Origin of the sequence: Nitrospirillum karajorum (assembly GCF_036348415.1) — a bacterium.
GTDB lineage: Bacteria > Pseudomonadota > Alphaproteobacteria > Azospirillales > Azospirillaceae > Nitrospirillum > Nitrospirillum amazonense_B.
In genome coordinates this window covers 1484908-1542578 of the sequence record NZ_JAZBQB010000001.1, presented here as the reverse complement: position 1 = coordinate 1542578, position 57671 = coordinate 1484908, and the positions used below count along the sequence as shown (strand labels likewise).

The following is a 57671-nucleotide window of genomic DNA, read 5'->3' as shown; positions in this document are numbered from 1 at the left end:
GCGCCGCCGGCGAGACGCTCAAAAATTAGAATCATGAGTTGACGATCCCATCACGGCTTTACGTGGACAGAATGACTGCGACCCTTAGAATTTTGCGGAACCTTCGCGGCCGCACAAAATCCCTGGCGGCACTCCTGGCCGCAGCCCCCCTGCTCAGCGGCTGCGACATGGCCCTGCTGGACCCGGCGGGCCCCATTGGTGCCGAGGAAAAGTCGATCATCATCCTGGCCACGTGCCTGATGCTCATCGTCGTGATCCCCGTCATCGCCATGGTCTTCCTGTTCGCCTGGCGCTACCGCGCCTCGAACAAGAACGCGACCTTCAAGCCGGAGTGGGATCACTCGTCCAAGATCGAGGTGGCGGTGTGGGGCATCCCCTGCGTCATCATCGCCATCCTGGCCTATGTCACCTGGGTGTCCTCGCACACGCTGGAGCCCAGCCGGGAACTGGTGTCGGACAAGAAGGCCGTCGAGGTCGAGGTGGTCTCGATGGACTGGAAGTGGCTGTTCATCTACCCCGACCTGAACGTCGCCTCGGTGAATGAGCTGGCCTTTCCCGCCGGCACCCCGGTGCATTTCAAGCTGACCTCGGCCACGGTGATGAACTCCTTCTTCATCCCGCGCCTGGGCAGCCAGATCTACACCATGCCCGGCATGGAGACGAAGCTGAGCCTGGTGGCCGACGCCGCCGGCGACTTCGACGGCCTGTCCGCCAACTACAGCGGCGGCGGCTTCTCCGACATGCATTTCGTGGCGCACGCCATGACCGACGAGGCCTTCGCCCAGTGGGTGGAGAAGGCGCGCGCCGGCGACGGCAAGCTGACGATGGCCAAGTACCGGGAGCTCGCCAAGCCCAGCGAGAAGGACCCGGTGACCTATTACAGCGAGGTCGAGCCCACGCTCTACCACGACATTCTCAACAAGTGCTCGGACGGTTCCACCTGCATGGACGCCGCGGTCAGCCTGGCGATGGCCAAGGAAGTGGCCGGCGGCGACGTGCAGCTGTGCAATCCCGCCAAGCCGAGGGGTTAATCCATGTTCGGTAAACTGACTCTCGAGGCCATTCCTTACCACGAGCCCATCATCATGGGCGCCGTGGCGATGATGGTCCTGGGCGGTGCCGCCCTGGTGGCGGGCATCACCTTCTTCCGCCTGTGGGGCCCGCTGTGGTCCAAGTGGCTGACCTCGGTCGACCACAAGAACATCGGCATCATGTACATCATCCTGGCGCTGGTCATGCTGCTGCGTGGCTTCGCCGACGCCGTGATGATGCGCACCCAGCAGGCGATGGCCTCCACGGGCGCCGCCGGCCCCCTGCCGCCCGAGCACTTCGACCAGATCTTCACCGCCCACGGCGTCATCATGATCTTCTTCATGGCGATGCCCTTCATGGTCGGCCTGATGAACATCGTCGTGCCGCTGCAGATCGGCGCGCGCGACGTGGCGTTCCCCTACCTGAACAACCTCAGCTTCTGGCTGACGGCCGCGGGCGCCCTGCTGATCAACATTTCGCTGGCGGTGGGTGAGTTCGCCCGCACCGGCTGGCTGGCCTACCCGCCGCTGTCGGAGCTGCAGTACAGCCCCGGCGTCGGCGTCGACTATTACCTGTGGGCCCTGCAGATCTCAGGCGTCGGCACCCTGCTGGCCGGCGTGAACATGATCACGACCATCCTGAAGATGCGGGCGCCCGGCATGACGCTGATGCGCATGCCGATCTTCACCTGGACCACGCTCTGCTCCAACATGCTGATCGTGGCGGCCTTCCCCATCCTGACGGCCACGCTGGCGATGCTGTCGCTGGACCGTTACCTGGGCATGCACTTCTTCACCAACGACGGTGGCGGCAACGCCATGATGTACGTGAACCTCATCTGGGCCTGGGGCCATCCTGAGGTGTACATCCTGGTCCTGCCGGCCTTCGGCATCTTCTCCGAAGTCATCTCCACCTTCTCGTCCAAGAAGCTGTTCGGCTACACCTCGATGGTCTACGCCACGGTCTGCATCACCGTGCTGTCGTTCATCGTGTGGCTGCACCACTTCTTCACCATGGGCGCCGGCGCCAACGTGAATGCCTTCTTCGGCATTTCCACGATGATCATCTCCATCCCCACCGGCGCCAAGATCTTCAACTGGCTGTTCACCATGTACCGCGGCCGGGTGCAGTTCACCGTTCCGGTGCTGTGGACCCTGGGCTTCATGGTCACCTTCGTCATCGGCGGCATGACCGGCGTTCTGATGGCGGTGCCCGCGGCCGACTTCGTCCTGCACAACAGCCTGTTCCTGATCGCCCACTTCCACAACGTCATCATCGGCGGCGTGCTGTTCGGCTACCTGGCCGGCTTCACCTACTGGTTCCCCAAGGCCTTCGGCTTCAAGCTGAACGAGACCCTGGGCAAGGTGTCGTTCTGGTGCTGGCTGGTCGGCTTCTACCTGGCCTTCATGCCCCTGTACGCCCTGGGCCTGATGGGCATGACCCGCCGCATGAACCACGTCGACAACATCGTCTGGCACAACTACCTGCTGGTGGCGGCCCTGGGTGCGGCGATCATCGCCTGCGGCATCGGCGCCTTCGTCCTGCAGATCCTGGTCAGCGTGTTGAACCGCAAGGCGCTGCGCGACCTGACCGGCGACCCGTGGAACGGCCGCACGCTGGAGTGGGCCACCTCTTCCCCGCCGGCCTTCTACAACTTCCCGCAGACGCCCGTGGTCACCGCCCGCGACGCCTTCTGGGAGCAGAAGCAGGCCACCGGCGCCGGCCTGCAGCCGCTGCCCGCCTACAGCAAGATCCACATGCCCCACAACACGGGCACGGGCGTCATCCTCGGCGGCTTCATCGCCGTCCTGGGCTTCGCGCTGATCTGGCACATCTGGTGGCTGGTGGTCGCCGCGTTCGCCGCCGCCGTCGCGGTCGGCATCGGCCACACCTTCAACGAGAACCGGGACTACTACGTCCCCTCCGAGACGGTGGCCGAGACTGAGCGCAAGTACTTCAAGCAACTGACGTCGCAGGTCTAAGACGATGAGCAACGCACATTCCGTCGCGGCCGCCGACGCGGCCCTGCTTCACGGCGTGGAGGCTCATGACGAGCACCACGACGACGGATCCAAGACCACGCTGGGGTTCTGGATCTACCTGATGAGCGACTGCATCCTGTTCGCCGCCGTGTTCGCGGCGTTCGCGGTGCTGCGCGGACAGACGGCCGGCGGGCCGGATGCCAAGGAGCTGTTCAGCCTGCCCTACGTGGCCGGTGAAACCGCCTTCCTGCTGGTGTCCAGCTTCACCTACGGCATGGCCATGATCGCCGCCGAGAAGCAGAAGCAGTCGGCCACCCTGCGGTGGCTGGGTGTCACCCTGCTGCTGGGCCTGGGCTTCATGTTCATGGAACTGCATGAGTTCGCCGAGCTGATCGGCGAGGGTGCGGGCCCCGACCGGTCGGCCTTCCTGTCGTCGTTCTTCACCCTGGTCGGCACCCACGGCCTGCACGTCCTGTCCGGCATGGTCTGGATGGTGACGCTGATCGCCCACGTGCTGCGCCGTGGCCTGACCCACGCCAACATCGTCCGCCTGACCTGCCTCAGCCTGTTCTGGCACTTCCTGGACATCGTCTGGATCGGCGTGTTCACCATCGTCTACCTGTCGGGAGTGGCCGCGTGATGGCTACCGCACACACCACTGCTCACGGCCATGATCATGGCCACCATGGCGCCCATCACGGCGAAGGCGCTCACGGCAGCGTGAAGTCCTACGTCGTCGGCTTCGTCCTGTCGGTCATCCTGACCGCGATCCCCTTCGGCCTGGTCATGTCCGGCGCCCTGCCGGCCGGGACCGCCATCCCGGTGTGCTTCGGGCTGGGCATCGTCCAGATCCTTGTGCACCTGGTTTACTTCCTGCACATGAACAGCTCGTCGGCCCGGTCCTGGAACATGGCCGCCTTCCTGTTCACGCTGCTGATCGTCGCCATCCTGGTGGTCGGTTCCTGGTGGGTCATGCTGCACCTGAACGCCAACATGATGCCGGGCGCCATGCCCATGGAGTAAGGCGTCTTCCCCGGGGGTGGGGTGGATCACCATCCCTCCCCTCCCCCGGGACGCTTCCTGAGCTTCCCCGCCGTCGACCACCGTCAGGGCGACCACGAGACCACCCCGGCCCCTGCGGCGGGATGGCCCCGTGGTCGCCTTCGTCATTGCCGGCCCCCCGTTGAACCGCTAGTCCTACCGGAAAAGACATCCGTCACCCGGGGAGGACTAGGGACAGGATGGAAGAGATTTCGATCCAGGACACGACCAACAAGAAGAACCTGCTGCTTCTTGTCACCCTGCGATGGCTGGCGGTCGGCGGTCAGGTGGCGACCATCACCATGGCCCAGGCCTGGTTCGACATCGACCTGCCGCTGATTCCCATGGTCGGGGTCATCCTGTTCCTGGTGCTGCTGAACCTGGTCAGCCTCTACCGCAGCCGCACCTGCACCACCGTCACCAATGCCGAGCTGTTCCTGGCCATGCTGCTGGACGTGGCCGCCCTGACGGTGCAGCTATATTTGAGCGGGGGCGCCACCAACCCCTTCGTCTCGCTATTCCTGCTGCAGGTCATCCTGGGCGCCGTGCTGCTGCAGCCGCCCCTGACCTGGACCCTGGTGGGGCTGACCAGCGCCTGCTTCGTCGGCCTGACGGCCTATCACCGCGACATCGCCCTGTTCTCCCAGGGACTGGCCTCGGCCGGGGGTGCTTGGCCCCGGGTGTTCGACCTTTACCTGGCGGGCACCTTCATCTGTTTCCTGCTGGCCTCGGTGCTGGCGGTCAGCTTCGTCACCCGTATCAACGGCAACCTGCGCCAGCGCGACGCCCGCCTGTCCGACCTGCGGCAAAAGTCGGTGGAGGAAGACCACATCGTGCGCATGGGTCTGCTGGCGTCGGGTGCCGCGCATGAATTGGGCACGCCGCTGGCCACCCTGTCGGTCATCCTGAACGACTGGCAGCACATGCCCGCCAACACGCGGGACGCCGAACTGCTGGATGACGTGGCCGAGATGCAGGCGGCGCTGGCCCGCTGCAAGGAGATCGTGTCGCGCATCCTGCTGACCGCCGGCGAAGCGCGGGGCGAAGGGGCGGCGCGCACCACGCTGGTGCGGTTTCTGGACACCGTGGTGGCGGACTGGCGCCAGGCGCACGCCGACCGGGCCATCGACTACACCAACCACATCACCGACGATGTGGCCATCGTGTCCGATACCGCCATCAAGCAAAGCCTGTTCAACATCTTCGACAACGCGCTGGAGGCCAGCCCCACCTGGGTCGCCATCGACGTCGCCTGCCATGACGGCGTGCTGACCGTGACGGTGCAGGACCGGGGCCCCGGTTTCGCGCCCGACATCCTGGCGCGCTTTGGCAAGCCTTACCAGTCCACCAAGAACAAACCTGGCCGTGGCCTTGGCCTCTTCCTTACGGTCAATGTGGCGCGCAAACTGGGTGGGCGGGTAACCGCCGACAACAACCCAGCCGGTGGCGCCACCGTGGAACTGCGCCTGCCCATCGACTCGCTGATAATCGCGGATGGGGTGATCGAGGATGCCGATGACGGACGATAACCTTATTGCCGACGATGACGCCCCCGTCCTGCTGATCGTGGAGGACGACCCCTCCTTCGGCCGCGCCTTGAAACGGTCGTTCGAGCGGCGGGGCTATCATGTGGTCAGCTGCGACCGGGCGGAGGCCCTGGCCGACCTGCTGACCAACGAGGCCCCGGATTTCGCCGTGGTGGACCTGAAGCTGGCCGGCGCGTCGGGGCTGGAGTGCGTGAAGATCCTGCACGCCCACGATCCGGAGATGAAGATCGTGGTGCTGACCGGCTTCGCCAGTATCGCCACGGCGGTCGAGGCCATCAAGCTCGGCGCCTGCCATTACTTGGCCAAGCCCTCCAACACCGACGATATCGAGGCCGCCTTCGGCCGCACCGAAGGTGACACCGGCGTCAGCCTCAGCAGCCGCACCACCTCCATCAAGACGCTGGAATGGGAACGCATCCACGAGACGCTGGCCGACACCGGCTTCAACGTCTCCGAAGCCGCCCGCCGCCTGGGCATGCACCGCCGCACCCTGGCCCGCAAGCTGGCCAAGCAACGGGTGAATTGACCCGACCGATTTTTGGTTGACGCCACAACCTTCCGGGCAGGAAATGACCCGACCAAAAAATGGGAGGGGTCATGGATCTGTTCAGCCTGGCGGGCAAGCGCGCGCTCATCACCGGTTCGACCCGTGGGCTGGGGCACGCCATCGCCCTGGAAATGGCCCACGCGGGCGCGCAGGTGGCGATCTCCAGCGAGGTGGCCGACGATTGCGCGCGGGTGGCGGGGGTATTCCGGGATGATGGTCTGGCAGCCCTTCCCCTACCCTGCGATGTCGGCGACGACGCGGCCCTGGACCGCCTGGCGGACGGTGTCGAGACCCAAATGGGCGGTGTCGATATCCTGGTGTGCAACGCCGGCCTGAACCTGCACAACGGCCCCAGCGCCACCACGCCGGACGATGCCTATGACCGCATCATGGCCATCAACCTGCGCAGCGTCTTCCGCCTGTGCAACCGCCTGGTGCCGCCCATGGCCGCGCGGGGCGGCGGTGCCGTGATCCTGATGTCCAGCCTGTCCGGCCTGCGGGGCAACCGCAGCCTGGGCGCCTATTCCCTGACCAAGGCGGCCCTGGCGCAGATGGCGCGCAACATGGCGGTGGAATATGGCCCCGGCAACGTGCGGGTCAACGCCATCTCCCCTGGGCTGATCGACACCGATCTGGCGGCGGTTTTCAAGGCAGACCCGGCCCGACTGGAAAAGCGCCTGGCGCAAACGCCCTTGCGTCGCATGGGCACCCCGCGGGAGGTCGCGGGCACCGCGGTCTATCTGGCCTCGGCCGCCGGCGCCTTCGTAACCGGCCACAACCTGGTCGTGGACGGCGGCACCCTGATCACGGATTGAGGCGCGCCAGGAGGGCGCGGGCCTGCCGCAGATCGGCGGTGCCAAAGCCCTCGGTGAAATGGCCGTAGGTGGTGGCCAGGATGGCGGGCGCATCCGGCGCCAGGCTTGTGTCCAGATGCAAACGGGCCAAGTCGATGGCCAGCCGCAGCCGCCACGACCATGCCCCCTGCTCCGCCGCCAAATCCAGGGCTTCGCGATAGAGCGCGTCCGCCCCCGCCGGATCGCCATACCGAACCAGCATCAGGCCGCGCAGGCGCATCTGTTCCGGCAACGCCCAGCCCTCTTCGTTGGCGCGGGCGCGGGCTATAGCCGTGTCAATCATGGCCAGTCCTCCCGAAACATCGCCCGCCATGGCCATGGCCATGGCCGTTTCCCGCACCAGGATGCCATAGCGGGCATGTAAGGGATCGCCCAAGGCAGCGACGGCGCGGCACAGTTCGTCCAACAACTCCGGCCCACCCCCCTCCTTCAGGCGGAGAATCAGGTCGAAGCAACGGGCCCAGGATTGCCACACGGACAGGCCGTGCCGATCCGCCAGCATGAGCAGCAGGTCGGTGTGCCGCCGGGCGGCGGGATGATCGCTCATCAGCATGGCCTGGGGACAAGCCGCCTGACCCAGCACGGAGCAGGTGGTGTAGACGTGGTCCATCGCCGCCGCCTGCCGTAGGGAGAGGCGCAACTGATCCATTCCTTGATCCACCTCGCCCTGCAGCCAGAGCACGCCGGCCAGCATGCTGCGCGCCATGATCTCCTGGTCAAGCTGGAAGCGGACGCTGGGCCCGCTGTCCGTCTGCGCCAGCGCAGCCTCGATATGGCGGCGGGCGCCTGCCGGGTCGCCCAGAATGTAGTATGCGGCCCCCACCATGCGCTCCGTCATGGCCGTGGCAGAGCGGTCGGGGCCGCCCGTCGACTCCTCCCGCATGCGGTGGGCCAAATCCAATGCCCGGCGAATGTGGCCCTGGTTGAAGTGTACGGAATAGAGGCCCAACTGCGCCTGCAGCCGGCTGTCCCCGTCGCCCAGCCGTATCGAAGCGGTGAGGACATTGGCCCACAGGCGCTCAAGGTCCGGTGGCGCCAGATCGCCCATCACCGTGGCGGCCATGGCCCGCAGCACATGAAGGTCCAGATCTTGCCTATCGTCGGCGAACGGCACCCGGCTGGCCAGGGCAGGAATCAGCCAGCGCTGGCACTCCGGCCACAGCGAAAGGCACTTCCACAAAGGCGCCACGGCCAGGATCAGCGCCCGCCCCATGCGCACCCCCTCGTCCCCGGCGGGGCCCTCGCTCGAGCCGAAGCACCAGTCAAGCGCCTGGCGCACGTTGTCGATCTCCATCCCGTGACGGCGCATCATGTCACTGGGGGACGTGGTGCCCCAGTCCGACAGGGCGGCCTGGAAGAGGCGCAGGTAATGGGTGGCATGGGCCACCCGGGTTTCGGCGGCCAGGCCGCTGGCGTCCAGCCACTCCCGCGCATAAACCCGGATCGTGTCCAACAGGCGGTAGCGCGGCTCCGCCCCCCTATGGTCAGCCACCACCAGGGACTTGGCTACCAGTTCGTCCAGGACTTGGGCGCTGGTCCCTTCGCCATCAAGATCCCGCGGGGAGACCACCGCCGCCACCGCCGCCTGGTCGAACCCGCCGACGAAAACAGACAGGCGGTTCAACACAGCGCGCTGCGCGCCCGACAACAGGGTGTAGCTCCAATCGAAGGCGGCGCGCAGGGTCTGATGCCGGGCGGCGGCCGTACGGCGCCCCCGGACCAACAAACCCAGATCGTCCAGGCGCTGGGCGACGCCGGCGACGCCATAGGCGGCCACCTGGCCGGCCGCCAGTTCCAGGCCCAGGGGGATGCCGTCCAGGCGCCGGCAAATCTCCGCCACGGTCCGCGCGTCGGCGCCATCCAGCGGGCCGCCCCCGGTGACCGCCGCCGCCCGCTCCGTGAACAGCCGCACGGCGGCATGCGCCCAAATCTGGGCGACATCACCATCCCGGGTCCGGGGCGGCACCGCCAGCGGCGCCAGCGCGTGCAAATGCTCCGCCGTCAAGCCCAGGGGCTCCCGGCTGGTGGTGAGGATATCCACGCCGGACGCGGCGGGCAGCAGGGCACCAACCAAGGCGGCCGCGGCCACGGTCACCGTCTCGCAGCTATCCAGGATCAGCAACATCCGCCGGGGCTTGAGGAAGGCCAACAGCGCCGGCAACGGGGCGGCGGCCTGTATCTGGGGCGCCAGACGACCGGCGACGATGCCTGCCACCAGCGCGCCGTCGTTCACAACCGACAGGTCGATCAAGGCGACACCATCGGGATAGCGGTCGGCCACGGTGGTGCCGACGGCCAGGGCCACGGTCGTCTTGCCCATGCCCCCGGGGCCGACGATGGTAACCAGGCGCTGGCGCCCCAAGCGCGCCGCCAACGCGGCGATGACCTCGCCCCGTCCCAGCGGCGGGGTCAACTGGCGCGTCAGGGCGAAGGCGGCGACGGCTGGGGACGGCGGCGGCGGGGCGCCCTCCCCCTCGCGCAGCACTTGGGCGATGAAGCGATACCCCTGGCCGGGGACGGTGCTGACATAGGGCCCGTCGTCCCCCTGCTGACCCAACGCCCGGCGCAGCTGCGCCATTTGGACCCGCAGGTTGTTTTCCCCGACATGAAGGCCGGGCCAGACCTGCGCCTCCAGCTCCTCGCGATTCAGCACCTCGCCAGCGCGTTCGACCAAGGCCAGCAAGAGATCGAGCGCTCGGCCGCGCAAGGCGATAGGCTGGCCCGCCGTCAGTAATCGGCGGGCGGGATAGAGGCTGAAGGAACCGAAGCGGAAGACGGTTTCAGCGAGGGCGACGGCAGGCATGGGAAATGGCCTCGATTGCGGCGCCTATCGGAGCAAAATTGGTTAACAAACGCAATCGCATCCCGGTGAACCTGTACGCCTGCACCCCTCCGGCTAAACCAGCGCCCGGGTCCAGGGGGCGGAACCGGCGGTGAAACGGTGCGCCAGGAAATCCAGCAGCACGGCGACACGGGCGGCGCGCGGGCCGCCGGCCGGCGTCACCAGGTTGATGGCCAGCGGCGGCGGCGCCCAATCCCGACAGGCGATCACCAGCCGCCCGTCGCGCACCGCCTCCCACGCCAGGAAGTCGGGCTGCATGGCCACGCCCAGGCCCGCCAGCAGCGCGTCCTGCAAGGCATCGGCGTTGGTGGCGCTCAAGGGGCCCTTGACCCTCACCGACTCCTCCGTGCCGTCCGGGTGGGTGAAGTGCCAAATCTCCCCCGTCGCCAGGTAACTGTAGACCAGGCAGGCGTGATCCTTCAGGTCGCGCGGCCGGGCAGGCATGCCACGCTGGGCGAAATAGCTGGGCGCGCCCACGACCCAGCGGCGTACCGGGCAAAGGCGGCGGGTGATCAGGCTGGAGTCCGCCAGCGCGGCGATGCGCAGCGCCACGTCGACGCCGCCCGCGACCAGATCCACCAGCCGGTCGTCCAGTTGCAGGTCCACCGTCACATCTGGATAGGTGGCCAGGAAATCCGGCAGCGCTGGGGCCACATGCCGCACGCCGAAGGACATGGGGGCGGCCAGGCGCACCCTGCCGTGCGGCTGGCTGGACTTGGCCTGCGCCTCCGCCTCCACCGCCTCCCCTTCCGCCAGGATTTGGGCGGCCCGCACGGCCAGTACGCGCCCCGTTTCGGTCAGGGAAAAGCGGCGGGAGGTGCGATGGATGAGACGCTCACCCAGCCGCTCCTCCAACCGCTTCACCGCCTTGGAAATGGTGGCGTTGGATACGCCGAAATCGCTGGCGGCGGCGGCGAAGGACCCGGTTTCCGCCACTTTGGCGAAAATAGCCCAGGCCTCAAGATCGGGAATGGGCATGGCGAGGCTCCTGGTCGATATCGTCAAAATTGGAAACGATGAAGTTCCATAGTTTCTATTTTCGTCAGCGTCAACCAGGACCATCTTAAGTCCTGTCAGCGGCGCCCACCGACGCCGCGCCAGAGATGAAAGCAAGGAGCTTTGTCATGATCGAACGTCGTCCGTTCGCCAAGCTGGGTGGCGCCAACCACGGTTGGCTTAAGGCCAAGCATCATTTCTCGTTCGCCAGCTACTACGATCCGTCCAACATGGGCTGGGGTGCCCTGCGGGTCTGGAACGACGACGAGATCGCGCCCAAGTCCGGCTTCCCTCCGCACCCGCATGCCGACATGGAGATCATCACCTACGTCCGCGACGGCGCCATTACCCACCAGGACAGCGTGGGCAACGAGGGCCGCACCGAGGCCGGCGACGTGCAGGTGATGTCGGCCGGTTCCGGCATCCGCCATGCCGAGTACAACCTGGAGAATGAGACCACCCGCATCTTCCAGATCTGGATCCAGCCGGAAACGCGGGGCGGCACGCCCTCCTGGGGCGCCAAGCCCTTCCCCAAGGCCGACCGGTCCGGCCGGTTCGTGACCCTGGCCAGCGGCTATGCCGAGGATGAGGGCGCGCTGCCCATTCGCGCCAAGGCCCGCGTCATGGGTGCCACGGTCAAGGCGGGCGAACGTGTCAGCCTGACCGTGGACCCTACCCGCCATGTCTACCTGGTGCCGGCCAAGGGCGTGGTGGAGGTCGACGGCGTCCGCATCGAGGCCCGGGATGGCGCCGCCATCACCGACCAGGCCACGATCGAGGTGGTGGGCATCGAGGACGCCGAGGTGGTGGTGGTCGACGCCATCTGATGGCGATGGACGGTGGGCGCGGTGGTGGAAGCCATGTCGCGCCCACCACCATCCTGGCTGGATTGACCGGTGGCGGGCTTGGAACGGCGGCGGCGCGCCCTAAATCCTTTATGCCTGGTGCCGGCCGTCCACGAGACGGCCCCACGAAAAGGAAGCGCGGCGTTCAATAGGGCGACAACCCTTCAAGACGAAACCGACGGGGGCTGGTACGCCCCGCTGCGCATCCCCACGAAACCTCCACCGGAGAACCGATGATGAGCAACAAGCCGAACTTCCAGGGTGTGCCCGGCGCGCTGACGCCCCTGCTGGCCGACATGTTCGCCCTGTACCTGAAGACCAAGAACTTCCACTGGCACATCTCGGGCCCGCATTTCCGCGAATACCATCTGCTGCTGGACGCCCAGGCCGCGCAGATCTTCGCCACCACCGATGCCATCGCCGAGCGGGTGCGCAAGGTGGGCGGCACCACCCTGAAATCCATCGGGCAGATCGCCAAGCTGCAGCGCATCAAGGACAATGATGCCGAGGGCGTGGGTGCCCTGGACATGCTGCGCGAACTGCATGACGACAACGTCACCTTGGCCGGCATCCTGCGCGAGGCGCACGAGGTCTGTGACGAGGCGGGCGACGTCGCCTCCGCCAGCCTGCTGGAAAACTGGATCGACGAGGCCGAGGAACGCGCCTGGTTCCTGGCCCAGACGATCAGCGCCGACTGACCCGGCACGCCCGTCGCCGGGCGACCATTTCTGCGCACAAACCATCAAATCGCGCGTGTCCCCTGCAAGTCACCGGTCCCCCGCCGCCCTACCTTGGGCGTCGCGGGGGCCGCACCCCGGTTCCGCACACCTCAAGGAACAGCAGGGTCATGACACCGAACAGCGACCTTTCCCAACCCGATCCCAGCGCCTTTCCATCGCCCCAGGCTGGGGCGGAAACCTCCCGCCGCACCGTTCTGATGGGTGGCGCGGCCGTGGCGGCGCTGGCCGCCCTGCCCGCCGGCGCCGCCCTCGCGGCCAGCGACACCCCCTCTTCCCATGGCCCGCACGCGGCCCACAAAGGAACCCATGCCATGAGCTTCATCACCACCAAGGACGGCGTCCAGATTTTCTACAAGGACTGGGGCCCTAAGACGGCGCAGCCCATCGTCTTCCATCACGGCTGGCCGCTGTCGTCGGACGACTGGGACAACCAGATGATGTTCTTCCTGGCCCATGGGTATCGCGTCATCGCCCATGACCGTCGCGGCCACGGCCGGTCCACCCAGACCGATACCGGGAACGAGATGGACACCTATGCGGCCGACGTCATCGCGCTGGCCGCCGCCCTGGATCTGAAGAACGCCATCCATGTCGGCCATTCCACCGGCGGCGGCGAAGTGGCGCGCTATGTCGCCCGCGCCGAGAAGGGTCGCGTGGCCAAGGCGGTGCTGATCGGCGCCGTGCCGCCCATCATGCTGAAGACCGACAAGAACCCGGGCGGCCTGCCCATGGAGGTGTTCGACGGCTTCCGCACTCAGTTGGTCGCCAACCGCGCCCAGTTCTACCGCGACATTCCGGCGGGTCCCTTCTATGGCTTCAACCGCCCCGGCGCCAAGGTATCGGAGGGGGTGATCAACAACTGGTGGCGCCAGGGCATGATCGGCGGCATCAAGGCCCACTACGATTGCATCAAGGCGTTTTCGGAAACCGACTTCACCGAAGATCTGAAGAAGATCGACGTGCCCGTGCTGATCATGCACGGCGATGACGACCAGATCGTGCCCATCGCGGACTCCGCGCATCTCGCGATCAAGTTGGTGAAGAATGGCACCCTGAAGGTCTATCCGGGCCTGCCTCACGGCATGGCCACGACCCACGCCGACACCATCAACCCCGACCTGCTGGCCTTCGCCAAGGGCTGAGTTTGGCGTATTGAGGAACGGGCAGGCCAGGGCACACCTGGCCTGCCCTTTTTTTAACCGGAACTGATCGTCGTCTTGAGGTTCAGGGTCCCGCTGGGGGAAGTGCCGGTACAATTCTCTGCCATCCAGGTGCAGCCCGTACCGCTGACCACGTCGAAACCACCACCCGACTGACGCATCAGTACATGGCCGGCGGCGTTGCCGTTTACCTGGGCCAAGCGGGACTTGCCCGTGGTCGCCATGGCCCCGCCGGAGGACTGGTCGCAATTGTCCAGCACCGTCAGGTTGCTGAACCAGCCCCGCACCATGTAGGTAGCCCCGCCACCCTCATTATAACCGGTGCAGTTGCGCAGCCGCATCTGCACCAGGCCATAGACATGGGCGCCGTTGGGATCACCGGGCGACAGCGACCGGCAGTTGTTCTCGAAGCCCACCTGCTCGATGGCGGCGCCACTGGAGGTGCCGTTGTTGTAGTAGAAGCCATAGCTGCCGTTGTCGCGGCAGTAGCCGCCGAAGATACGAACGTCGGTGGTGCCGCCGTAGGTTGAATCGAAGTTGGTTGCCATCATGCCGCACTTCGTGTTCTGGGCGAAGAAGCAGCCCACCACGGTGATGGCAGAACAAACACCGCCCTTGGATTGGGCGAAGACGGCGCCGTTCTGCTTGCAGTCCTGGAAGAAGCAGCCCACCAGCAAGGACTCAAAGACGTTGCCCTCAAACAACAGGCCATTCAGGCCCGCGCCCTCGATGCAGAGCCCGTCGAGCGTGACATTGTAGAAGAAGTAAGAGCTGCCATAGGCGATGATGCGCAGGCCGTTGCCGTCCTTGCCGCTGCCCAGGATTTTCATGGCGCCCAGGATACGGAAGTACCGCACGGTGTTGACCGCCTGCAGGCTCATGATGTCGGTGCCGTTGGTGATGGTCGACACCAACGTGGCGCCCTGCGCCTGTAGGCCCCAAGGCTTGCCCGCGTCCTGGGTGGACACGAAGGAGATGGTCTTAGCGATGGCATAGGTGCCGGCCGGCACGATGACCATCAAGCCCTTGGTGGCGGCGGCCGCCAAAGCCTTGGAGAAGGCGGCGCTGTCATCGGTGACGCCATCGCCCACGGCTCCGTAGTCATAAATGCTGGGGGTGGCCTTAGCCGTGGCGGTCTGGGCCACCTGGGTAGCCAGGTCCGCCGAGGGCTCCCCCCCGCGCGCGTGGCGGCGGACAAGCCGAAGGGCAGCGCGGCACCGGCCGCGATCAAATGTCGGCGATCCATGATTTACCTCGCTGAAGATCCGTGCTGCCCCGCCACCGCCCTTATTGGCGCTTGAATTTCCTGCGGGATGACGAAGTTCCGACCCAAGAGGCGCTAGGCCTATGGAGGAGGGGGTCCCCATTCTTTCGGCGGCGCCGCGTTGAGCATTCACTTAGTCGAAGAGCCCCGCAAGACCAAAACAGTGTGTCGGCAAGCGGCAAAAGACATACCCCCGAAAGAAGAAAACAGGTCCTTTCCTTTGCCACGCACCCACTACGGACGGTTGTATCCGGTCTTAGTCATATACCGCACCGCAATAGACATATATCACCCGCGCCATGTGACGAAACTGTGTTCGCCGAATGCCCAATGGCGGCCACACGCCGGGGCAGGGCATTGTTGCCGTGCTTGCAAACGGCACCAATACGTTCGATAGATTGCCTTTATGTTAAATTGTATGTAATTAGAGGTTGCTCAACTGGTCCCGCCTTAATCAATAAATCAAAACCATCGTTAAGCCTTTCGGTAGGAATACGCGGCCGCTCAGGCGCCACGGTGATGCCACGATCCCGTGCGACGTAGGGGCAGACGGCTTCTGAACCATAATAAAGGCGGCGACCCCAGCCCACCGGGGATCACTCGCCTTCGAAGGCAGGCTCCCCGGGAGGGACCACCCCAATGATGTGCGTGACCGGCCGTCGGCTGACACCCGATGGCAGGCAAACGGAGGTCGTCCCTTATGGAGGTTCTTAGTGGTGTGCGCAAAACTTTGGCATCGGGCAGGCCTATCGGGGCTGATGCTGCTGTCGGGCTGCACCGCCTGGTTGCCGCCGTGGGAGCAGGCCAAGCCCGCACCGCAAAAGATAGCGGTAACACGCCCCCAGCCCACGCGCACCAAGGCTCCCGCGACAGCCTCCGCTAACGGGGGGCCGTCCACCAGCGACGCCCGCGTGGCATCCGCCCGACGCGCCCCCTCCCCCACCACCCCATCGGTACCGGCGGCCGGAACGGCGCAGCCCATGAACGACATCGACCTGGTGGGAATGGACGAATCCCAATTGCAGGCCCTGATGGGGCCCCCTTCCTCGCAGCATGACCTGTCTCCGGGGAAGGAATGGCTCTACCGGCACGGGGCCTGCACCGTCGACCTGACACTGTACCCAGACATCAAGACGCAGGCTTACCGCGTCCTAAGCTATGAGGTGACAAGTGACAATGACACCGGCGACCGCAAACGCTACTGCCTGGCAGACCTCCGGGCCGTGGCTCAAGCCAAATGACGTCCTGCCGGCCGTGCCGGCCCGCGTGGTCCTTGTCGACGATGACGAGGCCTTTCGCGAAGCGGCGACGGGAGAGCTGGAGGATCTGGGCTTCACCGTTACCGGCTTCCCCGACGCGAAGTCACTGATCCAGTACCTGACCAGCGCCGACGGCGCCGGACTGGACGACAGCGCCGCGGATATCCTGGTCGTCGATTGGTGCCTGGAACGCACGCTGGGCATCGACCTTCTGCCCGATCTGCGCCGCCGCGGCTGCCGCATCCCGGTCATTTTCCTGACTGGCATGTCCGTGCCCGCGAACGAAACCCTGGCCCTGGACCGGGGCGCGGTCGACTTCATTGACAAGACACGCGGCATGTCGGTCCTGGCCCGACGCATCCGCCTGATCCTGCAGCCGCCGACCGCCGCCACCCCTACCCCAACGACAAAGGGGGGGGATGAAATCATCTGCGGGAATCTTACCCTTAAGCCCAAGGTCAACCGGGCCTTCTGGCGAGGCCGCGACGTTATGCTTACGGTGACCGAGTTCAGTATCGTCGAGTTCATGGTGGCCAATCTGGGTGAGCACGTCACCTACCGGGCCATCTATGACCGGGTGCACTGGAGCGGTTTCATCGCCGGCAGCGGTGAGGATGGCTACCGGACCAACGTGCGCTCGTCGATCAAGCGGATCCGGAGCAAATTCAATGCTATCGATCGTGGCTTTGCGGAAATTGAGAATTTCGCGGCCTTCGGCTACCGATGGCGTGACCCGGCCAGCATCGACGCCCTATCGTCTGACATGGATGGCCCGGAGGATATCCGGATCACTCACGGTTAGGCTGGGCTTCCTGCTACTGATTTTCGCCGCCCTGCCTTTCATCCTGTACGGCCAGTTCGAGACGGCGGACCGCAAGGAAAGGGAAATTGTCACCAAGAACCTGCGGTACAGCAGCTGGCTCATCGCCCAGGCTTTGAAGCCGCTGCTGAACCGCGAGAGCGGTCCACCCACCGCCTCGTTGAACGACGAACTGGCCAAGTACGACGGTGACGGCACCAACCTGAAATTGATGTTCCAACCCAAGGGGGGAGCCGCCGGCCAGGACGGCGGCTTCTACTTCCTGGCGTCGGCGCCCAAGGTCGACGCGGCCGACCTGGGCGCCACGCTGGACAACCTGCAACGCCACGGCATCGTCGCCCAGGTGTCGGAAAGCTGCACCTGGGACAAGCCGGTCGACATCCGCTACACCCAGCCCACGGGGCATGAGGAGATACTGACCTCCGTCATTCCCATTCAAAGCCGCTGGGGCTGCTGGGTCCTGGTCTCCTCCCACGTCACGTCGGAATTGCTGGCGACCGCCATCGGGCGCCCCTATTGGCAAACGCCGCAGGTGCGGCTCTCGCTGATGCTTTACCTGGCCGTGGCCGTCATCGCCCTGCTCACCGCCCTGTCGGTGCGCCGTCACATCCGTCATTTCCGGCACGTCGCCCGTGAAATCCGCCAAGGCCGCGTGGCCGGCAACACCTTCGCCAGCCGCAACGCCATTCCCGAGTTGGACAGCGTGGCCCAGGATTTCGACGGGCTGGTGCATGACCTGCACCACGTCGCCGGCGTCATCCGCCAGACGGCGGAAGACAACGCCCATTCCTTCAAGGGGCCGGTCGCCACCATCCAGGCCTGCCTGGAACCGCTGAAGCGCCTGGTACCGGCGGAGCATGCGCGCGGCAAGCGCGCGGCGGAACTGATCGAACTGTCGCTGGACCGGCTGAAGGCCCTGATCTCCGCCTCGCAATGCCTGGATAACACCATGGCGGACATGATCGAATCGCCCCGCGAAAGCGTGGACCTGACGCAGATCGTAGCCGATATCCTGAAAAGCTATCGTGAGGTGTTGGTGGCCCGCCAGATCCGCCTCAGCCGGCAATTGCAGCCGGAGGTCCTGGTCCGCGCGGGCAAGGTCGCCCTGGCCGTGGTGGTGGAGAACATCCTCGACAACGCCGTCAGCTTCACCCCCGACGCCGGCGCCATCGCCGTGCGCCTGCAGGAGGAGGAGGGCGTGATCAACCTGACAATAGAGGACAGCGGGCCCGGCATCGACCCCGACAAGATCCACAACATCTTCGACCGCTATTTCTCCCTGCGGCCCCCCGACCATGCCCGCCGCGACGCCAAGGGCGGGTCACCGGGCCATGCCGGCCTGGGCCTATGGATCGTGAAGCGCAATGTGGAGGCGCTGGGCGGCACGGTCACCGCTACCAACCGCATCGGCGGTGGCCTTAAGGTCCACATCGTCCTGCCGGCCGCGGCCTGAAGGGCCCCCGCCCATCGCCTCACAACTTATAAGAGAATATTCTTGGCGGAACCATTCCCCGCCCCTATAGTGCCGGTCACAACATAAGCCCGCGAAGGTTGCATCACGCCAGCCGCCCGGGTGAACGGTCGCCACGATGGGAGGGACGCATTCGCCATGACCACGAGCCCCAACATCCTGCTGGTCACCACCGACCAGTATCGCTTTCCCCGCTTCTCCTACGGCCCTGAGGGCGGCTTCGCCGAGGCGCTGAAGCGCATCCTGGGTTTCCAGGGGACGGTGGAACCGGGCGACCCTTATGCCGAATTTTTTCCCGGCTTGCTGCGCCTGCGCAAAAACGCGGTGGTGCTGCGCAATCACACCATCGCCGCCAGCGCCTGCACGCCCAGCCGCGCCACCATTTACACCGGCCAGTATGGCACGCGCACCGGCGTGACGCAGACCGACGGCCTGTTCAAGAGTGGTGATGCCGCCAACTTCCCCTGGCTGGCGGCCGATGGCATCCCCACCCTGGGCAGTTGGATGCGCGCCGCCGGCTACAGCACCCATTACTTCGGCAAATGGCATGTGAGCAACCCGCCGGACCACAGCCTGGATGCCTATGGCTTCGACGATTGGGAGGAGTCCTATCCGGAGCCGCATGGCGCCTCGCCCAACAATCTGGGCACCTATCGCGACATCGGTTTCGCCGACTCCGTATGCAATTTCCTGCGCCGCAAGGCGCTGGGCCTCGATTATGACCGCGCCGCCGCGATCAAAAGCGAGAAGGCCCCCAACTTAAAGGCACCGGACGCGTCGAACGCCCGCCCCTGGTTCGCCGTCGCCTCCTTCGCCAACCCGCACGACATCGCAACATATCCGGCGGTGATCTCCCAGGCCCTGCCGTCCGACAACGGCACGCCCGTCACCCTGCCCAACGGCATGACACTGGGCGCCACCCAGTCACTGTTCGGCCCCCTGACGGTGCCCCTGCAAGGCGACCGCACTCCCCCGCCGACCGGCGGCACCTTCCAGGTTGCCCTGAACCCCCTGGGCTTTCCGCAGGACTGCGCCCTCAACCCGCCCACGCTGGTTGAGGATCTGTCAACGAAGCCGTCCTGCCAACACGACTACGCTTACAAGATGGGTTTGGCCCTGTCGGCCAAGATTGGCTACAACTTCGCTGGCGTTGTGCCGGCGGACAAGCTGGACGCGGCTGTGGCCACCACGCTGAAAAGCTGCATCCCCTTTCAACTGACCTCCGATCCCGCCACGTCGGCCCAGGATTTCATCCAGCTCTATGCCTATCTGCATTCCCTGGTCGACACGCAAATCGACCGCGTGCTGCGCACGCTGGAGGAGTCCGGCCTGGCGGAAAACACCATCGTCGTCTTCCTCGCCGACCATGGCGAGTATGCCGGTGCCCACGGCATGATGATCGAGAAATGGCACACCGCCTACCAGGAGGCGCTGCACGTCCCCGTGGTGGTGCAGTTTCCACCCTCCACCCATGTTCATGGCGGCCTGCGCCAGCTGGACCAGGTGACCAGCCACATCGACATCCTGCCGACCATCCTGGGCCTGGCCAAGGTGGATCAGGCGGAGGTGGCCAGCCGGCTGGCCGCCACGCGTGGGCCCTTCCCACCCCTGCCGGGCGCCAACCTGGCCCCCCTGATCCATGGCAGGACGGACGTGGTGATGGAGCCGGACGGGACACCCCGCCAGGGGGTGCTGTTCATCACGGATGACGAGATCACGGAGCCGCTGCCCCCCATCGGCGATCCGCATGAGACGGCGTCCTACGGCCAATTCGCCATCTACGATGCCACGGTCGCCGCCGTGCGCCATGGCTGGCACGGCAAAGGCCCCGTTCCCGACCTGGCGCCGGGCCCGGTCCGTCAGCCCAACCATGTCCGCTGTGTGCGCACCGCCGATTTCAAGCTGGCGCGCTATTGCGATCCACATGAGCGGGTGCCGCAGGAATGGGAAATGTACGATCTGCGCAATGACCCCAACGAGACCACCAACCTGGTCCACGTGCGTGTCTCGCCGCCAACGGCCCGTCCTGATCTGCCGGCGTGGGCCCCTCACGGCGCGGTGCAGGCGGAGGCGGACCGCCTGGCCCACCTGCTGGCGCGGCTGGAGGCACGGGATCTCACCCCCTTGGCTGCGGACGCGACCTGACGCCACAGCACATCGCCGATACCGTGCAGCGCCGCCCCTCACCGGGCGGCGCTTTCGTTTGCGCACTCCGCCGCCGCACCCGTCCAGGCGTGGTGGGGTCGACGGCCCACCCTTTTTGGGTGTGTACCGGGGCGCCCGGTCCGTCCCTTCCTGATCGGCCCGGAACACCCGGCCACGGCTTGGTCACTGGCCCCCATCGGGCCCGACCCGTAGCGTCACCGGCAAATGTTCCCACCCTGAAGCGGAGCGGTCATAAAATGCATGACGTGACGGAGCGCGTGTCCACCCGAGCCCTGCGGACCACGCAAATCCATCCGGTTCTCTTGTCCGGCGGCGCCGGCACCCGGCTGTGGCCCCTCTCCAGGGCGATCCACCCCAAACAATTCCTGGCGCTGACCTCTGACCGCACCCTGTTACAGGAAACGGCGGCGCGCAGCCTGGGCGACGCCGGCTTCGCCGACCCGGTGGTCATCTGCAATGAAGAGCATCGGTTCATGATCCATGAACAGTTGCACGGCATGGGGATTCAGCCCCAGACCATCATCCTGGAAAGTGCCGCCCGCAACACCGCGCCGGCCATCGCCGCCGTCGCCCTGTGGCTGATGGACCGCGACCCGGACGCGCTGATGCTGGCCCAGCCCTGCGACCACCTGATCGGCTCGCTGCCCGATTTCTACCTGGCGGTTGCCAAGGGCGTTCCCGCCGCCCAGGCGGGCCATCTGGTCACCTTCGGCGTCGTTCCAGACAAGCCGGAAACGGGGTATGGCTACATCCGCACAGGCGCCCCGCTGCCCGGTGTCGACGGCGTCCGCGCGGTCGAGCATTTCGCCGAGAAGCCCAACGCCGAAACGGCGGAAAAGTATCTGGCCAGCGGCACCTATCTTTGGAATAGCGGCATCTTCCTCATGTCCGCCCGCCAGTACATCGCGGAACTGGAACGCCTGCAGCCGGACATGGTCACCGCCGTGCGCGAGGCCATCGCCGCGGGCAAGGAGGACAACGGCTTTTTCCGCCTGGATGAAGGCTGCTTCACCGCCGCCGCCGCGCTGTCCATCGATCATGCCGTCATGGAGCATACCGACAAGGCGGCAGTCATCCCGGTGGAGATGGCCTGGTGCGACGTCGGGTCCTGGCGTTCCCTCTGGGACGTCAGCCATAAGGACGACGACGGCAATGTCGAGCAGGGCGACGTCATCCTGCAGGACGTGACCAACAGCTACGTCCATTCCGACGGGCGCCTGGTGGCCGCCATCGGAGTGAAGGATCTGGTGATCGTCGCCACCGATGACGCGGTGCTGGTCGCCGACGCCGCCCACGCCAAGAACGTGGGCAAGGTGGTGGAGCAACTGCGCCGCCGCAATCGGTCGGAAGAAACGCACCACACCACGGTGTACCGCCCATGGGGCTATTACCGCGCCGTGGACATCGGCTATCGCTTCCAGGTGAAGCGCATCATGGTGAAGCCGGGCGCCCGCCTCAGCCTGCAAAAGCATCACCACCGGGCGGAGCACTGGATCGTCGTCCAGGGTACGGCGCTGGTCCAGCGCGATGGCGAGAACCGCCTGGTGCGGGAGAACGAGTCCGTTCACATCCCCATCGGCATGGAGCACCGCCTGGAGAACCCCGGCAAGCTGCCCCTGCACCTGATCGAAGTGCAGTCCGGCGCCTATTTGGGCGAGGACGACATCGTGCGTCTGTCCGACACCTACGGCCGCGCGTAAGCGCGGCCCCCTTCAAGAAGAAGGGAGCCACTTCGAACGCGCAAGCGGGCGGGGAACGGGGGGCAACCCGTTTTTAAACCAAGACGCGGTCCCGCAAGGGCAACGCGCCGAGCCCGAGGTCAAATCCAATGCCTTCACACCACCGACGCCCTTTCATCCCGGCGACCGGCATCCCATCATCGGGGCCCAAGGCCAGGAACGGCCTGAAGCGTCGCCTGCTGGCGGCCGGGGCCGGCCTGGCCCTGGCGGGCGGCTTGGCCCTGCCGGCCGGCGCCCAGACCGACACCTCGCCGGATGAGACGGTGGCGACCCGCCAACATCCGGAATACGATCCCACGGGCATCCGGATGGGCGGTTTCATCCTGTACCCCAGTGTGACGCTGGATGAGGTGTTCGACAGCAACATCTATGCGACGCAAGGCCACGACACCAGCGACCTGATCACGGTGCTGCAGCCCAAGCTGGAGCTGAAGTCCAACTGGAATGTCCACCAGCTGAACCTGCACGCCAGCGGCGACATCGACTGGTACGCCCAGCACAGCCGCGAGAACTACGCCAACTACGACATCGGCGCGGACGGCCGGCTGGAAGTTTACCACGACGCCTGGATCGCCGGCGGCGCCGACTACAGCCTGTGGCACCTGCCCCGCACTTCGCCCAACAACATCGTCGGCCAGGCCGATCCCACCGAATACAACCAGGCCTCGGCCAACGTGGTGGGCCACAAGGAATTCGGCAACCTGTTCGTCGAGTTGGGCGACAGCTACAACCGCTATGACTTCGCCAACGCCAAGACCTTCGATGGCCGCACCATCCTATGGGAACGGCAGAACCATGATGAGAACGAGGTCAGCGTCCGCACCGGCTACACCATCCAGGGCTTGTATGAGCTGTACGTGAAGGGCGCCTACAACACACGCAATTACGACAGCGCGTCGGACATGAGCGGCTTCAACCGCAATTCCAACGGCTATACCGTCCTGGTCGGCGGCAATTACAACCTGACGGGCATCACCTCCGTCGACCTGTTCGCCGGTTACCGATCGCAGGATTATGACGATCCGCGCCTGGGCACCTTCTCCGCCCCGACGGGCGGCGCCAAGATCACCTGGAACGTGACCCCGCTGACCACCGTGACCGGTGAAATCACCCGCGATATCGACGAAACCATCGTGGTGGGGGCCGCCGGCTACTTCGCCACCAAGGAAACCGTGGCCGCGGATCATGAGTTGCTGCGCAACCTCATCCTGCACCTGCAGCTAAGCCATGAGTCCGACGATTTCCAGAATATAGGCCGAACAGATGACGTCTATGGCGTCGGTCTTGGCGGAAAATACATGCTGAACCAAATGACCGCCATCAACGTGCGCTATAACTACCAAGTCCGGTCATCTAACGGCACCGGAATTGGCTACGCTGACCACAACATCCTGGTCGGCCTAACCTTCCACATGTAAGGGAATACTGGCTGTATCCATAGCCATCACAGCGCATGCGGGGGCGGCCCTCGTTTGATCACAACCGCCGCCCCGCGCGTTTGATAAAACCATCGTGTGAGCCCGGCGAGAAACGGGCTGTCACCAGGAAAACCAAGGGATGAGGACCTGGCGCTATTGCGCCGGGCCGCCTCCCATCAAGCAGAAGGTGCCGGAATGCTGCCTTCCAGCCTCACCTCCCAACACCGCGACCGGCTGGCGCCCAGATTGTCATCCCGATGGGCGTCCCAGGGGGCGCCCAGGCTGGCGGTCGTCACCGTCATGGCCACCGCCCTGGTGCTTCCCGTCTTGGCCCGCGCCCAGAACGACGCTCCGCCGCCGGCGCCCAACGCGGCCGCCACCAGCGCCAACGTCGTCGCCAACAACGACACCACCGGACGTCCCGCCGCCCCGGCGCCGGGCGGCGTGGCCGCCGCTGACTATCAGCTGGGCCCCGGTGACCGGGTGCGCATCACCGTTTTCGGCCAGCAGGATCTGTCAGGCGAATACGCCGTGGACGGCAGCGGCACCCTGTCCTTTCCCCTGGTGGGGCAAGTGCATGCCGGCTCGCTGACGGCGGCCCAGCTGGGCAAGTCGCTGGAGAGCAGCCTGTCGCCCAACTACATCAAGAACCCCCATGTGAGCGTGGAAGTGCTGAGCTATCGGCCCTTCTACATCTTGGGCGAGGTCAAGACCCCGGGCAGCTATGCCTATGTCTCGGGCATGACGGTGCTGAACGCCGTGGCGCTGGCCGGCGGCTTCACCTACCGCGCCCGCGAGGATGATTTCCGTCTGCAGCGCACCGCCAAGGACGGCAGCAAAACCCAGGTCGACGCCGAACCGACGACGCCGGTCCAGCCCGGTGACGTCATCACAGTCCGGGAGCGCTATTTCTGATGACTTTGCCCGAGCAGCCCCGCGCCCTGGGTGGTGGTCCCATCCTCCCCCGGCGCCTCACCGCCGCCCCACCGGCCCCCCGCCCCATTTACATGCCGCCGCCGCAACAGCAGCCGCGGGACGTGTTGGACACCTACCGCAAGATCTGGGCGCACCGCCGCCTGGTGCTGGCCTGCACCGTGGGCGCCGCCCTTCTGGCCGGCATCGTGGGCTGGAGCATGCCGTCGCGCTACACCTCCGAGGCGCGGGTGCTGGTGGGCGTGCCCCAGCCGTCGATGGAGGGCATCGGCCCCACGATCGCCTCGATCACCTTCAACGCCGAGCGGGTGCAGAGCGAGGGACTGGTCGCCCAGTCGCGGGAGTTGGCCCAGAAGGTGGTCGACCGGCTGCATCTGAACGATGACCCCGAGTTCAACCCGGACGCCAAGACGGCGGCGCCGCAGGTGCCCGCCTGGGCCCGCCTGCTGCCGGCCAGCGTCGCGGAATGGCTGGCCAAGCCCAAGGCCAAGGCGCCGGAAACGCCGGAAGAACAGGCGCGCATGGCAGCCATCATCAACAACCGCACGGTCGACATCCTGGTGTCCAAGCTGGACATCGCGACGGTCGGACGGACGGACGTGCTGAAGATATCCGCCACCACGCGCAACCCGGACACGTCCTCCCTGGTGGCCAACGCGGTCGCCGACGCCTATCTGGCGGAGCAGCGCGACGTGAAGGTCGGCACCGCCAGCCGCGTGGAAGAATATATGGAAAGCCGCATCGCCGACCTTCGCCACCAGGTGGAGGACAGCGAGAAGGCCATCGAGGACTATCGCAAGCAATACGGCCTGTACGATCAGCAGAACGGCACCGGCATCATGGGCCAGCGCCTGACGGAGCTGAACACCCAGCTGATCACCGCCCAGACCGCCAAGGCCGACGCCGAGGCGCACCTGAACGATGCCCAGAACCTGATGCGTCAGGGCATCACCGGCGACAGCGTGCCGGAGGTGCTGAACAACCCCCTGATCCAGTCGCTGAAGCAGCAGCAGGCCGCCGCCGAGCAGCGCCTGGCCCAGCTGTCCGCCACCTATGGCGACAAGCATCCGCAGGTCACCGACGCCAAGGCCCAGATCGCCGACGCCCAGCGCAAGATCAGGGCGGAGATGCAGGGCATCATCAATGGCCTGCAGAACGTGGCCCGCACCGCCAACGCCCGCTATCAGGCCGTGCTGCGCGACTTCAACGAGGCCAAGGGCTCGCTGGGTGCGGACAACCAGAACGCCATCCACCTGGAGGCGATGGAGCGCGACGCCGCCGTCAACCGGCATCTGCTGGAAACCATGCTGACGGAAGAAAAGCGCCTGATCGGCCGCCAGCAGCTGGAGGCGCCGGACGCCCGCGTCATCTCCCGCGCCACGCCGCCGGTGGCCGCCAGCTATCCGCCCAAGGCCCTGATCCTGCTGCTCGGTACCCTGGTCGGCGCCGTGGCCGGCATGCTGATCGCCCTGCTGATGGAGGAGGCGGACCAGACCTTCCGCCAAGGCAGCCAGATCGAGAGCGCCACCGGCATCCCGGTCGTGGCCCTGGTGCCGGAGGTGAAGGGCAAGTCGCCCACCGCCCAGGTGCTGCGCGAGCCCGTATCCCCCTTCGCCGAAACCCTGCGCAAGATCCACATCGCGCTGGAACTGTCAGAGATGGAGTACAGCCCCCGCACCGTGCTGCTGTCCTCCGCCGCCCCCGGCGAGGGCAAGAGCGTCATCATCGCCGCCCTGGGCCGCCTGCTGGCCAGCCATGGCCGGCGCATCCTGATCATCGACTGCGACTGGCGCTCCCCGTCCCAGCACAAGCTGTTCAACGTGTCCAACAAGCACGGCCTGGCCTCGCTGCTGACCGATGACAGCGTCGTGCTGGACGACTGCATCCACCACGACACCCTGTCGGGGCTGGAGCTGATCACCGCCGGGCATTGGACCTCCAAGGACACGCGCATGCTGACATCCGACCGGATGCGGGTCCTGTTGCAGACCTTCGCCAAGAACTATGACCTGGTGCTGATCGACACGGCCCCGGTCCTGGTGGGCGCGGAGGTGCTGGCCATGTCGCGGATGGTGGACAAGGTGCTGTTCACCGTGCGTTGGGACCACACCCGCCGCAACGCCGCGTTGCAGGCCCTGCGCCAACTGGTGGAGGTGCAGTGCGACCTGGCCGGCGTGATCATGTCCCGCGTCGATCCGCGCCGCTACCGCCAGTATGGCTACGGGCCGCTGAACTACGACTACGCCCGCCCCCTGGCCGACCACTTCGGCTGAGCCACCCTGGTCGAGGCCACTTCGGTTAAGGATAGCCCCATGGAGCGAGAGGCCCTGCGTGACTTGCCGCCCGAGGGGGCGAGGGGGATGGATCTTCCTCCTTCCTCCATCCCCTCCCCCCAGGCGGCCCTTTTGACCCGCGCCTATTCTCCCGAGCTGATCGGCTCCGCCCCCCAGTGCGCCGACCTGGCGGAATGGCTGACCCAGAAAGGGTGTGAGACCACGGTGTTCACCGGCCTGCCCTACTACCCGGGCAATGAGGTCTTCACCCAGTACCGGGACTTCAAGGGCGGGCACGAGGTCATGAACGGGGTGCGGGTGGAGCGCCTGCGGGCCATGATCCCGCGCAAGGGCTCCGCCAAGGCCCGCATCCTGGCGGAGGCCAGTTTCCTGCTGGCGGGATTGTGGGCCCGCGCCTCCGGCCGGCTGAAGCCCAAGCCGCTGGTGATCAGCCTCTGCCCGTCCATCCTGACGGTCGCCCTGGGCTGCCTGGTGCGCCAACGCGACGGCCGCCATGTCGCCATCATCCACGACATCCAGTCCGGCATGGCCAAGGGGCTGAACATGGTGTCCAGCGGCGGCCTGGTGAAGGCCATGCGCTGGTGCGAACGCACCGTCCTCAACCGCGTCGACCTGATCGTCGTGCTGACCGAGCACATGGCGGAGCAATTGCGGGACCTGGGCGTGACGCAGGACATCGAGGTGGTGCCCATCTGGGTCGACACCGACCGCTTGTATCCCGAGCCCCCACGGGTTCCGGCCAACGATGGCCCGGCCATCATCCCGGCGCCCAAGATCGCCGCCCGCCTGTTGTACAGCGGCAATTTCGGCCTGAAGCAGGGCCTGGGCCAGGTCCTGTCCATGGCGGAGGAGTTGCAGCGCCGCACCGATGACGTGGAGATCATCCTGCGCGGCAGCGGCGCCATGCGCCCCGCCCTGGAGGAGGAGATCGCCGCCAGGGCCCTGCGCCGCGTGCGCGTCACCGGCCTGCTGCCGCCGGACCAGCTGCGCCAGGGCCTGAGCGAGGGCGACATCCACCTGGTGCCGCAAGAGCCGGACGCCGCCGCCTTCGCCATCCCGTCGAAGATCTTCAACATCATGGCCGTGGGCCGCCCCTTCGTCACCACCGCCAAGCCGCACAGCCCCCTGTGGCATTTGCAGCAGCGCAGCGGCGCCTTCGTCTGCGTGCCGCCCCACGATACCGAAGCCTTCACCGATGCCGTCCTGCGCCTGGTCCGTGACGCGCCGCTGCGCCGGGAACTGGGCGCGCGGGGGCGGCGTTTCGTCGAACAGCATTATTCCCGGTCCCATGTCCTGGGGGGGTTGGTGCGGCGACTGGATGCGCTCTATGCCAAATAAGGTTACCGCGGGGGCACGAGCGATTCCGCTCGCGGACAGCCCCCGCTCCTTCGTGATTTTCGAGCCGGACGCGGAGGGGCACCCCTGCGAATGGCTGAAGCACCTGATGCACTTCGCCGTCGCCGACCGGCGGAACTACCGGGTTTCGTTCGTGGTGGCCCGCGAGTTGTACGATGAGTTGTCGGCCGATGATGCCGCCGGCCGCCAGGACCGCGTGCGGATCCTGCCCCTGGAACCCTCGGAACAGGCGCTGTGCCGCCACCCCCTTCTGCCGGTGCGCGGCTTCGCCCGCTGGTGGGTCATGCGCCGCTATCTGGAGCGCACGGGGTCGGAGGCCGGGCATTTCCTGTCGTTGGATCATCTGACCCTGCCGCTGGCCCTGTCGCTGGGAGCGCGGGGTCGGCGGTTGTGCGGCGTCCTGTTCCGGCCATCGGTCCATTACCGCGCGCTGGGAAGCTATGAACCCAGCCTGAAGGAATGGATGCGCGACGCGCGCAAGGCCCTGCTCTACCCCCTGATGCTGCGCAATGCCGCGGTGCACCGCGTCCTGTCCCTGGACCCCTATTTCCCCACCTTCGCCCATGATCGCTACACCCAGGGCGGCAAGGTGCGGACGGTGGTGGACCCTGTCCATCCCTTCGTGAACGAGAAACCGGAGGAGCGGAGGCTGGCCGACAGCATGCCCACCGACCGCGTCACCCTGTTGCTGTTCGGATTCTTGAGCGAGCGCAAGGGCGTGCTGTCCCTGCTGGACGCCTTGTGCCGGCTGCCGGCGGACGCGGCGTCCAAGGTGGGCGTCATGATCGCCGGCAAGGTCGATCCCGCGCTGCGGGAGCGGGTGTACACGGCCCTGGACCGGGTACACCGGGAACAGCCCGACCTGTGGATCCATCTGGAAGACAGGCGGCTGACCAGCGGCGAGATCAACGCCCTGATCAAGGAAACCTCTGTCGTGCTGGCCCCCTACCAGCGCTTTGTGGGGTCCAGCGGCGTGCTGCTGTGGGCGGCGCAAGCGGGCAAGCCGGTCCTGACCCAGGATCTGGGCCTGCTGGGCTGCCTGGCCCGCACCCACCGTCTGGGCCTGGCGCTGGACACCACCAACAGCGACACTCTCTCCAAAGGCATAGAATATCTATCGGAAAGCGACACCCGCAGTTATTTCGACCAGGAGGCGGCGGCCAACTATATCCGCCATCAGAGTCCGCAGAACTTCGCTTCCGAAATAATCTCCAGCCTCATGGGTACCGCCTGAACCGGATATGACTGGGCGTGTTTGCCGCACCTGCGAGCAAGTCCCAGCTTGGTCACAGGACTTCTTGGGTGGGCCATGGCCTGATCTGGGCGAACTCGGCTGTCGATCAGCCTCCTTTGGCCAGCCGCCGCACATGCGTGGGCGGCCATCGCCACCGGTCGCCGCATTCAGGAACCCGTCCCATGCCCCCAGCCCTGTCCGAAGCCCTTTCCACCCCCCTCATCACCCTGCGCGACCATCCGGTGGGCCTTCCCGCCGCGATAACGCAGCCCCCGCGCAGCGGTCGCCCGCTGGCGCCGGAGGTCATCACCGGCACCGCCGCCGCGCTGGACGCCCTGGCCATCCTGGCCACCGGCGCGGCCGCATACGCCCTGGCGGACGGTACCGTGGCCCGGCCCCTGTTCGGCCTGGTGCTGATCGTCGGCCTGATGCTGGGCATGGCCGCCCTGCGCTGGACCGGCGCGCGGCGGCTGGACCGCTTGCGCAAGCCCGCCGACAGCCTGCTGCCGCTGGCTTCGGCCTGGGCCCTGACCGCCGGCGGCCTGGTCGCCCTGCTCCATCTCCTGGACGCCTTTGACCCGTCCATGACCAACTGGCTGGCCATCTGGTCGCTCCTGGCCCTGGGCGGGCTGGCGATGGGTCGGCTGGCCGCCGGCCTGGCGGTCGGCACCTGGCACCGCGCCGGCCGCCTGACCCAGAACATCGCCGTCGTGGGCACCGGTTCGGAGGGCCAGCGCCTGCTGCGCCACTACCGCGCCACGCCGCGTGACGACCGCCACGTCGTGGGCGTTTACGACGACAACCGCGCCAGCCATGCCCGCTTCTGCGTCGGCTACCCTATCCTCGGCGGCCTTGACCAGCTGCTTGGCGAAATCCGCGCCGGCCGGGTCGACCGGGTCATCCTGGCCATGCCGCTCTCGGGTGAAAATCCCGCCCTGGCCAAAGCGCTGCATGTGCTGGGCCAGGCACCGGTGGACGTGGCCATCAGCTTGGACCCCGTGGCCGTCCACGGCCATGCCGCCGATGGCGAGCCGCCGGCCCTGGACCTGCTGCGCCATCCCCTGACCGGCTGGCGGGCCATCGCCAAGACGATCGAGGACCGGGTGCTGGCCGCCATCATCCTGGTCATGATCTCCCCCATCATGCTGGCCATCGCCGTGGCCATCAAACTGGAGAGCAAGGGCCCCATCCTCTTCAAGCAGAAGCGCCACGGCTATAACAACCAGCTGATCGAGGTGTACAAGTTCCGCTCCATGTACCATCACATGGCGGACGCGAACGCCGAAAAGCTGGCACAGCGCAACGACCCCCGCATCACCCGCCTGGGCCGCATCCTGCGCCGCACCAGCCTGGATGAGCTGCCGCAGTTCATCAACGTGCTGCGCGGTGAGATGTCCATCGTCGGCCCCCGCCCCCACGCCCAGTCCGCCAAGGCCGGCGGTCTGCTGTACCGCGACGCCGTCGCCCACTATGACAGCCGCCACCGTATGAAGCCGGGCATCACCGGCCTGGCCCAGGTCAGCGGCTGGCGGGGCGAGACCAGCACGGTGGAGCACATCGTGAAACGGGTGGAGCACGACCTGCGTTACATCGAGACGTGGACCGTGTTGGGCGACCTGAAAATCATCGCCCGCACCATCACCAGCAGCATCTTCACCAAGAACGCCTATTAAAAAACGCTTCCTGATCAAAGCGTTGACGACCGATCACGATAGAAGGGACGTAGCCCATGCGCTGCCTCTGGATCACGCTGGCCGACCCCGATCCGCCCCATAACGGACAGTTCATCTATTCCGGGGGATTGATCGGCAGCCTGGCGCAAGCGGGCGCCGACATGGCGGTGCTGGGGCTGAGCCGGCCCGACGGCAAACGCGCCGACGGCGCGCGGGAAACGCCCGGCGACGGCGCCATCGACTGGCATCTGGCGGAGCATAAGCCCCGCTCGCGCTGGAGCAGCCTGCGCTCCCCCTGCCCAACATCGCGCACCGCTGCGGCACGCCGGACATGCATGCCCGGCTGCGGCGCTTGCTGGCCTCGGGCCCGTGGGACAGCGTGGTGATCGACGGGGTGGGGTCCGGCTGGGCGCTGGCGGACTTCAAACGCCAGTTCCCCAATCCCCACAACCGGCCAAAGCTGGTCTACGTCTCCCACAATCATGAAGAGTCGTTGCGGGCCCAGCTGGCGCAGAACCAGTCCAACCCGCTGAAGCACCAGGCCATGCGCTTCGACGCCGCCAAGGTGACGCATCTGGAACGCGCCATCGTGAAGGAGGCCGACCTGGTCACCGCCATCACCCCGGACGACGCGGACCTCTACCGCGAACGCTGGCCGGACAAATCCATCGCGGTGCTGACGCCCGGCTATCGCGCGACGGAGCGCGAGAAAAAGCCCATCAGCCGCGACCTGCCCCGCCGCGCCGTCATCGTCGGCAGCTTCGACTGGATCGCCAAGCGCATGAACCTGGAAGAGTTCATCAGCGTGGCCGACGCCATTTTCGCCGCCAACGGCGTGGAGCTGGAGGTGGTGGGCAGCGGCGACGCCACCTTCCTGGCCAGCATGCGCAAGCGGGTACTGGCGACCCGCTTCACCGGCACGGTGGACGACGTGCGCCGCCACATGGACGCCGCCCGCATCGCCCTGGTGCCGGAGCGCAACGGCGGCGGCTTCAAGCTGAAGGTGTTGGACTATGTCTTCAACCGCCTGCCCATCCTGGCCCTTAAGGGCTCGGTGGCAGGCGTGCCGCTGGAGCAGGAGGAGAGCATCCTGCTGTATCCGGGGCACGAGGATCTGGCCATGGGCGTGGTGCAGTCCATCGACGACCTGGACCGCCTGAACAACCTGCAGAACGCCGCCTATCGCGCCTGCCGCGACAGCTTCCACTGGACCAGCAGGGGGCCGCAGTTGCTGACGGCCATCGGCGCGGCATGACGACCTGGACCGAATGGGCGGGATACAGCGCCATTCCTCACGACAGCGCCGCGCGGCGGCATCCGCTGGGGATGGTGGACTGGGTGTTGCTGGTGGGCTTCCTGCTGGGCATCTACACCGGCTTCGCCATCCAGATCACCCCCACCGTCCCCTTCCCCGCCGCCATTTCCGGCATCACCGGCGTCATCCTGCTGTGGCGTCGCCGGCATGGCATCTCGGCCGCCGGCCTGGCCGCCTTCCTGGGCGTGACCCTGCTGCTGCTGGCCTCCATCCTCTACGCGCCAGGCCTGGACCTGTTGTCCAAGCGCACCACCGGCCTGTTGCAGATGGTCTATTCGCTGGCCATCTCCTACGCCCTGTTCCTGACGGTGGTGGAGGCGGGGGCGGCGGCCTTTTCCCGCCTCATGCTGGTGTTCATCCTGACCATCATCGTCGGCACCCTGCTGGAGACCTATGCCGGGCTGGCGGCCATCAGCGACGCCGTGCGGCAGAAAATCTACACCTCGGGCGTCTATGACGCCGACCTGCGGGATGAGCTGCTGTATGGCAAGGTGCGGCCCAAGCTGTTCACGTCGGAACCGTCGGCCGTCACCTTCTCCTACACCCTGTTTTCCTTCTGCTGGCTGCTGACCAGCAGTTGGCGCCACAAGCGCCTGGGCTATCTCGCCATGATGACGGCCGCCATGATGGCCATGCCCGGCCCCACCCTGCTGCTGATGCTGCTGTTGCTGGGCCTGCATGAGATGGTGCCCAAGGGCGACGATGGGCCGGCCCCATTGCTCAGCGTGCGCCTGATCAAGATCGGCGCCGTCGCCGCCCTGGCCCTGATCGCTTTCGCCATCATCGCCAGCTCGGTCTACGCGGCGCGGCTGGATAATATCGCCAACGGCGATGATGAGAGCTTCTTCTATCGCGTCATCGGCCCCTTCCTGGTGACGTTGGAGGTGGTGAAGCACCATCCCATCCTGGGCATCGGGCTGACGGGCGAGCAGATGATCGCCGACACCATCGCCACGGTGTTCCTCAAGTCCGGCTCCTTCTCCCCGCTCTGGAACATTCCCGAGCCCAACGAGGTCATGACGAATTACTTCTGGCTGCACTGGGTCTATCTCGGCCTCTGCGGCGGCGCGGTGCTGATGCTGGCCATCAGCGGCTGGCTGCGCAGCCTGGGGGTGCACGCCCTGACGCTTTGCTGGCTGGGCTGGACCATTCTGGGCCAGGCCTCCGGCGCCTATGTCAGCCCCAAGACCTGGACCGTGCTGATGTTGATCGCCGCCTGCAGCGTGTTGCATGCCGAGGCCCATAAGCGCAGGACGGCGCCCGCCCCCATTCCGGCCCCGCCGCCGCTCCGGCCTTATCCGCCCGGCGCCCTGGTGGCCATCGGCGGCAACGGCCCGCCCCGATACCGGCCCTGAAAGACTTTCGACAAGACCCCCAAAAACGGCCCCGCCACCATAGCCACCAAGCCCTGAGGCAGAGTGATGACCCTTGCGACCCAGTGGACGGCCCCTGAAATCGGCGCATGGGCGCCGCAGCCCGCTTGGTATCTGGACAGGGGGATGGGGGCGCCCGGGCCGGGCATGGCGCGCGCCGATTGGGTGCTGCTGGTGATTTTCCTGCTGGGCATCTACACCGGCTTTTCCATCCAGATCACCGCCAGCATCCCCTTTCCGGCGGCCATCGCCGGCATCTCCGGGATCATGCTGCTCTGGCGCCGGCGGCACAGCATCTCCCCCACCGGCCTGGCGGCCTTCCTGGGGGTGACCCTGCTGCTGCTGGCCTCCATCCTCTACGCGCCGGGCCTGGACCTGCTATCCAAGCGCACCACCGGCCTGTTGCAGATGATGTACTCGCTGGTCATTTCCTACGCGCTGTTCCTGACGGTGGTGGAGGCGGGCGCCGCGGCCTTCTCCCGCCTCATGCTGGTGTTCATCATCACCATCGTCATCGGCACCCTGCTGGAAAGCTATGCCGGCCTGAACCGTATCAGCGACGCCGTGCGCCTGGCGATCTATCACCAGGGCATCTACGAGTTCGACATCCGGGACGAAATGCTGTACGGCAAGGTGCGGCCCAAGCTGTTCACCACCGAGCCGTCGGCCGTCACCTTCGCCTATACCCTGTTCGCCTTCTCGTGGCTGCTGACCAGCGACTGGAAGCACAAGCGCCTGGGCTACCTGGCCATGACGGGGGCCGCCATGGTGGCCATGCCCGGCCCCACCCTGCTGCTGCTGGTGCTGCTGCTGGCGTTGTATGAGCTGGGGCCCAGCGACGACCCCGGCCAATCCGCCGCCATGCGCATCATCAAGCTGGGGGTGGTGGGCATCCTGGCCATCGCCGCCTTCGCCATCCTGGGCAGCACCGTCTACGCCAACCGCCTGCATGAGATCGCCTCGGGCAACGATGAGAGCTTCTTCTATCGCGTCATCGGCCCCTTCCTGGTGGCCGTGGACGTGGTGAAGCACCACCCCATCCTGGGGGTGGGCCTGACGGGGGAACAGCTGGTCAGCGACAATATCGCCGATGTCTTCCTGCGCTCCGGCGCGTTCAGCCCGCTGTGGAACATCCCCGAGCCCAACGAGGTGCTGATCAACTATTTCTTCCTACACTGGGTTTATCTGGGCCTGTGCGGCGGCATCATCATGATCCTTGCCATCAGCGGCTGGCTGCGCGCGTTGGGCGTGCCCGCGGTGCCGATGTGCTGGCTGTCCTGGGCGGTGCTGGGCCAGGCGTCCGGCGCCTATGTCAGCCCCAAGACCTGGACCGTTCTGTTCCTGATCGGCGCCTGCAGCGTGCTGCACGCCCGGGCCAAGCGCGCGGGGGAGGCCCCCGTCCCCGCCCCGCTGGAGCCCGCGATATTGCCGGCGGCGGCCCTGCCGCCCGCCCCGCCCGCCATCCCGCCCCTGGCGGCCCTGCACTGACGCGACCGGAAGGGGCGCCAACCTCCAGGACAGGGACCTTCCTGACGCCGTTCGAGATCGCCAGCGGCATCATTGACGTGCCGCCCAGACCATCGGAACTGCGGGCCGCGGCCGCCACGATGGCCGATGAGGTGTCCTGGATACTGCGGCGACAGGCTGGGTCAATTACGGTTGAAGATCGGCGCGGGCCTCAGGATTGCGATTATAGGGGGACAACACTCATGCGGCAGCAATGCACAGAATGTTTCTGCAAGAGCCACCTACCGGCAATTTTCACCGAAGTGCCTCTCCCGCCGCATGCCTCCGTCGTTAGGCCGACGATTGCAACGTACTTTGCGGGCGCGTCGATGAATCTGGCACGCAGTATATGCCTGCCACCGCATGATGGAGCTTGATCGCGCTCATCTGGAACGTTGCATTCCGGGATTTCACTTAGGTTGTGTATCTTAATGTTCTTATTCTTGATAATCTGATTTATCACCTCATCCGGATCATGGCCATTTATGGAGACATAGACTTCTCCTGTGTCATACTCAAGGTATGCGTAAGCCAACGCTGAGGCCGCCTGATCAGCATCCTCCACAAAGACCCCCGTGAAATCGGCCGTTATTATATAATATAGAAATATTATTGTCAGAAAAGACAATACGCCAGTAAATATGGCCGCTATTTTAATTATTCTCCCTAGCGTTTTATTCATTTCTGCATGGCCGGCATATTGGAGATCGCGAACGAGTCCGCACAGCATTCGTCGGCGGGCTTGCAGGTACCACCGCCTTTCTGATGAAATAACTCGTGGCGAAGCACAAACTGCATGGTTCTTCTGGCATCAGTCTTTCCCAACCCCAGTATTATAGCCGGGGCCGCTGCCGACATATAAATTTCTGTCGTGTTGGTGGCCGGGTTAGTTAGTCCACCGGGAACAAATCCGTTCGTCAGGCCACCTGCTAATCGCCGAGCGACCTCCATTGACACTGCGGGCAACGGTTCTCCCATATGTTCCGCGTACGCCGCGAAGATTGGGCGGAAAATAAATCTGTGATTTCGGATGCTATCTTCTACTTCTTCTTTCGAAAGGACTCCAGACCTCAGCATCGCCGCCAACTCTTCCTCAAATAATTTCTTGGCGGCCGATGGGCTGAGAATTCCTTTTTCATCAACGAAAAATTGACCGCATTTTTTCTGCTTGCCTTGCGAACCCCTGTCTTCCGGCATGACAGACGGTTTATTCGGCACATCGCGCCGCGCTGATGCTGGCTGTTCAGCCTTGACGGGCTCCTGCGATGTCTCGCCGTCACCCGTCCAGCGCCCATGATCATCCCGCGCCTGGTCAGGGCTGTACTTCGCCAAGTTGTCGTTGGCCCGCGCCAACCGGACGGCGGCGTCCCAATCCAATTCAGGCAGGCGTAGATGCACGGCGCGGATCATGGCTTGGGCCAGATCACCGCGGTTCAGCGCGTCGGCGATCTTGGCCAGGGCCGGCAGCGCGGCGGCAGCGGGTTCCCCACCGGCATAGGCGCGCTTGAGCAACACCGCCACCTCCGCCGCCGAGCGGGCCTGGAAGCCGCCGGCGCCCTTGGCCAGCAGGGGTACGCCAGCCAAGGCCAAGCCCTCGGCCGTGCAACTCAGGCCCAGGCCACCCGGGCCGTTGCTCACGCGGTATCGACGCTGCCAGCCATCCATGATCGCTCTCCCTGTTGTTGGAAGAGCAACATATGTTCTTTATTTGTTCTTGTCAACCTGTGCGTGAGTGCCGACGACATCGTCGCCGGGAGCACTCCTCGCTTTCGGGGGCGCTACTCCTGCGCCAGCTCAGCGGCGATGTTGGCCAGGGTGCCGGGGGATTCCTGCCGGGGCAGAAACAGGAAGTTGTTCACATAATCGGCGAACTGGCTGCGGGCCAGGCCGGGGCGATAGTCCTGGATGTCCTCCGGACGCTGCATCGTGGCCACGTCGAAATTGTCCAGGGTGCGCAGCTTGTTGTGATGCAGGAAATACCCCTGGTAATCGATGGCGTCGAAGAAGCGGGCGATACGGTCGATGGAGCCGCGGGAATGCCGCTCCTCGATCTCCACCAGGATGCGGGGATGGCACCGGGTGATGGTTTCCCGGCCGCCCTCCAGCACCGCCTCCTCGTGCCCCTCCACGTCGATCTTGATGAAGGCGACGTCACCGGAATAGACGGCGTCGAGGGGGGCGGAGGTCACCTTCAATTCACGCTGCGCCGGCTGGTCGGCCAGGGCGGTGGGCGACAGGGTCGACAGCCCCGTTTCGGGCTGTCCCGCCACGACGGGAATATGCAGCTGGGCCATGCCGGACGATTGCGACAGGGCGGTGGGGTAGACCACGACGTCGTCGCCGAACTTGGCCGACAGACGCGCCGCCAGCCAGGGCACGGGCTCGAAGGCATAGACCCGGCGGGCGTGGGGCCGCATGAAATGGATGTAGCAACCCTCGTTGGCGCCCACATCGATGGCGTCGCGCCCAGGCTCGCACAGGTGGCGCACCAGGCGGGTTTCGGCTTCACCGAAATGCTCGAAGTACTTGTGTTCAAGCCACAGCATCATCGGCGTGGGACAGACGGTGCGAACCAGTTGCTTCGCCCCGCGCCTCAGCGCACCGGGGATCATTCAGCCACCTCCTTGGCGAAGGCCGTCGGCGCCGGCTGCGGCCGGGAGACGAGGGAGCGCAGGACGCTGGTCATGGCCTCACGGCTGGGCCGCATCAGCAGGAAGGCCAGCCCGGCGGTGAGCATCCCAACCACGGCGGCCACCGCCAGCGCCACCAGCGGGGCCGCCAGCAGGCTTTCGGGCATCACCCCGTTGCGCAAGAGCCAGACGACGCCGGCAACCGCCAACGACGCCCAGACGGAGGGCAGGATGCGCCGGTACAGGTCGCCCTGCGTGACCGGCCCCTGCCCTGCGGCCAGGTAGAAACAGACCGGCAGGCGCAAAACCAGGCCGACGGCGGCATAGGCTCCCGCGACCCCGACGGCGCCGAAGGGAACACCGGCGATGAAGGAGGCGATGGCCAGGGCCACGTCGATGGCGGTGGAGCGCAGCAGGTCGCGCGACCGCCCCTGGGGCAGGTAGATCAGGCCGGCGGTCATCAGCGTGGGCTGGACGGCTGCCACCAGGGCGAAGCAGGTGATCAGGGGGGACATCGCCTCCCACTTCGGGCCGAACAGCAGGTTGGTCACCCAGTCGGACGCGACGGCGGCACCGGCGGCGGCCGGCATGGTGACCATCGCCACCCGCTCGATCAGGACGCCGAACGCCCGGCGGAAGCGCTGCGGCTCATCCACCAGGCGGCTCAAGGCCGGCATGGCCACGGAGTAGAGCGGCGCGTTGATGCTGTTGATGGGCACCAGAACCAGCCGCGCCGCGCGTTCATAGAGGCCCAGGGTGGCGGCGCCGAACAGGCGGCCCACCAGGATCTGGTCGATGCTGCGCGCCAGGGTGGAGAGGATGCCGCACCCCGATACCGACAGGCCGAAGCCCAGCAACTCGGGAATGCCCGACGTGCGGCGCGGCAGCGACGGCCGCCATCGGCACAACGCCCAGCATCCGGCCATGACCAGGAAGGGGGCGGCCAGGCGCTGCGCCACCAGGGCCCAGTGGCCCCATCCCTGGAAGGCCAGGACCACGGCCACGACGAAGGCCAGCAGCTCGCTGCCGGTCTCCGCGATGGCGATGGCGGAAAAGCGCATCTGCCGGCGCAGCAGGGCCCAATGCTGCACCGTGGCGCCGCTCATGACGAAGCCCAGTGCCAGCCAGCGGGTGACGGGCTCCAGATCCGGTTGCCCGTAGAAGTGGGCGATGGCGGGGGCGCCCAAGGCCAGGCAGGCGGCGATGAGGCAACCGGCACCCGTGTTGATCCAGAACAGGGCGCTGACCTGTTCGTGGGTGATGTCCGTCTTTTGCATCGTGGCGGCGGACAGGCCCAGCTCCTTCACGATTTCAAACAGGGCGGTCATGGCCCCGACCATGGCGATGAGGCCGAACTCAGCCGGGGCCAGCACCCGCGCCAGCACGATGACGGAGCCGAACTGGGCCACCAGCTTCACCACCTGGGCCCCCATCATCACGGTTCCGCCCCGGGTCGCCCGGCGGCCGATGTCACCGATCAGGTGGGCGGTATTCAGATCGCCGTTCCGATCACGCATTAACACCTCTCACCGACGGCGCGGACGCGGGCGCCGCCGTTTTTGGGGCCACCGTGGTTAGGATGGAACCGCCACCGGCCAGACGAGGGCAATCGCCTGGCCGGTGGCGGTGGGGACGGCCCGGCCGCCGGGGAGAGCCGGCGGTCAGCCCCGTCACCGTCAGGCGTGGACAACCGGCGCGCCCCGGACGGAGGCGATGTTTTCCACATACCAGCGATAGGTCTGGGCCAGGCCGTCGTCGATCGACGTTGGGGCGCGCCAGCCCAAGGCTTCCAGCCGGCTGTTGTCCATGATCTTGCGCGGCGTCCCGTCAGGCTTGCTGCGGTCGTGCACGATCTCGCCCTGGAAACCCACGACCCGGCATATCCGTTCCGCGAGCTCGGCGATGGACACCTCCTGGCTGCTGCCCAGGTTCAGCGGTTCCTCCCCCGAATAATGCTTCATGACGAAGACCATGCCGTCGGCGGCGTCGTCCACGTACAGAAGCTCCCGCAAGGGCGTGCCGCTGCCCCAGATTTCCAGGGCCTTCGCCCCTTCCTGCTTGGCCTTGTGCGCCTTCACCATCAGGGCCGGCACGACATGGCTAGCCATCAGGTCGAAGTTGTCACCGGGCCCGTACAGGTTGGTCGGCATGACCGAGGTGAAGTCGCAGCCGTACTGGCGCCGGTATGCCTGGCACAGCTTGATGCCCGCGATCTTGGCGATGGCGTACCACTGGTTGGTCGGCTCCAGCGGGCCGGTCAGCAGCGCCTCCTCCGGGATGGGCTGGGGAGCCATCCGCGGATAGATGCAGGAGGAGCCGAGGAACAACAGCTTTTCGACGCCCGAACGGTGGGCGCTGTCGATGACGTTCGCCTCGATCATCAGGTTGTCGTAGATGAACTCCGCCGGCCGGGTGTCGTTGGCGTGGATGCCACCGACATGGGCCGCCGCCAGGAAGACGGCATCCGGGCGCAGGTCCTTCATCCACCGGTCGACTTGGGCGCTGTTGCGCAGGTCGCAGTGGTGGCGGCCGACGGTCAGGATCTCACACCCCTCCCGCTCCAGCCGCCGCACCAGGGCGGAGCCAACCAGGCCGCGGTGGCCCGCGACCCAGACGCGCTTATTGCGCAGCTCGTAAGGGGGCTTGTGCATCGTGCTGTCCTTCCCACTGCTTGACGGGGGTGCGATCCAGAAGGGCGCGGTCGGCATTCACCATCTCGTAGACCAACTCCTCGAAGGCGATGCGGTGCTGCCAGCCCAGGACCGTCTTGGCCTTGGTGGGGTCGCCCAGCAGGAAGTCGACCTCGGCCGGGCGGTAATAGGCGGGGTCGACCGCGACCAGCACCTTGCCGGTGCGGCGGCAATAGCCGCGCTCGTTCACGCCCTCACCCCGCCACACCAGCGGGCGGCCGATGCAGTGGAAGGCCAGTTCCACGAACTCGCGCACCGAATGCGCCTCGCCGGTGGCCAGCACGTAGTCGTCGGGCTTGTCCTGCTGCAGCATCAGCCACATGCCCTCAACATAGTCGCGGGCGTGGCCCCAGTCGCGCCGGGCCTCCAGGTTGCCGAGGTAGAGGCAGTTCTGCAGGCCGCGTTCGATGGCCGCCACGGCGCGGCTGATCTTGCGGGTGACGAAGGTCTCGCCGCGCTCAGGCGATTCATGGTTGAACAAGATGCCGTTGGAGGCGTGCATGTTGTACGCCTCACGGTAGTTCACCGTGATCCAGTAGCCGTACATCTTGGCCACCGCGTAGGGGCTGCGCGGGTGAAACGGCGTGGTTTCCGACAGCGGATCGCTGCTGATGCCGCCGTACAGTTCGGAGGTGGAGGCCTGATAGAAGCGGACATCGTCCTGCATCTTCAGCGACCGCACCGCCTCCAGCAGGCGCAGCGTGCCGGTGGCGTCCACGTTGGCGGTGTACTCCGGCATTTCGAAGCTGACCGCCACATGGCTCATGGCGGCCAGGTTGTAGATTTCGGTCGGCCGCGTCTCGGCGATCAGGCGGGTCAGCGCCAGGCTGTCCGTCATGTCGCCATAGTGGAGCGAGAACTCAAAACCGCCCTCGTGGCGATCCCGGTAGATGTGATCCAGCCGGTCGGTGTTGATGGAGGAGGAACGGCGCTTCAGGCCATGGACCACATAGCCCCGGGCCAGGAGGAACGAGGCCAGGTAAGACCCGTCCTGGCCGGTGATGCCGGTGATCAACGCGGTTCTATTCGACATAGCTGCTCCGTTCATCAATGGGTTGGTCGCTGTTTCCAGCAAAGTTCTTGGGGATTGTTTCCGGATTGTTGTTTGGGGCGCTTCTTTCCATTTATTCTAGGCGCCCCTTGTCCTGGCGGTTGACGTGTTCAGGGGAAGAGCACGGCACGGGCGACCCGGTCCCAGGTGTAGGTTTCCAGGACGTGGTTCTGGCCACGGGCGCCCATGACGGCCAGGCGTTGCGGGTCCGAAACAGCCTGAACGATCAGGTTCGCCAATTCTTGAGGATCGGCGCGGGCGGCCAGGAAGCCGTAGCGGCCGTCGCCGGTGATTTCCGGCAGACCGTTGCGCCGCAATCCCAGGACGGGGGTACGGGAGATCAGCGCCTCCAGATACACCTGGCCCCACGGGTCGTTCAGCATGGGTTGCACCAGCAGGGACGAGCGGCGGTACAGCTCCTGCAACTCAGCCCAGGGCAAGGCGGACCGGAACTCGATGGCGGGATGCTCAGGCACCTGGTCGCGGACGGACGGATCGGCCACGATGGTCAGGCTGAGATCCGGGCGGCGCAGAACCGCCTGCTGGAAGGCTTCGATCACCAGCTCGCCACCCTTTTCCCGGAACAGGTGCTTGCAGACGAACAGCAACTTGGGCTTGGCGTAATCCTTGGGGCCGATATAGGGCTTGATGTCGCCCATGCCCGACCCGACGGCCGTGACGCGGGCCGCTGGCACACCGTAATGGCTGATGATGTGGTCGCGGACGTAGCGGCCGAAGGTGAAGATGTGGTCGACGCAGTGCAGCGACCGCCGTTCCAGGTCCTCATACGCCGCCAGGGCGCGCGGGCTGTAGCCGGCGATATCGGGGCGGTGTTCCGCCGCCAGCGCCCAGGTGTGGTCGCAATAGAGGTAGTGGTGGACGCGGTGCGCGCGGTCGAACATGGGGTCGGCCGTGGCCTGGGCCTCCACCGCCGGCAGGTCCAGCGCGCCGGTGTGGATGATGTGGCGCGTTCCCCGTTCCGCCGCCTTCGCGGCCAACTGGCGGGCCAGATGCTGCCGGGCGGGGGCGGCGCGGTACAACTGCTCCGACGTCATCAGCTTGCCATAGCCGGCCATGACGTGGCGGGCGGCCAAGCCCATCTTGAAGGTCTTGGACAGATGGGGGTGGAAGCCCTCCACCGTCACGCCCAGCTTCTCCAACGCCATACCCAGGTTGCGGGGGGCGCCCGACCAGGTCCGGGGATGGGTCGGATCACCGAAGACAGAGGTTATGGCCACCCGGTCGAACCGGCGTTCGGCCTGCTGCCCCTCACCCGCGGGCAAGGCCTCTTCTTCCGAAAACCCACCGAAGACCGGCGGCGGTTGCACGGGGCGCCCGGACGGATGCGATTGGGGTGAAGGAGTGCGCTCGGCCACGGCCTGGGTCTCTTCCGTCGGTTGATCCGGTGGCGGACCGCCGCCCTTGGGGCAAGCGAAGCCGCTGATGTGGTGGTTGAAATCAAACAGGACCGCCGTCGACCCGCCAGTGACCAACCTGTGACCGGCGCGGCTTTACCTGACCCATTTCAGTCACAGGCGCTACCACCACGAAAAAAGGCATACGCCCTTTAATGATTAGGCGGCCCTGTTTTGTCACAGCACGGAAAATTTGCGCCAGTCCATGATGAATTACTTCGCAACGGCCGCAAATGGGGACATCCGTGCTGTCAAGAATTCCCAGCGCAGCGCTCATGGACAATAGTCCAGCTGCCAGCGCCACCGTTTCATCCACCGATGTCCCCGTCTCACCGTCAGACGGCCGCGATGGGGGGCGGAGCCTGCGGGCGACTGGCCCGTGGGCGACTGGATGGCGGAACGTATCGGCTCCCGACGGGGATCGGCGGACGCCGGCAAGGTCGGCGTGGTGTTCCTGACCCAGGACATCACCGACGTCAGCACCATCAAGCGCGTGCGGGAGTTCCTGGACAATGGCCTGCCCGTCCTGGTCCTGGGCTTCGAACGGGCGCGGTACAACAGCGGTTACCGCCCGCCCTGGCCGCATGTGCTGCTCGGTCGCACCGTGGACGGCAAGTATGCCCACCGGCTGCAAGCCTTGGCGGGCGCCTTGCGCGTCATCTTCCGCAACCGCGCGCGCCTGACCGACGCCACCGTCCTTTACGCGCGCAACATCGACCAATTGCTGCTGGCGCTGGTGATGAAGTGGTTCATCAGTCGCAAGGCCGAGCTGGTTTACGAGGTGCTGGACATCCAGCCCATGTTCGTGGCCCACGGCCTGCGCTCCCTGGCCCTGCGCCTGGTGGAACGGCTGTGCCTGACCCAGGTCAAGCTGCTGGTCCTGTCCTCACCCGGCTTCCATCGTCATTATTACGCGCCGACGCAGAAGTTCCGCGGACCGTGGCTGCTGGTGGAAAACAAGCTGCCCCGGCCGGGCTTGCCGGAGCGCCCGTCGCCCCTGCCCGCCAGCCCCGCCCCGGCATCCACCGGCACGCGGCCGGTGATGCCGCCGGACCGCCCCTGGGTCATCGGCTATTTCGGGCTGATCCGGGGGAGCAGACGGTGGACCTGATGCGCCGCCTGGCACAGCGCCTGCCCGACCGGCTGCAAATCCGCTTCCGGGGCGTGCTGACCACCGTGGATGAGAAGAGCTTCTTCAAGACCTTGGAGGCCTGCCCCAACATCCTGTACGGCGGGCGCTACGACCACCCCGGCGAATTGGCGGACATGTACGCGGGCGTCGATTTCGCCTGGGCGCTGGATCTGGAGAACACGGAGCACAACTCACGCTGGCTGCTGCCCAACCGGTTCTACGAGGCTGGTTATTTCGGCGTGCCCTGTCTGAGCGTCCGGGGTTTCGAGGTCGACCGACTGGTGACGCGCCATGACGTGGGCTGGGGCTTCGACCAGCCCCTGGAAGAGACCATGGTGCGCTTCTTCCAGGATCTCTCGCCCGAGGACTATGAGCGCAAGCGGCAGCGCCTGCTGTCCCTGCCCGACGAGACCTTCGTCGCTGGTGAGGAGATCCGGGCTCTGTGCCGTTTTTTCGCCCGGCGGGCCGGGGCCCCACGGGAACAGCCCCCGCTTGAAGGCGGGATGCGCCCCAGCCCCGCGTCCTGACATTCGCCATCGGCCATGTCGCCGGGGACCCACCAGAAGCCCCCCGGAGTTGTCGGGGAGAAGACTGTGAAGGGATAGAGGCAATGAGTGACACTGTGGTGGTGACCGGCGGTGCCGGCTTCATCGGCAGCCATGCCTGCAAGGCGTTGGCTAAGGCGGGGTTGAGCCCCGTCACCTATGACAATTTGAGCCGGGGCCCCCGCGAGGCCGTGCTGTACGGCCCGCTGGAGGTTGGCGACATCGGCGACGTGGCGCGACTGGGCGACGTACTGCGCGATTACCAGCCCTGCGCCGTCATGCACTTCGCCGCCTACGCCCATGTGGGCAAGTCCGTCGGCGATCCGCTGCTCTACTATCGCAACAACGTCGCGGGCTCCATCGCCCTGCTGGAGGCCATGCGCGACGCCGGCGTCGGCAACCTGGTGTTTTCCAGCACCTGCGCCGTCTATGGCGTGCCCCAGCGCGTGCCCATCACCGAGGGGCACCCCCAGGCGCCCATCAACCCCTATGGCGCCAGCAAGCAGATGATGGAACGCATCATCGCCGACTGCGAGCCCGCCTGGGGCCTGCGCGCCGTCGTCCTGCGCTATTTCAACGCCGCGGGGGCCGATGCCGACGGCGACCTGGGCGAGAACCATGATCCGGAGCCGCACCTCATTCCCAACGTGCTGGACGCGGCGCTGGGCCGCAAGGACGGGCTGACCGTCAACGGCGCCGACTACCCCACGCCGGACGGCACCTGCATCCGCGACTACATCCATGTCAGCGACCTGGCCGACGCCCACGTCCTGGCGCTGAAGCATCTGCTGGACGATGGGCCGTCCATGGCCCTGAACCTGGGCAACGGCAACGGCTATTCCGTGCGCGAAGTCATGGAGGCGGCGGAACGGGTGACCGGCCTGCCCATCCCGTGGCATGTCGGGCCGCGCCGGCCCGGCGACCCGCCCGCCCTGGTGGGTGACGCGACGCAAGCGCGACGCATCCTGGGCTGGACGCCGGAGCGCGGCAGCCTGGACATCCAGATCGCCGACGCCTGGCGCCGGCGCCTGCGGGAGTTGCAAGCCCCCCAGGAACCGGCCATGACCTCCGTCCGCAAGACGGCCTGACCGCTTCCGGGAATGGACAAGGGGGGGCAGGAAACCGCCCCCCGACCCTCAGCGCACGGCGCGCAACGCGTCGATGAACTGCGGCACGGTGTCCAGTGTCAGGCCGGCCAGGTTGGCGCGGCCGGAGCCCACCATGTAGACGGCGTGTTCGCGGCGCAGCGTGGCCACCTGGTCCGGCGACAGCGGTAGCAGGGAGAACATGCCGCGATGGTGGCCCAGCGGCGCCAGCCAGGGGTCACCGGCCGCCAAGGCCTGGCGCACTCGGTTGATGCGGGTGCGCATGCCATCCAGCTCCGTCCGCCAGTCGGCGGTCAGGGCGGCATCGTCCAGGATGACGCGCACCAGGGCGCCGCCATGGTCCGGCGGCATGGACCAGTTCACCCGGGCCAGCAGCAGGATGTTGGACCGCATCAGTTCGGTGCGCGCCGGCGTGCCGCCTTTGGCGTACAGGGCGCCCACACGCTCCCGGTACAGGCCGAAATTCTTATCGCAGGAATAGGCCAGCAAGGCGTCCGGGGCGGCATCCAGAACCAAGCGGGCGCCAGCGGCATCCTCCTCCAGACCATCGCCCAGACCCTGATACGCCAGATCGATGAGGGGAATCAGCCCCCGTTGGGCCACCACCTCGGCCACCGCCCGCCACTGGGAATGGTTCAGGTCGGCACCGACGGGGTTGTGGCAGCAGCCGTGCAGCAACACCACGTCGCCGGCGGCCGCGCCCTGCAGCGCGGCCATCATCTCATCAAACAGGACGGTCTGCGTCGCCTGATCGTAATAGCGATAGGTCGCCACCGTCAGGCCGGCGGCGGTCATGATGGGCGCGTGGTTGGGCCAGGTGGGCGTGCCCAACCAGACCTTGGCACCCGGCCCCTTGGCGTTTTTCCGGGCGGCGTTGATCAGCTCCGCCGCCAGGCGCAGAGCGCCGGTGCCACCGGGGGTCTGCACCCCGACGAAGGTATCGGCCGGCACGGCCCTTCCGAACACGATGGGCTGCAGCAGTTCGGCATACCGAATGTCGCCTTCCGGACCCAGATAGCTCTTGCTGCCTTGGGTTTCCAGCAAGCGGGCCTCGGCAGCCTTCACGGCCCGCATCACCGGCGTCGCCCCGCTATCGTCACGGTAGACACCAACACCCAGATCCAGCTTGTGGGGCCGGGGATCGTCCCGGTGCAAGGCGATCAGGGACAGCAGCGTGTCGGCGGGCTGCGGCGCCAGCGCGTCGAAAAGCGTCGGGGCGGACATGAAGCGGAAACTCCCTTATGGGCGGAGCGGGACGCCCGACGGCGGCACCGCTATTGTTGCTGAATGATTTTATGCGAAATCCATGACAATGTCCTTTCATTGCCACAGGTTCTGGCACGATTATAGGAACCGTATTTCACGAGGTGGTGCGGAATGAAAGAGATTGATCAGTTTGACGACATCGATCATCGCATCCTGCGCGCCCTGCAGCGCGACGCGAGCCTGAGCCACGCCGCCCTGGCGGAACAGGTCGGCGCGTCCCCCGCCTCGTGCTGGCGGCGCATCAAGGCGCTGGAGGCCGCCGGCATCCTGGGCCCGGCCGTACGCCTCGTGGACGCGGCCAAGGTGGGCCGCGGCGTCAGCGTCATGTGCCAACTGCGCATGAAAAGCCATGCCACCAAGGACCGCCAGGAGTTCGAGGCCTTCATCCAGACGCGCGGCGAGATAATGGACTGCCACAGCATGTCCGGCGAATGGGACTATCTGATGCGGGTGGTGGTGGCCGACGTCGCCAGCTACGAACGCTTTCTGATGCGCGAGTTGCTGGCCCACCCGGCCGTGGCCGCCGCGGCATCGCATTTCGCCCTGAGCCAGGTGAAATACACCACCGCCCTGCCGATCTGATCAGCCTGTTTCAAGCGGAGCGGTTCAGCCGCGAAACCTTTGCAGCGGCACGCGGTTGGGGCAGCACGATTGAAAGGTTCTCGCGAGGCGGCGGGTGTACACTGGTGGCCACCTGGGTGCCACGGCCTGAAACGCCGCCCATATTCATTTGACAAGCGTGTCGGATGACCCCTTATATCGTTTCAAATGAAACGATCTGGTGGAGGCAATCGCCATGACCTTGGATAATGGCCCCCTGGAAACCATGAGCGGGTTCGGCAACGGCTTTGCGACGGAGGCGGTGCCCGGCGCCCTGCCAGTGGGCCGCAATTCTCCCCAGAAAGCCCCCTTTGGCCTGTACGCCGAGCAGGTGTCGGGCAGCGCCTTCACGGCCCCGCGGGCGGAGAACCGCCGGTCCTGGCTGTACCGCTTGCGCCCCACCGCCAGCCATGCGCCCTTTCAGCCATATGTGCGGTCCAGCCTGCTGCGCTCCGGCCCGTTTGACGAGGTGCCACCCACCCCGAACCGCCTGCGCTGGGATCCCCTGCCCCTGCCCGACGCCCCCACCGACTTCATCGACGGCCTGGTGACCTATGGCGGAAACGGCGACGCGGGCGCCAACAGCGGCATCGCCATCCATCTCTACGCCGCCAATCAGCCCATGGCATCCAGGGTGTTTTACAACGCGGACGGCGAGCTGTTGATCGTGCCGCAGACGGGCCGCCTGCGCCTGGAGACGGAGCTGGGCCGGATGGAGGTGGCGCCGGGGGAGATCGCGGTGGTGCCGCGCGGCGTGCGTTTCCGCGCCCTGCTGCCGGACGGCCGCGCCCGGGGCTATGTCTGCGAGAATTACGGCCCCCCCTTCAAGCTGCCCGACCTGGGGCCCATCGGCGCCAACGGCCTGGCCAACCCGCGCGATTTCCTGACCCCCGTCGCCTGGTTCGAGGATGTGGATGAGGCCACGGAGGTGGTGCAGAAGTTCCAGGGCCGCCTGTGGACCACCACCCTGGACCACAGCCCCCTGGACGTGGTGGCCTGGCACGGCAACCTGGCGCCGTACACGTACGATCTGGCGCGGTTCAACACCATCAACACCGTGTCTTACGACCATCCGGACCCGTCCATCTTCACCGTGCTGACGGCGCCGTCGGAAATCACCGGCACGGCCAATTGCGACTTCGTCATCTTCCCACCCCGCTGGATGGTGGCGGAGGACACGTTCCGCCCGCCCTGGTTCCATCGCAACGTCATGAACGAATTCATGGGCCTGATCCACGGCCAGTACGATGCCAAGGCCGGCGGCTTCGCCCCCGGCGGCGCCTCGCTGCACAACTGCATGAGCGGCCACGGCCCCGACCGCACCAGTTATGAGCGGGCGGTGGCGGCGGACCTTAAGCCCCACAAGATCGAGAACACCATGGCCTTCATGTTCGAAAGCCGCTGGGTCATCCGCCCCACCCGCTTCGCCGTCGAAACGCCGCTCATGCAGCTGGACTATGACGACTGCTGGGCGGGCTTCACCAAGGCCGAACTACCGAAATGACCCCTCCTGTGATCGACGAGACGCACAACCCGGCTCTGACCAGCTGGGTCGCCAGCGCCAACGGGCATACCGACTTTCCCATCCAGAACCTGCCCCTGGGCGTGTTCAGCACCCCGAATGAGGCGCCACGCGGCGGCGTCGCCATCGGCGACCAAGTGCTGGACTTGGCCAGGGCCGGCCGTTCCGGCCTGCTCACCGGGGCGGCGCTGGACGCCGCCATCGCCGCCAGCGGGCCGACGCTGAACCCGCTGCTGGCCCTGGGCGCGGGACCCCGCCGGGCCTTGCGCCGCCGCCTGTCACAGCTGTTGGCCAGCGGCAGCGACGAACGGGGCGACGTGGAAAACCTGCTTTACCCGGCCGCGGACTGCACCCTGCATCTGCCGGCACATATCGGCGGGTACACCGATTTCTATGCCGGTATCCATCACGCGCTGAACGTCGGCCGGCAGTTCCGCCCCGACAACCCGCTGCTGCCCAACTACAAGCATGTGCCCATCGGCTATCACGGCCGCGCCTCCAGCGTGCGCGTAACCGGGACGGAGGTGCGTCGTCCCAACGGCCAGCGCAAACCCCCAGACGCGGACGCGCCGACCTTCGGCCCCAGCCAGCGCCTGGATCTGGAGCTGGAGCTGGGCATCTGGATCGGGCCGGGCAATGAGCTTGGCACCCCCATCGGCATTGGCGAGGCGGACAGCCACATCGCGGGCCTGTGCCTGCTGAACGACTGGTCCGCCCGCGACCTGCAGGCGTGGGAATACCAACCGCTGGGCCCCTTCCTGGCCAAGAACTTCCTGACCACCGTGTCGCCCTGGATCGTGACGGCGGAGGCGCTGGCCCCCTTCCGCACGCGCCAGCCGGCGCGGGCGGCGGACGATCCCCGGCCCCTGCCCTATCTGTGGGATGAGGCGGACCAGGAGCACGGCGCCTATGGCATCGAACTGTCGGTGCAGATCCGCACGCCCCGGATGCGCGAGGCGGAACTGCCCCCACACCGCCTGGGCACCGGCCCCGCCACCAACCTGTATTGGACGGCGGCGCAGTTGGTGGCGCACCACACCTGCAACGGCTGCGACCTGAACCCCGGCGACCTGCTGGGCACGGGCACCATTTCCACCCCCGATGACAGCGGCGTAGGCAGCCTGTTGGAATTGACGTGCGGCGGTAAAGCGCCCATCACCCTGCCAACCGGGGAGACGCGGACCTTCCTGGCCGATGGCGACGAGCTTATCCTGGCCGGCCGCGCGGTGGCCGAGGGCTATGTCGCCATCGGCTTCGGCGACTGCCGGGGCCAGGTGGCGCCCGCCCCAGCCCTGTAATAACGAAGGAAGGGAAGACCATCATGACCCAGCAAAAGGTCATCATCACCGGCGGCGCCGGGGTCCTGGGCGGGGCGGTGGCCAAGGCCTTCCTGGCGGCGGGCCACCGCGTCACCGTGGTCGACCATGCGCCGGCACCGGCCGTCGTGACCGATGGCGTGCTGCACCTGGGCGGCGTGGACCTGACGGACGAGGCCGCCGCCCGCACCGCCTTCCTCCAGGCCAAGGTGGCCATGGGCGGGGCCGACGTGGTGGTGAACGTGGCGGGCGGCTTCCGCTGGCAGACGGTGGCGGAGGGCGACCCCACCACCTGGGAAAAGCTGTTCGCCCTCAACGCCCGCACCTGCCTGAACATGTGCCGGGCCGCCATCGTGCCGGAGTCTGAGGGCGGGCTGGCCAGCGGCGGCGCCATCGTCAATGTGGGGGCCGCCGCGGCGGAAAAGGCCGGCGCCGGCATGGGCGCCTATGCCGCGTCCAAGGCCGCCGTGGCCCGGCTGACCGAAAGCCTGGCCGCCGAACTGGGCGGGCGCATCCGCGTCAACGCCGTGCTGCCCCTGGTCATGGACACGCCGCAAAACCGGGCGGACATGCCAACCGTCGATCCCAAGACCTGGACCGCCACGGCGGCGGTGGCCGACGCCATCGTCTTCCTGGCCAGCCGGGCCGCCCGCGCCATCAACGGCGCGCTGGTCCCCGTCACCGCCCCCACCGCCGACTGAAGAGGCCCATCATGGTCAAGCGCCTGGACGCCGCCAATCTTCCCCCCTGCCCGGCTGGACCGTGACGCCGGAGGGCGACGCCATCACCCGTCGCTGCGTCTTCACCGACTTCACCGCCGCCTTCGGCTTCATGACCCAGGTGGCCCTGCTGGCGGAGAAGGCGGACCACCACCCGGAATGGTTCAACGTCTACAACCGCGTGGACATCCGCCTGACCACGCATGACGCCGGCGGCCTGTCACAGCGCGACGTGGACCTGGCCCGCGCGATCGACCGTCTGCTGCCGGTTCTCTGAGCGGACCGACACGATCAACATCACCGTGCTTGCGCACGGGCAGCATCACCGCGCTTGCGCACGGTCAGCGTCATCGCGCTTGCGCGCGGGGGCTAAGGGCGATTAGAGGTGGTTGCCTCCGCCACCCCAATTCCCCCGTGTGCCGCCGGTGAAAGTCCTTATCGCCGACACCGTCCACCCCGCCGATCCCGGCCGCATCGTCGAGGCGGACCTGATGGCCGCCGGCGCCACGGACATCGTCCGTTTGGGGCCTGGGGAACTGCTGGCCGACGCCGTGGCGCGGACGGTACCGGACCTGGTGATCGTGGACATGGCCCGTCCCGACCGCGACGGGCTGGACGACATCCGCGCCATTTCCCGTCACGATCCCCGCCCCATCGTCATGTTCGTCGACCAGGACGACCCCGCCTTCATGGAGGCGGCGATCGAGGCCGGCGTCAGTTCCTACAACGTCGTCGGCGCCTCGCTGCCCGTGCTGAAGCCGGTGGTTCAGGCGGCGGTGGCCATGTTCCGCCGCTATCGCCAGGTGGAGACCAGCCTGCACAAGGCCGAGACCTCCTTGCGCGAGCGTGAGGTGGTGGACCAGGCCAAGGCCCTGCTGATGCGCCAACGCGGCATGGCGGAGCCGGACGCCTATCGCTGGCTGCGCCGCCAGGCCATGGAGCAGAGCCGCAAGCTGGCCGCCGTGGCCGCCGACATCGTGGCCGCCGCTGAACAGAAGAAGGGAGGCGGGTCATGACCCTTCCACGCCCCATCCGCATCGGCCTGCTGCGCCTGACCGACAGCGCCCCCGTCATCCACGCCCAGGCCGCCGGCCTGTTCGCGGCCGAGGGCCTGGACGTCACCCTGTCGGTGGAACCCAGCTGGGCCAATCTGGCGGACAAGCTGTCCTATGGCCTGCTGGATGCGGCGGTCATGCTGCCGCCCCTGGTGCTGGCCATGGCACTGGGCCTGCGCCCGGCGGCGGCCCGATTGATCATCCCCATGAGCCTCAGCCAGCACGGCAACGCCGTGACGCTGTCCAATGAATTGGCCGGTGCGATCCTTGAAGGGGGGCGCCCCACGGCCGCCGAAGCCGGCCGCCGCCTGGCCACCCTGCTGCGGGGCCGCGCCCGCGTCACCTTGGCGGTGGTCCATGCCTGGTCCACCCACGCCCTGCTGTTCAAAAGCTGGCTGCACGCCGCCGGCATCGACCCCCAGGCCGACGTGGATTGGGCCATCGTGCCCCCGGCCGACAGCGTGGCCGCCATCGAGGCCGGGCGCATCGACGGCTTCTGCGCCGGCGCCCCGTGGGGGGCGGTGGCGGCGGCGGCCGGCGTGGGCCGCACCGTGGCCCTGTCGTCGGACATCATGCCCGGCCACCCGGAAAAGTGCCTGGCGGTGCGCGAAGTCTGGGCGGAGGAGCAGCCCGAAGCCCTGCACGGCGTCCTGCGCGCCCTGCTGCGCGCCGCCGCCGACTGCGCCGACCCCGCCAACACCCCCGTCCTCGCCGCCACCCTGGCCCAGCCCGCTTTCCTGAACCTGCCGCCCGAGATCATCGCCGCCTCCCTCCCCGGCGGCGCCCGTGAGGGCGTGGGCCAGGACACCGACGCCTGCGTCTTCGGCGCGGCCACCCGCCCTACCCTGGACCAGGCCCGCTGGTTCCTGGACCAGATGGCCCGTTGGCGCGACCTGCCAGTCAGCGCGGCCGAGGCGGAAGCTCTGGCGGCGCGCATCTATCGGCCGGACTTGTATGACACGGCGGCGGGCGTGGGCGATTCAACATGACCACCCTGGCCGATGATCTGGCCCGAGACCGGCGCACCGCCCGCCGCTTGCCAGCGTCGGTGATGTCCAATGCCAAGTGGCGCCACCTGTTCACCGCTTTGCGGGAAAGCGGTCTCGATATCCCGCAGGTGCTGGTGAAATTCATTGACGTCGAGGACATGAAAGTCCTGGGGCCCGTCTGGCTGGCGGGCATGCCGCACGCCTTCATCGACAGCTTTAACTACGGCCCGTTTCCCTTGGTCTCGATCGAGTGGCTGGAATTTCCCCGCCATACGCGCTTGCCCCGATCTGGCGGCCTTCCGCCCCAGGAATACGCGCAGGACATTGACGCCATCCGGGCTTGCCTTGAAGCTACGGGCAAGCAGTTTTCTCTTGAGCAAACCGCCCACAGCCTACGGGTGCTTGGCCATGTCAGATGACAAGTTTCCCTGCGACCGCCGCACGATGGCGCGCACGCCAATGAGCAAAGAGCAAGCCGCTCAATGGTTGGCCGATAACAAAGACGCCATTGCTGATTGGAACGCTTTCGTCGAGAAGAACGGCCTTCCGCTGGCCGACTATCGGCTGTTCTAATCCCGCGCCAGGTGAGAACTGGGCCGGGACATCGGCGTCAGCATCTTCCGCCAAAAAGAAACGGCCGCGCCCATGTGGGGGCGCGGCCTTGAAGTCTGGGGAACGGGTGGAAGAAATTCAGGCGGCGTGGACCGGCTGTTCCACCACATGCCAGGGACCGCTGAGATCCGTACGGTACTCGTAGCGGATGACGCCGGAGGCGTAGTTGGGTTCCAGCACCAAGATGGCCTTGTAGTTCTGCGGGATAACCGGGCCGATGCCGGCCTGCGGCGGCCAGTGGATTTCCGGCCAGCCGTTCAGGTCGATGCGGATCTTGGAGCCTGGGCCCGTCACGGTCTCATAGATCAGGGTGCCGGTGACGTGAGAAGCCACGTGCAGCGGCGGGTTGGTCGCCTGGGTTACCAGAGAATAGCCCGTCACCTCGCGCTTGGGCGTGTAGACCGTCAGATTAAGCGTATCCGTCGGGGCGCCAGGCGCGCCGCCCGAATGCAGCGTCAGGTGGAAAAGGCCAGCCAGTTGCTTGACGTCGGTGGTGCTCATGATTGGGTTTCCCTTAGAGTTTTCGGGTCGCTTGGTGGATCGCCGGGCTCTGGGTCGCCACAGCGATACACAACCATAGGTGCGAAAACCTGAAAGACTCAATCGAATGAGTTTAAAGCGTATAAGTTGTTATTCTCATAAATCACCACTATCGGATAGGTTCGCCCTAATCCCGCACCAGTGACAGGATCAGCAGGACCAGCAGCGCCAGGGCCGTCAGCTTCCAGAAGCGCACCGGGTCGCGGTCGTAGAGGGAGCGGCGGCGGGTGGGGCGCGGCGCGGGGTGGGCGGCGCCAGCCTCCAGTTCCAGCGCGAACTCCAGCACGTCGCCGTGGCGATCAGCCGGATTGGCGGCCACGGCCTTCATGACCGACAGGTCCAGCCAGGTGGGCAGGTCCGGCCGGCGCTGCTGCAAGGGCACGGGCGCGCCGAAGCGGGGGCGCTGGAAGGGTTCGATCTCGCCGTAGGGATAGGCGCCGGTGAACAGGTGATAGACGGTGACGCCCAAGGCATAGAGGTCGGTACCCTCATCCCCCGGCTCACCGGCCAGCAGTTCCGGGGCCATGTAGCTGGGCGTTCCCGGGATCTGCTCGGCCGGGAAGTCCTCCATCCCCGGCAAACGAACCACACCCAGGTCGATGAGGCGCAGGCCCCCGGCGCCGTCGATGATGACGTTGTCCGGCTTGATGTCCCGGTGGATGATGCCGGCGCGGTGCAGGGCCGCCACCGCCTTGGCCAGCTTCACCGCCAGGGGCACGCCCTCCGCCACGCCCACGCGCGGCGGCGCGGCCAGGCGTTGCGCCAGGGTTTGCCCCGGGTAATAGGGCATGACGGTATATAGCCGCGTCTGCCGGCCGGGCGGCACCTCCACCACCTCCCCCAGCCAGGGGCTGCGCACCCGCGCCGCCACCCAGCCTTCGCGCACGAAGGCCAGGCGGTAGACGACGTCGTCCGCCACCGTGGGCTTGGGGAACTTCAGCACCAGCGGTGCCTCCTTCCCCACCGGTTCCGTCAGGAACAGGGCGCTGTAGCGGCCATCGGACAACGGGCGGCCGACGCGATAACCGTCAACGACATCGCCCGGCTTGGGCAGGGGCAGGATGGGCAGCTCCGCTGTCAGGTCGGCCAGTTCATCCCGGTCGGCGGGTGGCAGCGCCACCACGTCGATGACCAGGGCGGTGGCGTTGTCATGGCTGCCGGCCGACAGGGCGGCCGCCACCATCTGCTGGCTGGCCGCCTCCGGCGTCGGCTCCGACGCCGCCAGGCGGGCGAGGTCGCGGGACGACAGCACGCCGTGGACACCGTCGGTCAGCAGCACCAGACGGTCGCCCTCGCGCAGGGGCTCGGCGGTGTAGTCGGCGCGCAGCGCGTCCTCCAGCCCGATGGCGCGGCGCAGGATGTGGCGCTGGTCCGGACCGCTGTGCACATGATCCTCGGTCAGCAGGCTGAGGCGGCCGTCGCGCAGGCGGTACAGGCGGGTGTCGCCCACATGCAGGATATGGGCGCGGCGGTCGCGCAGGATCACGGCGGTCAGGGTGGTGGCCATGCCCGTGCGCTCCGGGTCCACCCGGCCCTGGGCATGGATCCAGCGGTTGATGGCCTCCGCCGCGTGCGCGGCCGCCCGCCGCACGCCCAAGGTCTGGCGTTCGCCCAGATAGAAATCGATGAAGGCGCGCACCGCCAGCTCCGCCGCCACGCGACCACCGGGCGCCCCCGACACGCCATCGGCGATGGCGGCCACCGCCCCCTGGCGGCTGCGCTGGGTGGCGGTGCCCAGGCACACGCCCACGTAGTCCTCATTGCGCGAGCGGCGGCCGGTTTCGCTGCACCACCCCGCGCGCAGGTCGATCTGCCCCGCCCCCATCCGCGCCCACCTCCGCCTATTGCCTATAATTTGATCATATGCGCGACCCGCTTAGCGATTGTGCATAAAATAGGCAAATACGCCGCCCGCCGCCTCGCCAAAACCCCAGGTTTTCCGCGACGGCGAAACTGGCACGGCGGTTGCGAAGAAGATTACACGAGCAGGGGGCCAAAAGGTTCTTTTCTGCGTCGGGGCGGCCCCAACGGCGGGGTGGCCCCGCCTCCGGGATGATGCAATGGCGCGCATCCCATGTGGTCTGATCGGCGGGTCAACGGCGGCCTGTCAGCGTCCGGTTCCACCGGGCCCTACCCCACACGCAGGCCCATTTCGGCCTGACCCCGATCCACCACCCCCTTCTGGTGATAGGCGGCGCCCGACCCGTGGCAGCCCCGTCGCCAAAGGCCCGCAGCCCTGCCCGGAGGCGCACCCGATGAACAAGAGTTTCCTGAAGGCTGGACATCTGCCGACCCTGTTCGCGGCGTTTCTCTATTTCGACATGAGCTTCATGGCCTGGGTCATCCTGGGCCCGCTGGGCGTGCTGATCGCCAAGGATCTGGGCCTGTCGCCGGCGCAGAAGGGCCTGATGGTGGCGGTTCCCGTCCTGGCCGGCGCCTTCTTCCGCGTCATCAATGGCATCCTGGTGGATCACCTGGGCCCCAAGCGTACCGGCCTCCTGGCGCAGGTGGTGGTGATCGCCGGGCTGGTCGCCGTCTGGTACTTCGGGGTGCATAGCTTCAACGCCACCCTGCTGACCGGCACCATCCTGGGCGTGGCCGGCGCCAGCTTCGCCGTGGCCCTGCCGCTGGCCTCGCGCTGGTATCCGCCGGAGCACCAGGGCACGGCCCTGGGCCTGGCGGGCGCCGGCAACTCCGGCACCGTGTTCGCCTCGCTCTTCGCGCCGGCCCTGGCCGTCGCCTATGGCTGGAACAATGTGCTGGGCCTGCTGGCCATCCCGCTGACCCTGACCCTGCTGGTCTACACCGTGCTGGCCAAGGACAGCCCGGAATGCCCGCCGGCCAAGTCGCTGGCGGAATACCTGGCGGTACTGAAGATCGGCGACGCCTGGTGGTTCATGTTCTTCTACAGCGTCACCTTCGGCGGCTTCGTCGGCCTCGCCTCCTCCCTCACCATCTACTTCAATGACCAGTACGGCCTCAGCCCCATCACCGCCGGCTACTTCACCGCGGCCTGCGTCTTCGCCGGGTCCCTGGTACGCCCCATCGGTGGTGCGGTGGCCGACCGCATCGGCGG

52 protein-coding genes (1 of these 52 running past the window's edge) are annotated in these 57671 nt (G+C 66.7%); 38 read left to right on the top strand and 14 right to left on the bottom strand.

Features of this window, described 5'->3' with window-relative positions; all coding sequences use genetic code 11:
* The first annotated feature begins 71 nt into the window (after positions 1-71).
* The 7 genes from cyoA (at position 72) to UCD39_RS06705 (ending at position 6964) form a co-directional block, all read left to right on the top strand.
* A complete protein-coding gene (gene cyoA / locus UCD39_RS06735) occupies positions 72-1031 on the top strand; it encodes a ubiquinol oxidase subunit II (protein ID WP_330495278.1) in 960 nt (319 codons plus the stop codon).
* A gap of 3 nt (positions 1032-1034) precedes the next feature.
* Positions 1035-3014: a cytochrome o ubiquinol oxidase subunit I gene (cyoB, locus tag UCD39_RS06730; protein ID WP_330495277.1), complete on the top strand. Its 1980-nt coding sequence runs from the start codon at positions 1035-1037 to the stop codon at positions 3012-3014.
* Positions 3015-3018: 4 nt separating this feature from the next.
* Entirely contained in the window at positions 3019-3654 is a 636-nt protein-coding gene (gene cyoC, locus UCD39_RS06725) for a cytochrome o ubiquinol oxidase subunit III (protein ID WP_145729343.1), read from the top strand.
* Positions 3654-4037, top strand: coding sequence for a cytochrome o ubiquinol oxidase subunit IV (cyoD, locus tag UCD39_RS06720; RefSeq protein WP_330495276.1), 384 nt, complete (start codon positions 3654-3656; stop codon positions 4035-4037). The genes cyoC and cyoD overlap by 1 nt, the downstream gene beginning before the upstream one ends.
* A gap of 218 nt (positions 4038-4255) precedes the next feature.
* Positions 4256-5584, top strand: coding sequence for an ATP-binding protein (locus UCD39_RS06715; protein ID WP_330495275.1), 1329 nt, complete (start codon positions 4256-4258; stop codon positions 5582-5584).
* Positions 5571-6128 carry a response regulator transcription factor gene (locus UCD39_RS06710; protein WP_330495274.1) on the top strand — a complete coding sequence of 186 codons (558 nt, stop codon included), beginning with the start codon at positions 5571-5573 and terminating at the stop codon, positions 6126-6128. The genes UCD39_RS06715 and UCD39_RS06710 overlap by 14 nt, the downstream gene beginning before the upstream one ends.
* 71 nt (positions 6129-6199) lie before the next feature.
* Positions 6200-6964, top strand: coding sequence for an SDR family NAD(P)-dependent oxidoreductase (locus UCD39_RS06705; RefSeq protein ID WP_330495273.1), 765 nt, complete (start codon positions 6200-6202; stop codon positions 6962-6964).
* Here UCD39_RS06705 and UCD39_RS06700 read toward each other — a convergent pair.
* The gene (locus tag UCD39_RS06700) at positions 6954-9806 is read right to left on the bottom strand and encodes an ATP-binding protein (protein WP_330495272.1); all 2853 of its coding nucleotides are present in this window, start codon (positions 9804-9806) and stop codon (positions 6954-6956) included. The two genes, UCD39_RS06705 and UCD39_RS06700, sit on opposite strands and share 11 nt — an antisense overlap.
* Positions 9807-9899: 93 nt before the next feature.
* On the bottom strand, positions 9900-10823 hold the full coding sequence (locus tag UCD39_RS06695; protein WP_330495271.1) for a LysR family transcriptional regulator: 924 nt from the start codon (positions 10821-10823) through the stop codon (positions 9900-9902).
* Between the two features lie 146 nt (positions 10824-10969).
* Here UCD39_RS06695 and UCD39_RS06690 point away from each other — a divergent pair, with 146 nt between their 5' ends.
* From UCD39_RS06690 to UCD39_RS06680, 3 genes are all read left to right on the top strand, one after another.
* Positions 10970-11668: a pirin family protein gene (locus UCD39_RS06690; protein WP_330495270.1), complete on the top strand. Its 699-nt coding sequence runs from the start codon at positions 10970-10972 to the stop codon at positions 11666-11668.
* Positions 11669-11922: 254 nt separating this feature from the next.
* Positions 11923-12384 (top strand): Dps family protein, encoded by a 462-nt coding sequence (locus UCD39_RS06685; protein WP_330495269.1) that lies wholly within the window; start codon positions 11923-11925, stop codon positions 12382-12384.
* Positions 12385-12737: 353 nt separating this feature from the next.
* Complete coding sequence (locus tag UCD39_RS06680; protein WP_330495499.1) at positions 12738-13568, top strand: alpha/beta fold hydrolase; 831 nt, start codon at positions 12738-12740, stop codon at positions 13566-13568.
* 53 nt (positions 13569-13621) lie between these two features.
* Here UCD39_RS06680 and UCD39_RS06675 read toward each other — a convergent pair whose 3' ends face one another.
* Positions 13622-14731 (bottom strand): glycosyl hydrolase family 28-related protein, encoded by a 1110-nt coding sequence (locus UCD39_RS06675; RefSeq protein WP_330495268.1) that lies wholly within the window; start codon positions 14729-14731, stop codon positions 13622-13624.
* Between the two features lie 1099 nt (positions 14732-15830).
* On the opposite strand from UCD39_RS06675, the gene UCD39_RS06670 reads away from it, so the two are divergent.
* The 15 genes from UCD39_RS06670 (at position 15831) to UCD39_RS06600 (ending at position 35389) form a co-directional block, all read left to right on the top strand.
* Entirely contained in the window at positions 15831-16091 is a 261-nt protein-coding gene (locus UCD39_RS06670) for a hypothetical protein (RefSeq protein WP_186455555.1), read from the top strand.
* The gene (locus UCD39_RS06665; RefSeq protein WP_330495267.1) at positions 16027-16911 is read left to right on the top strand and encodes a response regulator transcription factor; all 885 of its coding nucleotides are present in this window, start codon (positions 16027-16029) and stop codon (positions 16909-16911) included. Before UCD39_RS06670 ends, UCD39_RS06665 begins: the two co-directional genes overlap by 65 nt.
* Positions 16877-18382: a sensor histidine kinase gene (locus UCD39_RS06660; RefSeq protein ID WP_330495266.1), complete on the top strand. Its 1506-nt coding sequence runs from the start codon at positions 16877-16879 to the stop codon at positions 18380-18382. Before UCD39_RS06665 ends, UCD39_RS06660 begins: the two co-directional genes overlap by 35 nt.
* A gap of 156 nt (positions 18383-18538) precedes the next feature.
* Positions 18539-20545 (top strand): sulfatase-like hydrolase/transferase, encoded by a 2007-nt coding sequence (locus UCD39_RS06655; RefSeq protein WP_330495265.1) that lies wholly within the window; start codon positions 18539-18541, stop codon positions 20543-20545.
* A gap of 257 nt (positions 20546-20802) precedes the next feature.
* Positions 20803-22266, top strand: a complete 1464-nt coding sequence (locus tag UCD39_RS06650) for a mannose-1-phosphate guanylyltransferase/mannose-6-phosphate isomerase (RefSeq protein WP_145729330.1) — start codon at positions 20803-20805, stop codon at positions 22264-22266.
* 128 nt (positions 22267-22394) lie between these two features.
* Positions 22395-23723 (top strand): outer membrane beta-barrel protein, encoded by a 1329-nt coding sequence (locus UCD39_RS06645; RefSeq protein ID WP_330495264.1) that lies wholly within the window; start codon positions 22395-22397, stop codon positions 23721-23723.
* 195 nt (positions 23724-23918) lie between these two features.
* Entirely contained in the window at positions 23919-24638 is a 720-nt protein-coding gene (locus UCD39_RS06640) for a polysaccharide biosynthesis/export family protein (protein WP_330495263.1), read from the top strand.
* Complete coding sequence (locus UCD39_RS06635) at positions 24638-26929, top strand: GumC family protein (protein ID WP_330495262.1); 2292 nt, start codon at positions 24638-24640, stop codon at positions 26927-26929. The genes UCD39_RS06640 and UCD39_RS06635 overlap by 1 nt, the downstream gene beginning before the upstream one ends.
* Positions 26930-26968: 39 nt before the next feature.
* Positions 26969-28288, top strand: a complete 1320-nt coding sequence (locus tag UCD39_RS06630) for a glycosyltransferase (RefSeq protein ID WP_330495261.1) — start codon at positions 26969-26971, stop codon at positions 28286-28288.
* Positions 28278-29540 carry a glycosyltransferase gene (locus UCD39_RS06625; protein WP_330495260.1) on the top strand — a complete coding sequence of 421 codons (1263 nt, stop codon included), beginning with the start codon at positions 28278-28280 and terminating at the stop codon, positions 29538-29540. Before UCD39_RS06630 ends, UCD39_RS06625 begins: the two co-directional genes overlap by 11 nt.
* A 182-nt stretch (positions 29541-29722) precedes the next feature.
* On the top strand, positions 29723-31213 hold the full coding sequence (locus UCD39_RS06620) for an undecaprenyl-phosphate glucose phosphotransferase (protein WP_330495259.1): 1491 nt from the start codon (positions 29723-29725) through the stop codon (positions 31211-31213).
* 56 nt (positions 31214-31269) lie between these two features.
* Complete coding sequence (locus UCD39_RS06615; protein WP_330495258.1) at positions 31270-31599, top strand: hypothetical protein; 330 nt, start codon at positions 31270-31272, stop codon at positions 31597-31599.
* On the top strand, positions 31545-32468 hold the full coding sequence (locus UCD39_RS06610; RefSeq protein WP_330495257.1) for a glycosyltransferase: 924 nt from the start codon (positions 31545-31547) through the stop codon (positions 32466-32468). The genes UCD39_RS06615 and UCD39_RS06610 overlap by 55 nt, the downstream gene beginning before the upstream one ends.
* On the top strand, positions 32465-33883 hold the full coding sequence (locus UCD39_RS06605; RefSeq protein ID WP_330495256.1) for a hypothetical protein: 1419 nt from the start codon (positions 32465-32467) through the stop codon (positions 33881-33883). The genes UCD39_RS06610 and UCD39_RS06605 overlap by 4 nt, the downstream gene beginning before the upstream one ends.
* 66 nt (positions 33884-33949) lie before the next feature.
* The gene (locus UCD39_RS06600; RefSeq protein WP_330495255.1) at positions 33950-35389 is read left to right on the top strand and encodes a hypothetical protein; all 1440 of its coding nucleotides are present in this window, start codon (positions 33950-33952) and stop codon (positions 35387-35389) included.
* Positions 35390-35591: 202 nt separating this feature from the next.
* Here UCD39_RS06600 and UCD39_RS06595 read toward each other — a convergent pair whose 3' ends face one another.
* The 8 genes from UCD39_RS06595 to UCD39_RS06560 all read right to left on the bottom strand — a co-directional run bounded on the left by UCD39_RS06595 (position 35592) and on the right by UCD39_RS06560 (position 43470).
* Positions 35592-36089: a hypothetical protein gene (locus UCD39_RS06595; protein ID WP_330495254.1), complete on the bottom strand. Its 498-nt coding sequence runs from the start codon at positions 36087-36089 to the stop codon at positions 35592-35594.
* A complete protein-coding gene (locus tag UCD39_RS06590) occupies positions 36086-37072 on the bottom strand; it encodes a hypothetical protein (RefSeq protein WP_330495253.1) in 987 nt (328 codons plus the stop codon). Before UCD39_RS06590 ends, UCD39_RS06595 begins: the two co-directional genes overlap by 4 nt.
* Before the next feature lie 113 nt (positions 37073-37185).
* On the bottom strand, positions 37186-38019 hold the full coding sequence (locus UCD39_RS06585) for an FkbM family methyltransferase (protein WP_145729318.1): 834 nt from the start codon (positions 38017-38019) through the stop codon (positions 37186-37188).
* On the bottom strand, positions 38016-39554 hold the full coding sequence (locus tag UCD39_RS06580; RefSeq protein ID WP_330495252.1) for a lipopolysaccharide biosynthesis protein: 1539 nt from the start codon (positions 39552-39554) through the stop codon (positions 38016-38018). The genes UCD39_RS06585 and UCD39_RS06580 overlap by 4 nt, the downstream gene beginning before the upstream one ends.
* 159 nt (positions 39555-39713) lie before the next feature.
* On the bottom strand, positions 39714-40688 hold the full coding sequence (gene fcl / locus UCD39_RS06575; RefSeq protein WP_330495251.1) for a GDP-L-fucose synthase: 975 nt from the start codon (positions 40686-40688) through the stop codon (positions 39714-39716).
* Positions 40657-41760 (bottom strand): GDP-mannose 4,6-dehydratase, encoded by a 1104-nt coding sequence (gene gmd, locus UCD39_RS06570; protein ID WP_145729315.1) that lies wholly within the window; start codon positions 41758-41760, stop codon positions 40657-40659. The genes fcl and gmd overlap by 32 nt, the downstream gene beginning before the upstream one ends.
* Positions 41761-41888: 128 nt before the next feature.
* A complete protein-coding gene (locus UCD39_RS06565; protein WP_330495250.1) occupies positions 41889-43061 on the bottom strand; it encodes a glycosyltransferase family 4 protein in 1173 nt (390 codons plus the stop codon).
* Positions 43062-43236: 175 nt separating this feature from the next.
* Positions 43237-43470, bottom strand: a complete 234-nt coding sequence (locus UCD39_RS06560) for a hypothetical protein (RefSeq protein ID WP_330495249.1) — start codon at positions 43468-43470, stop codon at positions 43237-43239.
* A 114-nt stretch (positions 43471-43584) separates the two neighbouring features.
* Here UCD39_RS06560 and UCD39_RS06555 point away from each other — a divergent pair, with 114 nt between their 5' ends.
* From UCD39_RS06555 to galE, 3 genes are all read left to right on the top strand, one after another.
* Positions 43585-44304 carry a hypothetical protein gene (locus UCD39_RS06555; RefSeq protein ID WP_330495248.1) on the top strand — a complete coding sequence of 240 codons (720 nt, stop codon included), beginning with the start codon at positions 43585-43587 and terminating at the stop codon, positions 44302-44304.
* Positions 44295-44852 carry a hypothetical protein gene (locus UCD39_RS06550; RefSeq protein WP_330495247.1) on the top strand — a complete coding sequence of 186 codons (558 nt, stop codon included), beginning with the start codon at positions 44295-44297 and terminating at the stop codon, positions 44850-44852. Before UCD39_RS06555 ends, UCD39_RS06550 begins: the two co-directional genes overlap by 10 nt.
* A gap of 83 nt (positions 44853-44935) precedes the next feature.
* Positions 44936-45958, top strand: coding sequence for a UDP-glucose 4-epimerase GalE (gene galE, locus UCD39_RS06545; protein ID WP_330495246.1), 1023 nt, complete (start codon positions 44936-44938; stop codon positions 45956-45958).
* A gap of 48 nt (positions 45959-46006) precedes the next feature.
* Here the strand turns inward: galE and UCD39_RS06540 are convergent, their stop codons facing one another.
* A complete protein-coding gene (locus UCD39_RS06540) occupies positions 46007-47200 on the bottom strand; it encodes an amino acid aminotransferase (RefSeq protein WP_330495245.1) in 1194 nt (397 codons plus the stop codon).
* A 153-nt stretch (positions 47201-47353) separates the two neighbouring features.
* On the opposite strand from UCD39_RS06540, the gene UCD39_RS06535 reads away from it, so the two are divergent.
* From UCD39_RS06535 to UCD39_RS06495, 9 genes are all read left to right on the top strand, one after another.
* A complete protein-coding gene (locus UCD39_RS06535; RefSeq protein ID WP_145729309.1) occupies positions 47354-47824 on the top strand; it encodes an Lrp/AsnC family transcriptional regulator in 471 nt (156 codons plus the stop codon).
* Positions 47825-48038: 214 nt separating this feature from the next.
* The gene (gene hmgA, locus UCD39_RS06530) at positions 48039-49346 is read left to right on the top strand and encodes a homogentisate 1,2-dioxygenase (protein WP_330495244.1); all 1308 of its coding nucleotides are present in this window, start codon (positions 48039-48041) and stop codon (positions 49344-49346) included.
* Positions 49343-50662, top strand: coding sequence for a fumarylacetoacetase (fahA, locus tag UCD39_RS06525; protein ID WP_330495243.1), 1320 nt, complete (start codon positions 49343-49345; stop codon positions 50660-50662). The genes hmgA and fahA overlap by 4 nt, the downstream gene beginning before the upstream one ends.
* Positions 50663-50685: 23 nt before the next feature.
* Positions 50686-51381, top strand: a complete 696-nt coding sequence (locus UCD39_RS06520; protein WP_330495242.1) for an SDR family NAD(P)-dependent oxidoreductase — start codon at positions 50686-50688, stop codon at positions 51379-51381.
* Between the two features lie 46 nt (positions 51382-51427).
* Complete coding sequence (locus UCD39_RS06515; RefSeq protein WP_330495498.1) at positions 51428-51676, top strand: 4a-hydroxytetrahydrobiopterin dehydratase; 249 nt, start codon at positions 51428-51430, stop codon at positions 51674-51676.
* Positions 51677-51824: 148 nt separating this feature from the next.
* On the top strand, positions 51825-52415 hold the full coding sequence (locus UCD39_RS06510) for an ANTAR domain-containing response regulator (protein WP_330495241.1): 591 nt from the start codon (positions 51825-51827) through the stop codon (positions 52413-52415).
* Complete coding sequence (locus UCD39_RS06505; RefSeq protein ID WP_330495240.1) at positions 52412-53443, top strand: CmpA/NrtA family ABC transporter substrate-binding protein; 1032 nt, start codon at positions 52412-52414, stop codon at positions 53441-53443. The genes UCD39_RS06510 and UCD39_RS06505 overlap by 4 nt, the downstream gene beginning before the upstream one ends.
* On the top strand, positions 53440-53862 hold the full coding sequence (locus tag UCD39_RS06500) for a DUF6678 family protein (RefSeq protein WP_330495239.1): 423 nt from the start codon (positions 53440-53442) through the stop codon (positions 53860-53862). The genes UCD39_RS06505 and UCD39_RS06500 overlap by 4 nt, the downstream gene beginning before the upstream one ends.
* Positions 53852-54016, top strand: a complete 165-nt coding sequence (locus tag UCD39_RS06495) for a type II toxin-antitoxin system CcdA family antitoxin (protein ID WP_330495238.1) — start codon at positions 53852-53854, stop codon at positions 54014-54016. The genes UCD39_RS06500 and UCD39_RS06495 overlap by 11 nt, the downstream gene beginning before the upstream one ends.
* 117 nt (positions 54017-54133) lie before the next feature.
* Here the strand turns inward: UCD39_RS06495 and UCD39_RS06490 are convergent, their stop codons facing one another.
* Positions 54134-54556: a DUF1842 domain-containing protein gene (locus UCD39_RS06490; protein ID WP_330495237.1), complete on the bottom strand. Its 423-nt coding sequence runs from the start codon at positions 54554-54556 to the stop codon at positions 54134-54136.
* Positions 54557-54722: 166 nt separating this feature from the next.
* Positions 54723-56420: a bifunctional protein-serine/threonine kinase/phosphatase gene (locus UCD39_RS06485; RefSeq protein ID WP_330495236.1), complete on the bottom strand. Its 1698-nt coding sequence runs from the start codon at positions 56418-56420 to the stop codon at positions 54723-54725.
* A gap of 430 nt (positions 56421-56850) precedes the next feature.
* Here UCD39_RS06485 and UCD39_RS06480 point away from each other — a divergent pair, with 430 nt between their 5' ends.
* Positions 56851-57671: the 5' portion of a nitrate/nitrite transporter gene (locus UCD39_RS06480; protein WP_330495235.1), read on the top strand. It continues 391 nt past the right edge of the window; the window shows 821 of its 1212 coding nt (coding positions 1-821); its start codon is at positions 56851-56853; the stop codon falls past the right edge of the window.

Bases quoted from the DNA above. Each gene is read 5' to 3' on its own strand.
- UCD39_RS06555 (WP_330495248.1), top strand. From the start codon at position 43,585: ATGGCGGAACGTATCGGCTCCCGACGGGGATCGGCGGACGCCGGCAAG.
- UCD39_RS06630 (WP_330495261.1), top strand. From the start codon at position 26,969: ATGGAGCGAGAGGCCCTGCGTGACTTGCCGCCCGAGGGGGCGAGGGGG.
- UCD39_RS06620 (WP_330495259.1), top strand. From the start codon at position 29,723: ATGCCCCCAGCCCTGTCCGAAGCCCTTTCCACCCCCCTCATCACCCTG.
- UCD39_RS06595 (WP_330495254.1), bottom strand. From the start codon at position 36,089: ATGAATAAAACGCTAGGGAGAATAATTAAAATAGCGGCCATATTTACT.
- UCD39_RS06540 (WP_330495245.1), bottom strand. From the start codon at position 47,200: ATGTCCGCCCCGACGCTTTTCGACGCGCTGGCGCCGCAGCCCGCCGAC.
- UCD39_RS06585 (WP_145729318.1), bottom strand. From the start codon at position 38,019: ATGATCCCCGGTGCGCTGAGGCGCGGGGCGAAGCAACTGGTTCGCACC.
- UCD39_RS06710 (WP_330495274.1), top strand. From the start codon at position 5,571: ATGACGGACGATAACCTTATTGCCGACGATGACGCCCCCGTCCTGCTG.
- UCD39_RS06590 (WP_330495253.1), bottom strand. From the start codon at position 37,072: ATGGATGGCTGGCAGCGTCGATACCGCGTGAGCAACGGCCCGGGTGGC.
- UCD39_RS06655 (WP_330495265.1), top strand. From the start codon at position 18,539: ATGACCACGAGCCCCAACATCCTGCTGGTCACCACCGACCAGTATCGC.
- UCD39_RS06640 (WP_330495263.1), top strand. From the start codon at position 23,919: ATGCTGCCTTCCAGCCTCACCTCCCAACACCGCGACCGGCTGGCGCCC.
- hmgA (WP_330495244.1), top strand. From the start codon at position 48,039: ATGACCTTGGATAATGGCCCCCTGGAAACCATGAGCGGGTTCGGCAAC.
- UCD39_RS06625 (WP_330495260.1), top strand. From the start codon at position 28,278: ATGCCAAATAAGGTTACCGCGGGGGCACGAGCGATTCCGCTCGCGGAC.
- UCD39_RS06580 (WP_330495252.1), bottom strand. From the start codon at position 39,554: ATGCGTGATCGGAACGGCGATCTGAATACCGCCCACCTGATCGGTGAC.
- UCD39_RS06650 (WP_145729330.1), top strand. From the start codon at position 20,803: ATGCATGACGTGACGGAGCGCGTGTCCACCCGAGCCCTGCGGACCACG.
- UCD39_RS06560 (WP_330495249.1), bottom strand. From the start codon at position 43,470: ATGAGCGCTGCGCTGGGAATTCTTGACAGCACGGATGTCCCCATTTGC.
- UCD39_RS06695 (WP_330495271.1), bottom strand. From the start codon at position 10,823: ATGCCCATTCCCGATCTTGAGGCCTGGGCTATTTTCGCCAAAGTGGCG.
- cyoC (WP_145729343.1), top strand. From the start codon at position 3,019: ATGAGCAACGCACATTCCGTCGCGGCCGCCGACGCGGCCCTGCTTCAC.
- UCD39_RS06645 (WP_330495264.1), top strand. From the start codon at position 22,395: ATGCCTTCACACCACCGACGCCCTTTCATCCCGGCGACCGGCATCCCA.
- cyoB (WP_330495277.1), top strand. From the start codon at position 1,035: ATGTTCGGTAAACTGACTCTCGAGGCCATTCCTTACCACGAGCCCATC.
- UCD39_RS06600 (WP_330495255.1), top strand. From the start codon at position 33,950: ATGACCCTTGCGACCCAGTGGACGGCCCCTGAAATCGGCGCATGGGCG.
- UCD39_RS06605 (WP_330495256.1), top strand. From the start codon at position 32,465: ATGACGACCTGGACCGAATGGGCGGGATACAGCGCCATTCCTCACGAC.
- UCD39_RS06615 (WP_330495258.1), top strand. From the start codon at position 31,270: ATGCGCTGCCTCTGGATCACGCTGGCCGACCCCGATCCGCCCCATAAC.
- cyoD (WP_330495276.1), top strand. From the start codon at position 3,654: ATGGCTACCGCACACACCACTGCTCACGGCCATGATCATGGCCACCAT.
- UCD39_RS06490 (WP_330495237.1), bottom strand. From the start codon at position 54,556: ATGAGCACCACCGACGTCAAGCAACTGGCTGGCCTTTTCCACCTGACG.
- UCD39_RS06520 (WP_330495242.1), top strand. From the start codon at position 50,686: ATGACCCAGCAAAAGGTCATCATCACCGGCGGCGCCGGGGTCCTGGGC.
- UCD39_RS06715 (WP_330495275.1), top strand. From the start codon at position 4,256: ATGGAAGAGATTTCGATCCAGGACACGACCAACAAGAAGAACCTGCTG.
- gmd (WP_145729315.1), bottom strand. From the start codon at position 41,760: ATGTCGAATAGAACCGCGTTGATCACCGGCATCACCGGCCAGGACGGG.
- UCD39_RS06495 (WP_330495238.1), top strand. From the start codon at position 53,852: ATGTCAGATGACAAGTTTCCCTGCGACCGCCGCACGATGGCGCGCACG.
- UCD39_RS06665 (WP_330495267.1), top strand. From the start codon at position 16,027: ATGACACCGGCGACCGCAAACGCTACTGCCTGGCAGACCTCCGGGCCG.
- UCD39_RS06660 (WP_330495266.1), top strand. From the start codon at position 16,877: ATGGCCCGGAGGATATCCGGATCACTCACGGTTAGGCTGGGCTTCCTG.
- UCD39_RS06690 (WP_330495270.1), top strand. From the start codon at position 10,970: ATGATCGAACGTCGTCCGTTCGCCAAGCTGGGTGGCGCCAACCACGGT.
- UCD39_RS06535 (WP_145729309.1), top strand. From the start codon at position 47,354: ATGAAAGAGATTGATCAGTTTGACGACATCGATCATCGCATCCTGCGC.
- UCD39_RS06610 (WP_330495257.1), top strand. From the start codon at position 31,545: ATGCATGCCCGGCTGCGGCGCTTGCTGGCCTCGGGCCCGTGGGACAGC.
- galE (WP_330495246.1), top strand. From the start codon at position 44,936: ATGAGTGACACTGTGGTGGTGACCGGCGGTGCCGGCTTCATCGGCAGC.
- cyoA (WP_330495278.1), top strand. From the start codon at position 72: ATGACTGCGACCCTTAGAATTTTGCGGAACCTTCGCGGCCGCACAAAA.
- UCD39_RS06505 (WP_330495240.1), top strand. From the start codon at position 52,412: ATGACCCTTCCACGCCCCATCCGCATCGGCCTGCTGCGCCTGACCGAC.
- fahA (WP_330495243.1), top strand. From the start codon at position 49,343: ATGACCCCTCCTGTGATCGACGAGACGCACAACCCGGCTCTGACCAGC.
- UCD39_RS06680 (WP_330495499.1), top strand. From the start codon at position 12,738: ATGAGCTTCATCACCACCAAGGACGGCGTCCAGATTTTCTACAAGGAC.
- UCD39_RS06500 (WP_330495239.1), top strand. From the start codon at position 53,440: ATGACCACCCTGGCCGATGATCTGGCCCGAGACCGGCGCACCGCCCGC.
- UCD39_RS06635 (WP_330495262.1), top strand. From the start codon at position 24,638: ATGACTTTGCCCGAGCAGCCCCGCGCCCTGGGTGGTGGTCCCATCCTC.
- UCD39_RS06485 (WP_330495236.1), bottom strand. From the start codon at position 56,420: ATGGGGGCGGGGCAGATCGACCTGCGCGCGGGGTGGTGCAGCGAAACC.
- UCD39_RS06700 (WP_330495272.1), bottom strand. From the start codon at position 9,806: ATGCCTGCCGTCGCCCTCGCTGAAACCGTCTTCCGCTTCGGTTCCTTC.
- UCD39_RS06705 (WP_330495273.1), top strand. From the start codon at position 6,200: ATGGATCTGTTCAGCCTGGCGGGCAAGCGCGCGCTCATCACCGGTTCG.
- UCD39_RS06685 (WP_330495269.1), top strand. From the start codon at position 11,923: ATGAGCAACAAGCCGAACTTCCAGGGTGTGCCCGGCGCGCTGACGCCC.
- UCD39_RS06670 (WP_186455555.1), top strand. From the start codon at position 15,831: ATGAACGACATCGACCTGGTGGGAATGGACGAATCCCAATTGCAGGCC.
- fcl (WP_330495251.1), bottom strand. From the start codon at position 40,688: ATGCACAAGCCCCCTTACGAGCTGCGCAATAAGCGCGTCTGGGTCGCG.